This window comes from Marinomonas algarum (assembly GCF_020532605.1).
GTDB classification, from domain to species: Bacteria; Pseudomonadota; Gammaproteobacteria; order Pseudomonadales; family Marinomonadaceae; genus Marinomonas; species Marinomonas algarum.
In genome coordinates this window covers 1-57,671 of sequence record NZ_JAJATW010000008.1, presented here as the reverse complement: position 1 = coordinate 57,671, position 57,671 = coordinate 1, and the positions used below count along the sequence as shown (strand labels likewise).

Sequence of the window (57,671 nt, the reverse complement as noted above, 5' to 3'; positions counted from 1 at the left end):
GTTAAACGCTCCTTCACCAAGCCTATAATAATCTCATCAGACACCAACTGACCCGCATCCATCACTTTTTTGGCTTTTAATCCCATTTCAGACCCAGCTTTTACCGCTGCACGCAGCATGTCGCCCGTTGAAATTTGTGGAATACCAAATTCTTCCATAATGAATTGAGCCTGGGTTCCTTTACCCGCACCAGGCGCACCTAATAAAATTACTCGCATAAAAAGTCTCCAAAAGACAGCGTAAAAATGAATGAGCAAGGTTAACTGACACAGTGAATCAGCAAGGTGCTAAGAGCACGATGACAGAATACACGAGTCGACCATTACATAGTAAAATTTGAATGGTCGACAAGCATACCCAAGCCGTCATACTTTTTGCAAACTTACCTGCTCGTTTTTATTATTTTCCTGTTATTACTGAGCATTAATTGATCATATCACTACATTAACCGGTATTTTGCATGCCACTTGAGATCCCCGCCATGGTAATCATCAAGGCTTTATTGACCTCTGGATTGTTTGCGTCTTTACGACTACGGTACAGAAGCTCTGCCTGCAGGTAATGCAAGGGGTCAATATATGGATTACGAACATCGATGGATTGGCGAATGGTTTTGTTGTCTTCAATCAACCGATCTTGCTGCTTTAACAGCTTCACAAGCTCACAAACCTGTCTCAACTTGCTACGTAGTAAACGCCCTAACCCTTGCAAATCGTCGCTTACCAAGCGTTTTTCATAGTACTCGGCTATTTCGGGTTCTGCTTTCGCTAATACCATGTCTAACATATCAACATAAGCACTAAAAAACGGCCAATCTCGGTACATTTCACGGATTTGCTCTAAATTGCCAGACTCCACCCCCTGTTCAAAGGCACTTTCTGCCCCTAACCAAGCAGGCAGCATTAGGCGTATTTGCATCCAAGCAAAAATCCACGGAATGGCACGCAAGCTTTCCACACCACCGTCTGATCGACGACGAGCAGGACGTGACCCAAGAGGCAACTTCGCCAATTCTTGCTCGGGGGTTGTCGCCCTAAAATACGCCACAAAATCTTCATGACCACGGACGATTGAACGGTATTGATTCATCGCGGTTTCAGCCATTTCATCCATAATGGCTCGCCATTCTTCTTTTGGCGACTCATCTGGTATCAAGGTGGCTTCCATCACCGCAGAGCAATAAAGTTCTAATGAACGTACTGCAATATCAGGAATCCCGAACTTAAAGCGGATCATTTCACCCTGCTCTGTCACACGAATAGAACCATTCACGGAACCAGGAGGCTGGGATAAAATCGCCACATGGGCAGGGCCACCACCACGTCCGACGGTGCCACCGCGACCGTGGAACAAGGTCAAGTGTATACCGTGTTTTTTACACAAACGTGTCAGTGCTTCTTGCGCACGATATTGTCCCCAAGTTGCAGCAATTTGCCCCGCATCTTTAGCCGAATCAGAATAGCCGATCATGACCTCTTGGCGACCATTTATATAAGACTTATACCAAGGGATAGTAAACAATTGCTCAACAATCGGCTCCGCATTGTCTAAATCTGCCAGCGTTTCAAATAAAGGCACAATGCGCATAGGAAAATCGACACCAGATTCTTGCAGCATCAAGGCCACCGCCAACACATCGGAAGGCGCGCTGGCCATAGAAATAACATAGGAGCCAAAGGAGTTTTCATGACCCTGAGCAATCATGGCAAACGTCTCTAAAACCTCTTTCACTTCATCGGTCGGTGACCACTCTCTAGGCAACAGAGGACGTTTTGAATTCAGCTCAGTCAACAGAAACGCTTGTCGAGAAGCTTCATCCCATTCTGCGTAATCGCCAACACCATAAAAGCGCGTAATCGCTGACAAAGCATCAATATGACGCGAGGCATCTTGGCGAACATCCAAACGTACTAAGGTGGCGCCGAAGGTCACGGCACAGCGAATCAAATCCAATAAGGAGCCATTTGCAATCACCTTCATGCCGCAGTCTAACAACGACTGATAACACAGAGTGAGGTCGTCTTTAAGCTCTTCAACATCCAGAAAAATGGCCTCACTGGACGGCGTTCTTCCTGCCAAGCAGTCTTTTGCCCATTGTTTGGTCGCACGCATCTTGTGTTCTAAATAGCGCAATACTTCACGATAAGGCTGGGTGCTTGTACCTGCACGCTTTCGCAATGCGGGGTTACACTGCGTCATTGAGAATTCAGCGCGCAATGCACTCAAATCTTGAATATACATTTCTGCCGCAAACCAACGTGCCAATAAAGCCACCTCACGGGTCACCTTGTGTGTCACGTTCGGGTTTCCATCGCGATCCCCGCCCATCCAAGTCGCAAAATGAATGGGCGCTAAATCCAACGGCAAGCGTGCATCCTCGGTTAACTCACCAAACTGCTCATCTAGTTGGCGAAAGAAACGTGGTACCGCTTGCCAGAGTGATTGTTCAATAACAGCAAAGCCCCATTTCGCTTCGTCAACAGGGGTCGGGCGCTGATCACGAATTTCGTCGGTATGCCATGCTTGGGTAATGATTTCCTTTAGACGTCGAACGTGTTTTGTTTCTTCTAAAGGCAAGATATTGTCTTTGTCTAATGCTTCTAATTCGTTGGAAATATTGTCGTATTTACGAATCAAAGACCGACGGACAACTTCGGTAGGGTGTGCGGTTAAAACCAACTCTATTGATTGGGACTTTAACGAGTCTAGCATCTGCTCAGCCGTGAAGTTTTTCGACTTCAAACGAGTCAATAAATCCCCAATAGGGTTTTGGTAAACCCCTAGGCTTTCATTGGTTCGACGACGATGCACACGATGGTATTGCTCAGCAATGTTGGATAGGTTTAAAAACTGGTTAAACGCTCTGGCAACAGGAACGATTTCTTTGTCATCTAGGTCTTCTAATGCAGCAATTAAAGCAGCCGAATCACCCGATTGACGACCGTCTTTGGACAGCAAACGAATGTTCTCCACTTTATCGAGAAACGCTTCGCCTAAATGATTACTCATGCTTTCGCCTAAGCAATCCCCTAGTAACCTAACATTTTCACGTAATGACGCTTGTCGATCACTCACTTCACCCTCCTCATTGTACTCAGAACGCTTCTCAAACACGCCTTATCAGACGACGGTCAGTGGATCACAAGCCCTCTCGCTTAGCCTGATCCCAATAACGGTCTAATTCTTCTAAGGAGCACTCTGTCAGCTTTTTATTTTGTGCCAACACCAAGGTTTCGATTCGACCAAAACGGCGACGAAATTTAATGTTGGTTTTGTTCAAGGCCACATCGGGCGAAATACGTAAATGACGCGCTAAATTACTCATAGCAAACAAGACATCGCCCATTTCTTCTTCCGTATGATCTTTGTCCTGCTCGGCAATGGCGTCTTCTAGCTCGTCTAATTCTTCTCTTATCTTGTCAAACACAGGACCAATATCAGACCAATCAAATCCGACTTTGGCAACTTTTTTCTGTATTTTTACCGCTTGCATCATGGCCGGCATAGAAACCGGCACCTCATCCAACATACTGGACGCTTGTGTGCCTTTTTGTGCCTTTTCTTGCGCTTTGATCGTCTGCCATTGCTCAGCTATTTGTGCTTCGGTCAATGAGATTGGCTCACCAAAACGCGCCATATCCCCATCAGGAAAAACGTGAGGGTGACGGCGCAGCATTTTTTCTATAATGCCTTCCACAATATCGTCAAAGGTAAAGCGTTGCTCTTCCTCGGCCATCTGAGCATAAAAAATCACTTGAAAAAGCACGTCGCCAAGTTCTTCTTTTAAATGATCAAAATCTTCTCGCTCAATGGCGTCCAGCACCTCATACGTTTCTTCTAGAGTATAAGGCGCAATGGTCTTGTAGGTCTGCTGTTGATCCCAAGCACAACCGTATTGCTTATCTCGTAGGCACCCCATCAGGCGGCGTAAACGCTCGATCGTGTCACTCAAAAATCACGCTCCCTAAACACATTCAACACGTTGGGTAGCTGGTTAATACGATGCAACAACTTGCTCAAGGCGCTGAGCTCACTGACTTCAATGGTAAAGCGAATACAGGCGGTATGACTTTCCGTTGCCGATAAGGTGTTCATTGACAACAAGTTCACCTTCTCATTGGCCAGCAACCCCGTAATATCATTCAGCAAGCCAGTGCGATCATAGGCTTCTACTTGAATATTGACTGGATACTGATTCATCAGCTCTTCCCCCCAGTTCACATCGATAATGCGCTCTGGTTCGTCTAGACCGAGTTGGACAATATTAATACAGTCTTGACGATGCACTGAAACACCGCGTCCCTGGGTAATAAATCCGGCAATATCATCCCCGGGAATAGGGTTACAACATTTGGCCATTTGCGTCAGCAGTTTGCCAACGCCTAAGATGTGCACATCATTGTCTGAGGATTTATGACGACTTTTTCTCAAGCGAATAGGACGCGATGTCGCGGTTTCACCGTTGAGATTGTAAAAGTCATCAATCACACGCAACACGCGTGCTAACTGAATATCACCCGCCCCCAGCGCAACATACACCTCATCGGCATAGGAAAAGTTAAAACGCGATGAGATTGCTTGAAGATCAATGCGATTGTCATCAAACCCCAAGCGCTTTAGCTGCTTATCGAGTAGGTTTTTGCCCGCTTCTAGGTTCTTTTCTCGATCTTCTTTGCGAAACCAAGTTTGAATTTTGGCGCGCGCGCGATTGGTTTGCACATAACCCAGCGTCGGGTGTAGCCAATCTCGACTTGGCCCCCCTTCCTTTGTGGTTAGGATTTCTACCTTATCGCCGGTTTTAAGTTGAGTAACAAGGGAAATAATCTTGCCATTGACCTTAGCGCCACGACAACGGTGACCAATCTCTGTATGCACTCGGTAAGCAAAATCAACCGCGGTTGAATTGATCGGCAAGTCCACAACGTGGCCATCGGGTGTAAAGACATAAATGCGGTCTTGCTCTATGTCGCTACGCACTTGCTCAGACAAGGACTCCAAGTCCCCCTGAACTTCGTGAAAATCTAGGATGGTTCTTAGCCACTGTAATTTTTCTTCATAGCTCGAACTGTTAGAACTCAGGTCGGTTCCCTTGTACTTCCAATGGGCACATACCCCCAGTTCTGCATCTTCATGCATTTTATGGGTTCGAATTTGAATTTCCAGTGCACGCCCTTGTGGCCCAATGACCGCGGTGTGCAAAGATTGATAACCGTTCGATTTGGGGTTACTGATGTAATCATCAAATTCTTGAGGAATGGGTTTCCAAAGGTTATGCACCACCCCTAAAACGCCGTAACATTCCATGGGTTCATCAACCAAAATACGCACCGCGCGCACATCGTATACTTCATCAAACCCAATGTTTTTGCGCTTCATTTTGCGCCATATGCTGTAAATGTGCTTGGCGCGCCCCATCAGATCCGCATGGATATTAATGGCTTTGAGGCGCTCATCGAGCATATTAATCACATCGTCAATAAACTGCTGACGATCCAAGCGTTTTTCATCGAGCCAGGTGGCAATGCGTTTGTATTCTGAAGGGTAAAGGTAGCGAAAAGACAGATCTTCCAATTCCCACTTGATGTGACCAATTCCCAAACGATGGGCAAGCGGGGCATAAACACTTTGTACCTCTAGGGCGACCGACACACGTCGCTCTTCGTTCTGATATTTCGCTTCTTTGATCGCACAAGCGCGTTCAGCCAGCTTAATCAGAACAACACGGACATCATCAATAATGGACACCAGCATTTTACGCAAAGATTCCAGTTGATTGTCACTGCGTCCTAATACTTCCGCTCGAGTATCTGCGGTCAAGTTCTTAGAGACCTCTCCCATCCGCACAACGCCTTCAATTAAAGACGCGACTTTGCGACCAAACATCTCTGTTACACGGGAAATAGGTAATTGATCTTCTCGGACAGCACGATATAAAGCAGAAGCCACAAGAGAATCTTGGTCAGCACGAAAGCCAGAGAGAATTTCCACCATTTCCAGGCCCGCACGAAACGTACTGGCTTGTGGGCCCCAATAGGACGGTCGAGCACATTGTAATTCTGCTTGACGTGCTAGCTCGCAAGCCATTCGTAGGGGAACGCGCGCACTGTCGTCCATAAGGTGGGAAAACTGCCCCATCCATGCATCAATATCAACGGTGCCATCTTCTAATACAGGGTGATCTTTTCTTACCGTAACCATTTATCTGCCCTTCAATTCACTTCTTTTTTTGCAATAACATCATGGTTTCAACATGAGATGTTTGAGGAAACATATCCATCAACCCTGCCTTTACCACGCGATATCCTTTTGCAAGTAGGTATTCGGCATCTCTTGCTAACGTAGAAGCATTGCAAGAAACATACAATATTTGCGTTGGTGCCAGTTTTATTATGCTGTCTAAAAATTCCAACGCCCCCGCACGCGGGGGGTCTAATAGCACTTTGGTCACACCCGCCGTTAATAACCCCGAAGCGGTGTTTTGTAAGGTATCCGCCTGTGTTAAATCGGCCGCCACAAAGCGGACATTTTCCAACCCATTAATTTGTGCATTCGCTCGGGCGGCATTGACCATGCTGTCTTGCACTTCTACGCCTATCACTGAATGAGCGTGCTGAGCTAAAGGTAAAGAAAAATTCCCCACACCACAAAACAAATCTAATACCACATCCTGTTTATCCGGTGAAAGCCACGCCATGGCTTGCGCCACCATTTTGTCATTCATAGCGGCATTGACCTGAATAAAGTCCTGTGGATGGTACTGTAATCTCAGGCCCGCCACGTCATAGTAGCGCATTTCCTCTGGTGATACCTCGGCTTTGCTCGATTTTGGCGCTTGCCAATACAAAGCGAGCTGGTTGTCCTGCGCCCAGGTTTGCCAAGATTGCATCAAAGACGGTGGGACCATCGCGGTTAGCCGTATCACGACCGAGATCCCCTTGGTGTCTTCAAGCAACTCGATATGACCAATGTGTGTTGCCAAGGCATCTTCGGACAACGCATGTTGAAGCGTCGCCAGAACATCTTGCAAGGCGACCGTGAGTACCGCACAACGATCGATTGATACAATCTCGCTTGACGCTTTACCACGAAACCCCAGCACGATTTTGCCTTTCACCTTATTCACCGACAAACGGGCGCGACGACGATAACCGAATGCGGCATCGGTCAGGTTCTCTAAACGCTGCCTCATCGGGAGATTGCGTAGCTGGCCTTCTAACCAAGCATGCTTAGCTGTAACTTGCTGTTCATTGACAAGATGTTGGAAACTGCAACCACCACAGGCGGCAAAATGGGGACATGGCGGCTCAACACGATAAGGGCTGGCATCAATAAGTTGGGTCAGGATGGCTTCGTCAAAACGACGACCTGCCTTTGTTACCTGAGCGGCAACCGTCTCGCCCGGTAAGGCACCTTCAATGAAGGTCACCTTACCTTGCAAACGGGCGACCCCTTTTGCTTCGTGCGTTAAACCTTCCACTTGATAGGTCTGAATAGGGCCAATAGGTTGAGGCTTCGCGGTTCGACGCGGGTTGGTTCTTCTTCTCAAAGGAGGCTCTCTTTTGCCTGAGTATGGGATAAATAGATGGCTATTCTATCCCATCTGTTTGTGAAACTGCACGCACAGGCCAACTTAATGATGGATTAACCGGTTAGTGGTCAAACAAACCGGTCGACAGATAACGGTCACCGCGATCACAAATAATGGCCACAATGACCGCATTGTTGAGTTCTTCTGACAGCGCCAATGCCGTGCCCACAGAGCCACCGGAAGACACACCGCAGAAAATACCCTCTTCTCTCGCCAAACGGCGCATGGTGGTTTCAGCAACATCTTGCGACACATCCATGATGCGATCAACGCGGGTCTCTTCAAAAATAGACGGCAAATATTCTTTAGGCCAGCGACGAATACCTGGGATACTCGCACCATCCTGAGGCTGCAATCCCACGATCTGAATGTCGCTGTTTTGCTCTTTCAAATAATGGGAAACCCCCATTATTGTCCCTGTGGTGCCCATGGAACTGATAAAATGCGTGACCGTACCTTGTGTTTGCTGCCAGATTTCTGGCCCTGTTGAAACATAGTGGGCACTCGGGTTATCAGGGTTCGCAAATTGATTTAACACAATTCCCTTGCCTTGTTCTTGCATTTCTTGCGCAAGATCACGGGCTCTCTCCATCCCTTCTTCTTTGCTCACCAGGTGTAAGACCGCACCATAAGCAGACATCGCCGACTTACGTTCTTGGCTCATGTTGTCGGGCATAATCAAATGCATCTTATAGCCTTTGATCGCCGCCGCCATTGCCAGTGCAATGCCCGTATTGCCGCTGGTCGCTTCAATAAGGCTGTCACCAGGTTTGATGTCGCCGCGTAATTCCGCTTGAACAATCATATTCAAAGCGGGACGGTCTTTAACAGAACCGGCTGGGTTTTGTCCTTCTAATTTAAGTAAAATAGTATTACTTGGGTTAGGGTTAAGGCGCTGTAAGCGCACCAATGGGGTTTGACCAATTAAGGACTCAATACTCGGATATTCGATCATAAAAAACTTCGTTGACATTGATGACTTAGGGAATGACACTTATTGCTTAGCGTCTATTTAAGAACACTTATGCCAAACAGTACAATAAGAAAGCGTTATAAACTTAGTGCCCAAGGCAACGTATGACGTTTTTTACCTTTAAAATGCGCATTTTTTGCTTATTTTGCTTACTGTCCGTCCTTTCGGGTTGCGACTCACCGGCTGATGATTTGAGCCAATTAAGCAATGCAGAACTGCGTATAAAGTGGCGTCACTGTGCTTATCTTGATAACCCCTCTTCTTCCCAACAGACGCGGTGTGATCGTTATGAAAAAGCCTGCCAACAACGCAAACAACAAGGCAATTTGGCCTGCTATTAATTTGTTCTCTTTTTGGTTTTTATGAAAATACCCTTGATGCATTCTTTATCGCCCCTTCGCCTCAGTCATAAGCTATTTTGGACGCTGTACACCCCTATCTTTTTGGTGTCGTTACTGGTGGGCGTTTTTTTATTAACCACCCGCTTTCACGACCTTAACCGCCATTTAAAAGAGCGTGTTTCCCACATCACCGAACAGGTGGCAACCACCAGCGAATACGCCATTGTCTTTTCTGATCAAAGCATGATGTATCGTATTCTCCAAAATGCGTTAAACAGTACAGACATCAGCAGTGTCCGACTTTTTAACAGCGAACAAAACATCATCGCCGAACTTGGCAAGGTACCAAGCATCCAAGAGGTCGGCTTTCCAGACACACTGCAAATAAGGCAGTTAGGCCACTTTTTACAATCCATGAGTCCTATCTACTACACCAGTAACGCCCCTGATAATGTATTCGATGTAAACGCTGAACTGTTCAACCCATTGAATCAACGCAGCCTGATTGGCTGGGTAAAAATAGAGGCCAACACCGCGGCGATTCAGGTCGAAAAATACCAGTACGCCAGCATCGTGATGTTTTTCTTGGTGTTGTTTAATATCTTAGTGATTATCACCACGTTACGCATCACCACCAAACTGACCAAACCCATTGATAAATTAACCACGTCACTCAATAAATTGGTCAAGGGGCAGTTTTCCAACGCGAAACTGATCAAACTTCCTGTTGAATACGAGGCTTTACAAAAAGACTTTTTAGACTTAGCCGACCGCTTAGAAAACCATAACGACGAGTTGATCAGTGGCATAGAACAGTCCACCGAAGACATCCGTCGCAGTATGGACAGCATGGAAGAGAAAAGCGCACAATTACACATCGCAAACCGTGAAGCCATGGAGTCTAATCGCTTAAAATCGCAGTTTCTCGCCAATATCAGCCACGAAGTGCGCACCCCACTGAACGCTATTTTGGGCTACACCAAGACGCTGCAAAAAAGCATTCAAGACACACAACAACGCATTTATATCGATACCATCGAGCAATCAACCAACAGCTTATTAGCGATCATTGGCGACATTTTGGATTTTTCCAAAATAGAAGCTGGCAAACTTAGCCTAGAAAGCAACCACTTCAATCTAAAAACGCTTATCGATGATGTGTACCAAACCTTAAGCATCAACTTACTTAGCAAAGAAAAGCAGATCGACTTGGTGCCCGAATACCACCCTGATATGCCAGAATGGTTCCTGGGGGATGGTACACGGGTGCGTCAGATTTTGACCAACCTAATCGGAAATGCGATTAAATTCACTCACCAAGGCTCCGTGAGAACCCGGGTATCCATTGCTTGCCAATCGGATCAAGACATCACCTTGTCGTTTCAAATCATCGACACGGGGATTGGCATTCCAGAGCACAAAATACACCGTTTGTTTAAACCCTTCTCTCAAGTGGACACCAGCACCACCAGACAATTCGGCGGCACCGGTTTGGGCTTGGTCATCACGAAAAAGCTGGTTGAACAAATGCACGGTAAAATAGAAGTCAGCAGTGATCCCAGTATTGGTTCGACCTTTCGCTTTACCATTAAACTCAAAACCTCCAACAAACAACCTTGTCATCACCCCACACTAAATTTCCATGTGGCACTTTTAGAGCCCAGTACCACGTACAAAAGCTACCTAACCAACTACTTACAAGGTATTGGTGTCAGTTGTGCTAGTTGCTCAGACTTAGAGCAAATGATTGCGCTATTAAGTACCAATGAACAAAACATCGACGCTTTATTACTCAGTGCCATGCCCGATGAACAAAGCGTTGTCGAAGCCCAAGAACTGGTGACTTACGCTTACCAAGAGTTTGGTATCCCTTGCATTTTAATGGTGCAACCACCGGGGCAGGTTGCCCATTATCGAGACTTAAAACACCTTTGCAGTGATATTTTACTAAAACCAATCAGTCACGAACGCCTTTACCATGCCTTGCAACGTCTCGACGATGGGACGGCACTCACGCCATACCAACCTAAGGCACTCAACGATCTGCATGAAAAACTCAAAGGACTAAGCATCTTAGCCGTAGACGATTCCCCCATTAACTTACAGCTGCTGAATCACTGGCTCACACCGATTGGGGTAGACATCACGCTCGTTTACAGCGGCCAACAAGCAATCGAAATCGCCCAACAACAGCATTTCGATATGATTTTTATGGACATTCAAATGCCTGAAATGGACGGTATGGAAACCACCCAACATCTTCGAGCGCTGGAAGATTATCAGAACACGCCCATCGTTGCCTTAACCGCTCACGCCTTAGCATCAGAGCAACAACAGATCTTAGCCAGTGGCATGAACGCGTATTTGAGCAAACCGATTGACGAAGAGTTACTGCTCAATACCATTGATAGGTGGTGCTCTTCGACGGAAACTCTGCAAGATCAGATTGACGCCAAGTTACACACTATTTTTGATATGGACAAAGCGCTTGGCATCGTCGATGGCAAAGCCAATATTGCAAAAGAAATGTTTGATATGCTGGCAGATTCCCTTGATGCAGAGAAAAAGTTGATTCAACACCATTTAGAACACCAGGACACAAAGAAACTCATCGAAGTCGTGCACCGTATTCACGGCGCATCAAAGTACACCGGCACGATCAACATAGCGCTGCATGCCGGTTATTTGGAAACGCACCTAAAAGAACTGGGACTAGAGGAAGTCGAGGGCGTTGTAGACGATTTTGTGGAAAGCATTGACGACCTACTGGCCAACCGACAACTCATTGCTTGGCCTCAGGATTTGGACTCAACAATCACAAACGCCTGAGCGTAGGCTTTTTCATCGGTTAAACTAAGGTGCCAAGTGAGCGGAAAGTCATAGCGTTGGGCAATGCTGTCGGCTACCGTCAACACAGGCTGTCCACTGGGCAAATTGCTGACCTCAAAATGCTGAAAGCTTACACCTGAACCGATCCCTGTCCCCAAGGCTTTGACAGCGGCTTCCTTTGCCGCAAAACGCTTCGCCACATACGCATTGGCTTTTTCTAAATTGCTGATACTTGACCAATGTTGCTTTTCCGCTGGGGTTAATATGCGATCAATAAAGCGTTCACCTAAACGCGCTACCGATTGTGCGATACGTGCAATGTCGACCAAGTCTGTCCCAATACCAATAATCACAGTCTGTCCTAATAAAAGTTTAATACGTTAAACATAAACGTTATCAGAGGCCATACCGAAAAATCGGTACACCGAGATGGCGCTCACCTTGAAAGGGCTGCTGAGGAAGAAGGCGCCGCGCAGTAATCGGTTTTCCGTTAAGCAAGCTATCAAGCCAATGACGATGTAATTCCTTTGCCAAACTCAACACCTGCTTATCGGTCCAGCGCCCAGCGTGATAGTTCATCGCAATTTGCCCCTCAACAAACAACATAGGAAGCTGCTTTGGTATCTCACCATAATAGGGACGAAGGCCAAACTTATAATGAAACTGATAAAGCTGTCTCGGCTGGATGGATTCTCCCCGCCCGGTGCTCACCATATTAATGCCCATGCCTAACTCGGAAAATAACCCCACCTCAAAACGCCGCAAGACCGGAGCAATAGGGGCGCCTGAGTGCAAACTGTTGATAAGCCATTGATACAGAACAAACATGTCGGGTAATGGCAAGTTAATCGGCAATAGCTTTTCTAACAGCTCGTGTACATACAAGGCCGCATAAAGTGGTAGCCCCTCTAATGACGAGGCAGCACTGAGTGACTCAAGGCTTTTGATGGTTTTTAACTCACCTCGTCCAGCACACTCTACTTCGTAGCATAAAAAAGGCCCAGGTATCACCCGAGCCTCTTTTTTTGGTAAACGCCACACACCTCGGATCAAGCCCTGCTCTTGGGTTAATAAATCCAGCAGTATTTTATTATCTTGAAAGGGTCGAGTGTGAATAACATACGCAGATACGCGCATACCCTTACTCTTCTTGGTAACCCAAGCTGGCCAAAGCGCGTTCGTCGTCTGACCAGCCAGAACGTACCTTAATCCACAAGTTCAGCATGACTTTATGCTGAAACAAATTTTCCATATCAATACGAGCTTCTTTACCAATCAGCTTAATTTTATCGCCACGTTCGCCGATAATAATCCTTTTTTGTCCGTTTCTTTCCACCAAGATCAAAGCACTGATATGAATGGCGGATTCTTCATAAACAAACTCTTCAATCTGTACCGCCACTTCATAGGGCACTTCCTGACCTAATTGACGGGTGATTTTCTCACGCACAATTTCCGCTGCCAAAAAGCGAGAACTGCGGTTGGTAATCTGATCTTCAGGGTAAAACTGTGTGCCTTCTGGCATATAGCTTTCCACTAAGCGCTCTAGACGATCAAGATTGTTATTACGCAGTGCAGAAATAGGCACGATTTGTGAGAAATTCATCCGCTCTGACAAATTGGCCAGACGTGGTAACAAGTCTTCTTTTTGATCAAGCTGATCGACCTTATTGACCACCAGGATCACGGGGCAACGAGCATGCTTCACTTTTTGCAAAACAGACTCATCTTCTTCCGTCCAACGATCCGCATCGATCACAAACAGTACAAGATCCACATCTTTTAACGCCGCTGCCGCAGTTTTATTCATAATGCGGTTAATGGCTTTGGCCTCACCTAAATGCAGCCCTGGTGTATCCACATAAATCGCCTGCACATGGCCTTCTGTTTTCACGCCCAGAATTTGGTCGCGGGTGGTTTGCGGCTTTCGAGAGGTAATCGACAGCTTCTGCCCCAGTATGTGGTTCAAAAGAGTCGATTTACCGACATTCGGGCGACCAACAATGGCAATATAACCACAATGGGTGATTTCAACTTCCACGTCAGACATGCTTTTTTTCCAACTGCTTTAGGGCTTTCGCCGCGGCATTTTGCTCAGCAATACGACGGCTGTTACCTTTACCTTCGATGGCTTCGTCACACAACTCAATAAAACAATGTACATAGAACAATTGGTCATGGGGGTCGCCCACAATGTTCACCACGTCATATTGAGGCAAAGCATGTTTACGTGCTTGCAAATACTCTTGAAGACGTGTTTTCGCGTCTTTTGTCACCACTTTCAGCGACGTTGCATCCAAGCGCTCTTTGTACCATTCTAAAATGTGCTGACGACAAACGTCCATGCCAGCATCCAAATACATACCACCGATGATACCTTCAACCGTGTCCGCTAAGATGGAGTCACGTCTAAAGCCACCGCTTTTTAATTCGCCAGCGCCCAGCTTAAGGTAATCCCCTAACTGAAACTCTCGCGCCAATTCCGCTAAGGTGTCGCCTTTTACAAGAGAAGCACGCAAACGACTCAGCTCCCCTTCTTTGGCTTTAGGAAAGCGGTGAAATAAGTCTTCCGCAATCACGTAGTTAAGGATTGAGTCACCCAAAAATTCAAGGCGCTCGTTGTTTTTGCCACCAAAACTACGGTGCGTTAGCGCCAGTTCAAGCAGTCCAAGGTCAGCAAAAAAGTACCCAATTCGCCGACTCAGCTTCTGATACGATGAACTCAAAATGTCTCCAAAAAATATTTATTCAATCAAACCGTTATTTTTAAAACTTGGGATACTGAAAAAGTCATCCCAATGTAGCCAGACATAAAATGCACGACCCTTCATATTCTCATCAGGCACAAAGCCCCAGAAACGACTGTCTGCACTGTTGTCTCGGTTATCCCCCATGACAAAGTACTGCCCTTGCGGAACCGTCCACTCCCCTTCACGAGGCGTAAAGCGGAAGCTATTATAAATTTCATGCTGAACATCGCCTAGTGTTTCGCTGAATAATTCAACGGGCTCTTGATTTGGGTTCAACGAAACCGATAATTTAGCCAATAATTCCTTGCTAACCGGTTCACCGTTCACCGTGAGCATTTTATTTCGGTAACGAATGGTGTCGCCAGGTAAGCCAATCAAACGTTTAATGTAGTTTAAACTAGGGTCTTCTGGGTATTTAAATACCACAACGTCGCCACGTTCAGGCGTCGTCGTTGGAATAATCGTCGTATTCAATACAGGCAAACGCACACCATAATCAAATTTATTAACCAGAATAAAGTCACCGATCTTTAACGTTGGTAACATAGAACCAGACGGAATTTGAAACGGCTCTACGACAAAAGAGCGTAAGCCAAAAATAACAGCAATGATGACAAAGTAGGACTTCACTTCCACAACAAATCGAGGTGTGTCCCCTAAACGCTGTTGTGCTTCCTTACTGACCGCAGCACGGGATTCAGGTGTCATGCCGGCTAATATTTCTTTACGCTTAGGCAAAAAGGCAAAACGGTCGTACAACCAAAAAAGACCTGTCACCACAAAAGCAATGGCCAGTATCAACTCGAAATCAAAACTCATTACGTCTTTTCTCCACCAAGGTGCACGGCTCCGTGCACCGGTTGATTATCTGGCTAGCTGTCCAACTGTAAAACCGCAAGGAAAGCAGACTGTGGCACTTCTACGTTACCCACTTGCTTCATGCGTTTTTTACCTTCTTTCTGCTTTTGCAGTAGCTTTTTCTTACGGCTCACGTCACCACCGTAACACTTGGCAATCACGTTTTTACGTAAGGCTTTCACGGTTGTACGGGAGATCACCTTAGCCCCAACCGCCCCTTGAATCGCTACGTCAAACATTTGACGAGGAATCAAGTCTTTCATTTTTTCACACAAAGCGCGGCCTTTGTATTGCACGTTATCCTTGTGCATGATCAATGCCAATGCATCCACACGTTCGCCGTTGATCAAGATATCAAGACGTACTAAAGGCGCAGCATTAAAGTGTGAGAAGCTGTAATCCAAAGACGCAAAACCACGGCTGCATGATTTCAACTTGTCAAAGAAGTCCATGACCACTTCGTTCATCGGCAGTTCATAGCGCAATTGCACTTGACGACCTACATAGAGCATGTCTTTTTGCACACCGCGTTTTTCAACACACAAAGTAATCACATTGCCTAAGTACTCTTGTGGCACAAGGATATTGGCCTCAACAATGGGCTCACGCATTTCTTTCACTGTGCCTGGATCAGGCATTTTAGAAGGGCTGTCAACGTAGATAATTTCGCCATTATTCAGCTCAATTTCATACACTACCGTGGGCGCAGTGGTAATCAAATCTAGGTTGTATTCACGCTCTAAACGCTCTTGGATGATTTCCATGTGCAGCATGCCTAGGAAACCACAACGGAAACCAAAACCTAGCGCATCCGAGCTCTCTGGCTCGAAGAACAAAGAAGCATCGTTCAGGGTTAACTTATCTAAGGCAACACGGAAGTCTTCATAGTCGTCTGAACTGACAGGGAAAACACCCGCATAAACCTGAGGTTTTACTTTTTGGAAACCCTCAAGCTGAGGTACATCCGGCGTCGACACATGAGTGATAGTATCCCCTACAGGTGCCCCGTGAATGTCTTTGATACCGGCAACAACATACCCTACTTCACCAGCCTTCAGAACGCCGGTTTCCTTGCGTTTTGGCGTAAAAATACCCGCCATATCCACAGGGTGGGCTTGCTTGGTCGACTTGATGAAAATCTTGTCTTTCTTACGTAAGGTACCCTGTTTGATACGCACCAAAGACACCACACCGAGGTAGTTATCAAACCATGAGTCGATAATCAGCGCTTGCAAGGGCGCATCAGTATCACCCTCTGGTGGTGGAATGGTTTCGACCAAACGCTCTAATACATCTTCTACGCCCATACCGGTTTTTGCGGAACAGGTCACCGCGTTCATCGCATCAATACCAATGATTTCTTCAATCTCAGCACTGACACGTTCTGGCTCAGCTTGTGGCAAGTCGATTTTGTTCAAAACAGGCATCACTTCAAGACCCTGTTCTATGGCGGTGTAACAGTTAGCAACGGATTGTGCTTCTACGCCCTGCGCTGCGTCAACCACCAGCAAGGCCCCTTCACAGGCGGCCAATGAACGAGACACTTCATAGGAAAAATCCACGTGCCCTGGAGTATCGATAAAGTTTAATTGGTAGGTTTGACCATCTTTTGCATGGTAATCAAGGGTCACACTTTGCGCCTTGATTGTAATGCCGCGCTCACGCTCGATATCCATTGAATCAAGTACTTGAGCCGACATTTCACGCTCACTCAAACCTTCACAGGCCTGAATAAAGCGATCTGCTAGAGTGGATTTCCCATGGTCTATATGGGCGATAATACTAAAATTGCGTATGTGCTTAAGATTATTGGAAGACACTATTTACTCACACTTTGAAAGCGATGTTTGGGTGAATACAGGAAAAAAGCTCCGTATTCAGTATAGAAATTGGCGAGCATTCTACCGAAAATCCATCAAGGACTCCATTTATTTAAAAGCCTGCCGGTGATCGCTACTCGCCGCTTATCTTTGTTCACTGTTGACTGTCGGCGTTTGCGACTCACTGGCGTTTTTTATGGCAAGACAATGCCGCGTTCTTTAAGGATACGTTCAACGGTATCAACGGTCGCTTGGGTATGGGCATCGATTTCAAGGTTGACCTTGTCACCGACAGAGAGCTGTCCAAAGGTGGTAAGACGCAGTGTTTCAGGGATCAAAGACACTTCAATCCAATCATCACCAATATCACTGATGGTCAAGCTGGAGCCGTTTAGACCAACGTACCCTTTGTTAAACAAATAGCGTCTTGCGTCCACTTCATGTTGTCGGTCCGTGGTAAAGCGAATGTGAACACTCTCCTCTATTTTCTCGATGCGAGACACCGACACAGACGTCATAATATGCCCCGACATCACATGACCGCCCACTTCGTCACCCATTTTAGCGGCCCGTTCGAAATTAACGACATCGCCCGTTTGCAACAAACCAATATTGGTTAAGGCTAAGGTGGTGTCGATCACGTCGAACGTCAGCATGTCATGACCGATTTCAGAGACCGTCAAGCAAACCCCATTGATGGCCACACTGGCCCCTAATTGCTGGCTCAACATAACGCCGGCAGGAAACGCAATCTCTAATCGTTTGTTTCGACCTACCTCGGTCGTAAGCTGAACCTTTGCTGTACCTTGAACAATTCCTGTGAACATAAAACACCCTCGTTTTAGGTTGAATTATAAGCAATTAAGCGCACTCTTGTGCGCCTAACCAAAGACTGAAGAAGAAATGAACACCTTGTGGCAAAGCAGTGTAATGACTGCTTTTGAGTAAGTTATCATAGAGTCACTAAAAGGGTTATCCACAGGTTACGGGGATAACCTCTTCGATTAAAAAATGGGGCGTTGAAACCCTGTCACACACTACTAATGCGACCAATTTAGCCGTTTTCAAGCGCAGCCAAAACAATCCTTACCGCCAATAAGCAAAAAGCCGCTTGATACAAGCGGCTTCCGTGTCACAAAACCTCTCTACGAGCGTGACGTCGACAAGGCTTCAATCATCTCTTGGGTCACTAAAGTAATGCCGTCTGAATTTCTATAGAAACGTTCCGCATCGGCAATTGGATCTTCGCCAATAATGGTTCCCTCAGGAAGATGACAGTCTGAATCGACCACCACTTTTGTCAAACGACAATGACGACCAATATCCCCTCGCGGCAACACGACGGATTTTGTCACATGAGAATACGAGTTTACCCGTACATTATTAAACAAAATGGACTGCTCAACCGTCGAACCAGAAACGATACAACCAGCAGACACCACCGAATTCAGCGCGGTGCCAATGCGCTCTTCATAGTTGTAGTTAAACTTTGCCGCTGGTCGCTGATATTGCATGGTACGAATCGGCCAGTCTTCATCATAGAGATCCAACTCTGGCGTTAAGCGAGTCAAATCCATGTTTGCTTCCCAATAGGCCGTCAAGGTGCCCACATCACGCCAATATGGATCTTCTGGGTAGCTGGGGTTGCCAATCACACTGCGTGCAAAGTGATGCGCTTTGATGGTGCTGCGGCCGACAAACAAAGGAATCAAGTCTTTCCCAAAGTCATGACTGGAATCATCGTCACTGGCATCAGAACGCAGGTTTTCAGAAAGGAACTTGGTGTTAAAAATATAGATTCCCATACTAGCAAGGGACTTATCCGGCTTGCCAGGCACGGTAGGAGGGTTCGACGGCTTCTCTTCAAAGGCAATAATATTATCGTTTTCATCAACGTGCATGATACCAAACTGATCCGCCTCTTCGATGGGCACTTCAATACACGCCACGGTAACATCCGCTCCGCTGGAGATATGATCTTCCAGCATCACGCTGTAATCTTGTTTGTAAACGTGGTCACCGGCAAGAATCAGAATATATTCACTCTCTAAGCCATCGATCATACTGAGGTTTTGATAGACCGCATCGGCCGTGCCACGATACCAGTCCCCTCCTGTCTGCTGTTGAGCAGGCCACAGCTCGATAAACTCGTTAAAATCCGAGCGTAAGAAATTCCACCCTCTCTGAACATGTTGGTTAAGCGTATGAGAACGATACTGAGTCAGCACCGCAATGCGACGCATCCCCGAGTTAATGCAATTCGACAAAGGAAAGTCGATGATTTTGTATTTGCCTGCAATCGGAACCGCAGGCTTAGAACGATTGTCGGTTAATTGCTTTAATCTTGAACCACGTCCACCGGCTAAGATAATGGACAAAGTTTTCATGCGCGCCGTATTTAGATCCATGTGATGCCCTTAAAATTTTTATCAACACACTCTGTTCAAAGTTACATTTAGGTATACTCTTATCATTATTCCAAATCAATAAGATGACAAATAATGAAAATACTCTTCGCTGCCTCCGAAATTTACCCTTTGATTAAAACCGGCGGATTGGCCGATGTCGCTGGCGCACTTCCTATTGCTCTAAGGAAAAAAGGCCATGACATTAAACTTATCATGCCAGCCTACCAAGGTATGTTAAAAAAGGTAGCGCCTATTCAAAAAACGATCAACCTCGGGAACCCATTTGGGGTTGGCGATTTATTGCTGCTGGAGACCGCTATTCCTGAGAGCAACACCCCTATTTTATTGGTGCAATGCCAAGCACTCTATGAACGTGAAGGCGGGCCTTACGGAGATCAACAGGGTCAGGACTTTCACGACAATCACCTGCGCTTTGCCGCTTTGTCTTGGGTGATCGCGCAATTGGCTATCAACAAACAATGGCTTGATTGGCAACCCGATATTCTTCATTTAAACGATTGGCAGACCGGTTTTGCGGCCGCGTATTTAAAGAGCTGGTCCGTAGCGCATCCGCCTATTGTAACCACGGTACATAATTTACGTTATAACGGAAGCTTTGATATAGATCAGTTTTCCGACACTCAGCTATCCCATGAATTGCTCAGTATGCACGGCATGGAATTTTATGGTCGTTTCTCTGCCTTAAAAGCAGGACTGGTTTACGCCGATGCCATTACAACCGTTAGCCCCACCTACGCCAAAGAAATTTTGACACCAGAATACGGTGATGGCCTAGACGGCACGTTAAGAGCATTACAAGACAAACTCGTCGGCATTTTAAACGGCGTCGACTACGACCAATGGTCACCTGACAAAGATACGCTTATCCCCCATTCGTACAATATCGCCACACGTGCAGAAAAATACCTCAACAAACAGGCTCTATTGCGGGAAAACCACTTATCCGAAGAAATGAATTTCCCGGTATTTGGTATTGTTAGCCGCTTAACAGAACAAAAAGGCTTAGACCTCGTCCTAGAGGCTATGCCGGCTCTTTTAGAACAAGGCGCACGATTGGTGGTACTGGGGTCAGGCGATAAAGCGCTGGAAACAGGCTTTCTTGCCTTACAGGATGCGTACCCAAGCCAAGTAGCGGTTCGCATTGGTTACTTCGAAGATTACTCACATCGCATACAAGCAGGCATTGACAGCCTACTTATTCCATCTCGTTTTGAACCTTGTGGTCTCACGCAACTCTATGCGCTGAAATACGGCACCCTTCCCCTTGTCAGAGAAACCGGTGGACTGGCTGATACAGTGTTCGAAGGTGGAGACGCCGACAATGGGTTTGTTTTTCAAGAAGCAAGCAGCCACGCCATCAAAGAAGCCATGTTGCGCTGTATGGCGTGCTTTTATGACCAACCTCGCTGGGAGCAAAAACAAATCAACGCCATGCAAACCGACCACAGTTGGGAAGCCGTCACCGGCCAATGGGAAGCCTTATATCAGCGTCTACTGTAGTCTTTGATAGTCTTCTGTCGAGAGGCTGAGAAACGGACTATAAGTTATCTAAAAGCCGGTTTTGTTTCATTAAGAACCGGCCTTTAACCCTTTACTGTACGCTCGCCATTGCGCCATACCAGTCTCCATCGCTTGATCGTTAAAGCCATCGGCGACCATGTCAGCCAGCGCTTGTGCAATGTTCTGTTTTACCATTGCGTTATTGCAAGGTGAGTGTTTCGACAGCGTCAGGTACAAACCTTCGCTGCTCACGGAGGGCGACACCGCCACTAGGTTATTTGTCAGCCCAAGTAAACTGGCGTAAGCGTAGGCGGGATTTTTCTCGTATAAAACATAATCAACACGTTTTGCAGACAACATACGCAACGCTTGCGACAAACTGGCGACGGATATCATGTTGAGATTCTGCTCTGCAAACTGGTCAAACGCCTGCCCAAAACTGTTATTGATCACGCTCACCCCAAGCTTTCCTTTTAAATCGCCCTGTTGATGATAGGGAAACCTCGCCTCAATGTTCTGCCAGACCACACTCGTTGTATAGAGCATAACCGGCGTAAAGTAATCCATGTAATCACTGCGCTCACGGGTATAAAAAGCCCCTGCCATTAAGTCTACACGCCCCTGCTCTACCTCATATTGAGCACGTGACCAAGGCCCAGTATGAATCACGCGTATGGCGATGCCGGTTCGCCGACTTAATTCGTCTAGGATAAGGCGATTAACGCCCTTCAGCACTAAAGGGGCGTCCTTAGATCGCCATAAAAATGGAGGGTATTCAGAGTTTCCCGTTGCCGTCAGTTCATTGCACGAGTGTGTTGGCACAGCGTCTTCAGCAAGAAGCACACTGGGAAAAAAGAAGAACATGATCAGTAAACCATGTAATAAGCGCATTTTAAGCAACCCCCTAGCCAAACACTGCCAGTCAAAAATAATTGTAAAGGCTAACGAAGAACCCTGCTCTTATCAATACGCTTTAAAATCCCCAAAAACAAGAGCGACTGTCTTTTGGCTCTGTGCCGATCACGAACGCCAAGGGGGTCTTCTCTTCACAACGTTCACCCGCCAGCTCAAACGTTTCCTTTAAAACATCATAACGCGCCGCGCCTTTTGGTAAAGACATAGGAATGGAAGATTGTGCCACCTGTCGCGTGAAATCAATCCATACTTTTTGCGCGCCACTGCTGCCGGTAATGCTCAGAGGCACATTGTCATCGTCACCCAACCAGACCGTCGACGCATAATCTCCGGTAATCCCAACATACCAACTGTCCCTTTGCTGATTGGTGGTGCCGGTTTTGGCCGCAAAACGCAAATTAGGAAACGCCGCTTGCGCTGCTCGAGCCGTGCCTATTTGAGGTGTTTTTGTCATGCCATCCAGCGTCACCCCAAGCAAAGCATCGGTAAAAGGCACTCCTCTTTGCTGATCAAAACGCTTAATAAGTCGGTCGCCTTGATCCATCACGGCCAATACAACGCCAAGTTCACTGCTTTTCCCCTGAGAAGCAATCGGCTGATACAGGCGAGACACCTCAAAGGGTGATAACTCCAACGCGCCTAATGCGACAGATGGCAACATGGTAAAAGGGCGTTTCACCCCCAATTGACGCAAGGTATCTCCCACCCGGTCAAAACCAATTTGCTCAGCCAATGAGACAGTCGCTAGGTTGTACGACTTCGCCATGGCTTCATAAAGATGGACCGTGCCGTGGGTTTTACGGTCGTAATTTTCTGGCTCCCAGATTTGCCCATCTAGATTAAAACGCAGGCGCTTATCTTCTATTTGGCTCCACCAGGTGTAACGCCCCGTCGCCAAAGCCGATAAATACAGAGGGGGCTTCACCAGAGAACCAATGGGACGCACCGCCCCAAGTGCTCGGTTAAATCCCGTGTAATAATCGCCACTGGACCCCACCACCGCGCGCACCTGCCCCGATAAGCGGTCAGTCACGACCATCGCACCCTGTAAGCCTTTTAGCTTACCATCACGCTTTTCCAGTGCGGCCACTTGACGTTGCATGGCAACGCTGGCGGCTTGCTGCGCTCGAATATCAACACCGGTGTAAATGCGTAGGTTTTGCGTCGCTAAGCGGGTCTCATCAAAGTCTCTCGACAGTTGCATGGCAACCAAATCAAGGTAATCGCCATACACCGAACGTTGCTTTTGTTTGTTTGCCAAGCGAATGGGTTGTTTGATCAGGCGCTGATAGTCTACCTCGGTTAAACGCCCCTGACTTTTTAGCACCCCCAACACCACATTACGGCGCTCTTTCGCTCGCTTCGGCGAACGCGCTGGATTGTAAAGTGAAGGGCCCTTGACCATCCCCACTAAAAGCGCGAATTCATCAAGGTTAAGTTCATCAACAGGACGACCAAAAAAGTGCTGACTGGCTGCGGCAAAACCGTGCAAAGCGCTGTTGCCCAATTGTGCCAAGTACACCTCATTAATATAGGCGGTGATAATCGCCTCTTTTGAATAGTGATACTCAAGCAACAGGCTCATCACCACTTCGGTAAGCTTACGCGTATAGGTTCGCTCAGAACTCAAATACATGTTTTTCACCAACTGCTGCGTTAAGGTCGATCCCCCTTGACGCCTTGAACCGTGAGTGAAGTTGACCACCACCGCGCGCGCAATCCCCGTTAGCGAAATACCCCAATGCTGATAAAAATCTTGATCTTCTACCGCCACCAAAATATCCATCAAAGCGGATGGAATATCCTCGTGGGTGAGAATCTGACGACTTTCTGTATTCCCGCCGTAAAGGTAACCAATACGCTGCGGTTCCAGTTGTGCTTGAGCCACTAAATCGCCGCTCAGCGTTTCTATTTGCAAACGGTTATTAGGAAAAGAGAAGATGCGTCTTTCACTTTCATGAAAGCCCAAATGATCCACGTAAGCACGCAGATGCGCACTGACTTTTGTTTGGCTGCGTGCCGCCCAACCCACTTTTTGACTGTTGCGCCCAAAACGATATCCCGCGTCTTCCAGTAATCGCTCTAGGTCTTGTTTCTTCCAAGGCGCTCCGCTGACTAGGGTCGTAGGGGCACTGTATACTTCAGAAGGCACTTGCCATTTTTGACCTTCAAACCGGCTCACTACCTGGCCATTAAGCCACCACACCCAACCCGCAAAGGGTATACTCGCCAGTAATCCAATAATCAGTAGCCATTTAAAACAGACACGGAAAAGTCGCTTCAAAAAGGAAGATTTGGGCTTTTTTTTCTTTCTGGTTGACGATTTACGCGGTGATTTTGCAGGGGGTCTTTTAGCCATAGTGGGCAAGTATAAGGAGCTTATTCATTACAGGCAACGGCTCAAAAAAGAACTGACTCAATTCTTACATATTGACTCGCTTTTCTTCCCCCCTTACATTGTTTTTAAGATATTGTATTTTCAACGCTACTTTAGGAAACGTCAGTTTAGGGACAAACCATGAGATACAAAAATGTTGCACTGTTCGTATTCACCACGATTGGGCTTACTTTCGCCTCAACGTCACTGCTGGCCGCTCAACTTAAAGTGGCCGTCGCCTCGAATTTTATTAGCCCGATCAAACAACTTGCCGACGAGTTTGAAGCGGAAACCGGCCACACCTTGCAACTGTCTTTTGGGGCCTCGGGTAAGTTTTATGCACAAATTAAAAACAACGCTCCCTACGATCTGTTTTTATCGGCAGATATGATGAAACCCCATCAGTTGGTTCAAGATCAGCTTGCTCTGCCGGAAAGCTTGACCATTTATGCTAGGGGCAAGCTGGTGTTGTGGTCGGCACAGCCCATTCGTGCAGACAGTTTGGAAAGCGCCTTACTGCAAGCCAATCGCGTCGCCATTGCCAGCCCTAAACTCGCGCCCTATGGTAAGGCGGCAGAAGAAGTATTAACCCAACTTAACATGTGGACCGATACTCAGCGCAAACTGGTTCAGGGGGAAAGCATTGGCCAAGCCTATCAATTTGTCTACTCGCAGAATGCGGATATCGGTTTTGTTGCCCTATCGCAAGTGTTAGCGGGCAGCACCAAAGGCGACACAAAAGCGATCCCCAGTTCGCTTTACAGCCCCATTCATCAAGGCGCTGTTATTGTGTCGCGTTCTGCCAACATCGACGCAGCAAAAACCTTTCTGGACTTTTTAACGCGTCCTGACATTCAGGCCAAGATCCTTGATTTTGGGTATGCAGAATAGGGTTTCATCATGTCGCTCAGCGCAGAAGATATGGACGCCATCTGGCTCACTCTGAAACTCGCAAGTCTCGTCACCGTCTTACTAATCATTGTCAGTACGCCCATCGCGTGGTGGCTGGCTCGAACGCGCTCTTGGTTAAAAGGCCCTGTTAACGCCATTGTCGCCATGCCACTGGTGCTCCCCCCCACCGTGTTGGGTTTTTATTTGTTAATTTTTCTGGGACCTCAAGGGGCGATGGGGCAATTTCTTCTGTCTTTAGGGTTATCGCCGTTACCCTTTAGCTTTGAAGGGTTGGTGGTGGCCTCCATGCTGTATTCTTTGCCCTTCGTTGTTCAACCTATTCAAAACGCCTTTGCCGCTATGGGTTCTCGACCACTGGAGGCCGCCGCGACCTTGCGCGCTTCCCCTTGGGACGCGTTTCTCCACGTGGCCCTACCCTTAGCCAAACCTGGGTATTTAAGCGCCGCTGTGCTGGGCTTCGCTCACACTGTTGGCGAGTTCGGTGTGGTGCTGATGATAGGGGGCAACATTCCCAATGAAACCCGTGTTATTTCTGTGCAAATTTACGATCACGTAGAGGCATTGGAATACGGTCAAGCACACACCTTGTCTCTGCTGATGATGGTGTTTGCTTTTACCATACTCGCTTTACTGTACAGTGTGCAGAAACGCCATAACACCACCACAAGCAGTAGCTGGTTATGAAAAATACGCTCTCTTCTTCATTACAAGTACGCCTATCTTTACAACGTGCCGCTTTTTCTCTGGCGGTAGACGTACAGCTTCCTAACCAAGGGGTTACCGCGTTGTTTGGTGCCTCAGGATCGGGGAAAACCACTCTACTAAGGTGTATTGCTGGGCTGGATTCTACGCCAGAGGGTTTTATCGGTTTAAACGAAGAAGTATGGCAAAACGGAAAGCGTACCCTGCCCGCCTACAAACGCCCGATCGGTTATGTCTTTCAAGAAGCTAACTTATTCCCCCATCTTACCGCTCAAGATAATTTGGCGTTTGCCATGAAGCGTGCAGGACCAGATAGCGAGGTGATTACCTACGACGACGTTGTAGAACTGCTCAACATAAAAGGTATTTTGTCCCAGTACCCACATCAGCTGTCAGGCGGTGAGCGTCAACGCGTTGCTATGGCGCGGGCTTTGTTAATTCAACCCAAACTTCTATTGATGGATGAGCCTTTATCGGCCTTAGACGAGGGGCTAAAACAAGATATCCTGCCCTACCTTGAAACGCTGTGTCAGCGCGCTCAAATCCCCATTCTGTATGTAAGTCACTCTTTAGATGAAGTGATTCGCTTAGCTGATCATATCCTTGTATTAGAGCAAGGGCGTGTTGTCGAACAAGGCGACACAGCGTCCCTACTCGGTCAATTAGGCACCTCTTTTTCAAAACATCAAGACGCCAGTGTGGTGATATCAGGAGTGGTAACACAACAAACGCCTGAATGGGGGTTGTCTTGGTTAGCGTTTGGCGAAGATGACCTTAACCAACAAACCATCGCCTTCACTCAAGGCAAAGAGCAACGTGGCGACACCGTCAGCTTACGGATCCAATCAAGGGACGTCAGTTTGTCGCTCAGCGAGCAGGAAAACTCCAGTATTCTCAACCGTTTAGCCGGCGTGGTGGATGAGATAGAGACAGACCTCAGCGACAGCAGTCGAGTGATGGTACGACTTCTTGTCGCACAAACACCCATATTGGCGCGTATTACGGCGCTGTCTGCCCATCGCTTATCCCTAAAAAAAGGTCAAAACGTGATCGTACAAATCAAATCCGCGGCGCTACTGCGCTAATCTGTTCACTTCGATCCTTTTTGACAGTGAGGAACACCGCGCAAAGAAACAGCGTAAAAAAAGGCCTTGATGTGAACACCAAGGCCTAATAAAGAGGCGTGAAAATTAGAGCGGATTAAAAAATGTAACCCACGCTCGCCATAAAGGTCAGTGGATCAATGTCCGTTTCAAGCGTGCCAACTGCAGTATGAACATCAGTATTGATGTCCATGTACCACAAGGACGCGTTAGCAAACCAGTTGTCCGCTACGTTCACATCGACACCCACTTGAGCCGCCAAACCGAAAGAATTATCTAAGTTGACGTCCGTACCATTTAGATCGCCCTTACCTTCTTCGTCAAAGAAAATAGTGTAGTTCAAACCGGCACCCACATAAGGACGAACCTTGCTATTGGACTGGCCAAAGTAATATTGCGCCATCACAGAAGGTGGCAAGTGAGAAATTTCGGCGACTTCACCAAGACTGCTAGTAGAGACCGAATGGGTAAAAGGTGTGGCCGCTAGCAATTCCACACCAAATTGATCGGTTACCATGTAAGTCAGTGTCAGGCCAATTTGTGTATCGTTGTCAATGTCCAGTTCATCTCCGCCTACCTCATCGCTGCTTTCATTAGGCATAACCGTCGCAAGACCAGCGCGAACAAAAATATCACCCGCATCGTGTGCCATCACAACAGAAGAACAAAGAGCAGAAACAAGGGCTACAGGAAGTAAAGCTTTCATCATCGAATCCTTTTTGGTCAGTGAAATTAATCTGTGAGCAAAAGGTATCAGGGGCATGTTTTAATTTATTAATCTAGATCAAGGTTTCACAAGGGGAGACGCTTCAAATTGCTTCACCAAGGGGATACGTCAAACAATGATCAATTAACGAAAAAATCCTTATTCCCTAACCACACTCATAAAGGTCACTGCAGACCCACTAGTAAACCAAAATAAAATACCGAGTAAACTAATTTACCCTTTTCTAAAAAATCGGTACTATGCGCAGCATAATTTTAAATAGGAAAACACACATGCCAATTTTGATTGCTGTCACACTTTTATGGGCTTTTTCTTTTAGTCTTATTGGGGTGTATCTTGCTGGGCAGGTCGATGCTTGGTTTTCTGTTCTTATGCGCGTTGCACTCGCTACCATGGTATTTTTACCCTTTCTAAAGTGGCGTCAGATTGAAGCCAATATCGCCATCAAACTAATGGTGTGTGGTGCCTTGCAACTTGGCATCATGTACGGGTTTTATTACCAGTCTTTTTTGTATTTGTCCGTACCAGAAGTCTTGCTATTCACCGTGATGACGCCATTATATGTCACCCTAATTAACGATATGCTGGATCGTCGCCTCAACATTGGCTTTGCCATCAGTGCACTGATTGCCATTTTGGGCGCCGTGGCGATTCGCTACCAAGGCGTCGACGAAGGCTTTATCAAAGGCCTGATGATTGTGCAAGGGGCTAACCTTTGCTTTGCCGCAGGGCAAGTCGGTTACAAACGCCTCATTGCGAAACAGCGTCCTGATTTACCACAACGTACGGTGTTTGGTTGGTTCTTCCTTGGCGCATTGGCGGTAGTGATTCCTTGTTACCTCGCTTTAGGCAATCCAGATAAACTGCCAACCACTGGCCTGCAATGGGGCATTTTAACGTACCTTGGTATCGTCGCTTCAGGATTGGGCTACTTCGCTTGGAATAAAGGCGCCACCCTAGTCAACATAGGCACCTTGGCAGTGGCCAACAATTTGCTAATTCCTGCAGGCATTATTGTTAATGTGCTGTTTTGGAACCGAGACGCAGACATTGTTCGATTAAGCATCGGCGGAGGGATTATCTTGCTGGCTTTATGGGTGAACGATAAGTTTAACCAAAGATGGCAGGCCAAAGCAGAAGCAAACGCCGTAAGCTAACCTGTATTCCTTCTCATTATGAAGTGCTCACCCATCGTGGACTAATCTCCCATCATGAAATGCCCCCAATCGTTGAACAACCAATATTGGGGGAGTTTGAAAGGCGCTCTTTACTCAATCACCCAAGCACGAAAGGCTTTTCTGTCTTGGGTGCTGGCTTTTTTAAACCAGAACTGTCCCATTTCTAACTGAATGTTGTAGACGCTTGAGGTTTCTCGCTCATCAATCATCCAAACACTCAACGCTTTACGTGTTGCACTGTCTGAACGGTTAAACCAAAATTTTAACATATCCAAGGCAAGATCATTTGTTGTCACCGCAGGCGCGGGTACTGGACCTGGTCCAGCCGTTTCAGGCGTCTCGGTTAAACGTGACACTTCCTCCAAATAGTCTCGGGTATTTTGAAAACCGGATTGAGTCGCTAAGAGATTTTGCTGATAGGCCGCTTCCTTGCCAGTCACCTTGTCTACAATGGTGAATTCTGGCGCCTCCTCGTTGGCTTCGGCTTGTCTTTCCGTTGAAATATACGGTGCTTTTAAAGTAAGTGCGGTGTTGTCATCAAACTCTAAATCCAACACAACCGGTTCTGATTGAAACGATAAAGTGTCGTCGCCACTGCGCAACAACTTATTAAAACGCACTACGATTTGGTGGCCACCCGCGTCCACCTCCACTTTAAAGTCATTACCAAATTGTCTCGCGCTTTCAAGATCCACATACATAATCTCAAACGACCGAGGCACTTCAAAAGTGGCCGCCACCGTCGGCATCGCCAAGCTTGCTAAACAAGCAACGCCCAGCGTCGCTACCTTCTTCATTTGTTTCATCAGACACTCCAAGTCAATGGGACGGTTAACACCGAAAATACATTTTAAGCAATGTAACACAGCCCCTCTCTTGAAAGATCAAATGACCCATTCATTCACGGCAGTTACTCGGTTTTGTCTTTTTTGGGGGAGACAATTACACTCTAGCGCCCTATTCATGCCTATTTTTAGGCATAAAAAAAGGGAGCCGAAGCTCCCCATTTCCCCTCGTAACAGAGACCTCATGACTATAGGCATTCATCATTAGGCTAACTGTTACACCACGTTGGCACCGTGATTGCGATGTGACTCGTCTAGACATCACATACATCAATGTTCTGTATCAATGCTGGCAATTATAAACGGGTGAAAACACAGCGCAATAGGTGTGAGCAAAAAACCTGACCGATCGTTTAATTTATTTCCCCTCTTTCTGTCTATAATTCGTAAAGAACCTCAGTAAATGGCCGAAAAGAAGTCAACGATAAGACTAAAAGCCTAGACCAAAACCTATCAAAGCCAACCGATTTTCAGGATAATGGAAACATTCACGTTGTATTGCATGAGGTTAATGTTTGATTGTGCTCAGTACATCAGGCAAAAAACATAGGCTACATTTTATACTATTATTGGATTTGTGATTATTTATGGAAAAGAAAATACTCTGGATTGTCTCCTTCGCTGTCATCATTATTCTATGGATGAAAGCAGGACCATCAAAAGACGCTGTCTCTCCTTCTGCGCCCGTTAGCAAGCAAGGTGACGAGCAAAATAAAGTGGCTCCCAAAAAGGTCGAGCCAAAAGCCAGTCAAGCGGCTGACAAAGCGCTGACCAGTAAAAAAGTCGAGAAAACGCACTCAAACGAAGAAGACGTCACCGAAGACGAACAAAACTACTTCAAATCTCACCCAGTGAATAAAGGCACGCCTGACTTTGCAGCCATCACAGACGTTAAAACGCGCAAGAAGGCGTTTTTTGAGTTTTTAACGCCGTTTGTAAACGAGAAAAACACCCTGATTTTAGAAGATAGAAAACGTTTGACGACGTTACTGAACAAGGTTGATAAGCTATCGCAACAAGATAAACAATGGATTTCCAAGCGACGTAAGGACCAAAGGCTCGACGTGTTGGAAAAGTATACAAAAGAAGACATCAACGCTCTATTGAATCGTTTGGACATTATTCCGGTTTCCCTTGTGCTAGCCCAATCGGCTAACGAATCGGCGTGGGGAACGTCTCGGTTTGCCACCCAAGGCAACAATTTTTTTGGACAGTGGTGCTTTCGCAAAGGGTGTGGTCTTGTGCCTGAATCGCGTGACAGTGACGCCGACCATGAGGTGCGCAAATTCAATGACGCACGTGAGTCTGTCTTTGCCTACATTGATAACCTGAACACCAATGCCGCGTATAAGAAGCTCAGAGCCATTCGACTGGCACTACGAGAAGCACAACAAACCATTACCGGACTTGAACTGGTTCATGGCTTGGAACATTACTCGGAACGTGGTCAAGCGTATGTCGATGAGATCGAAGGCTTGATCAATTACAACAAGCTTTGGCGCTTCAACCGCAACTCGGAGCAAACACCCTCCACTGAAGAGCGCTAAAAAACCGTGATAGCAATGGAATTTTATGGCCCAAACTCACAGTAACTGTCGGCTATGGCTGTAAAATTCCTTTTTATAAGGGGTAGCTAAGCGTCAGCCCCTTCATTACAATACCGTAATATTTTTACCCACTCATAAAACGAGGAAATTCAATTGGCCCGTTTACCTGTTATTGTTGGCTTTGGCGGAATCAATTCGGCTGGGCGTACTTCTTCACATCAAGCATATCGCCGCATTGTCTTAGATCTTCTTCCAAGCTCAATCCAGCAGGACGTTTTATTGGATCTTGCCACTATCACGAATATGGCCGAATACAAAAACGGCCTATGGCACACCCCCAGTGGCGAATCGTTAGATGCTCCGGCTCTAATCGACAGCATTGGAGAATCACTGCTCGCGCGCACCTTGATTCGTCGTATTCACCCAGAGCTCTTTGATGTCGACCATGTTGTTTTGCACAAATCGGCCACCTTGCATGCGGATGAAGGCGAGGAGCAGCTTAGTTTCACGGTAAAAACACGCTCTTTACCAAAAGATCGTCCGACGAATTGGCACGTATCCGATGTCTCTGACACGCTAAGCAAAGTGGTTGTCGAAGGCAGTTTAGAAACCTTTATCAAAGACACCCGTCCTCTTTCTGTTAAGGCAGCAGGACAATTGCCCACTGGCTTTGATCCTTCCAAACTGTATCAGAGCCGTAATCACCCTCGCGGATTACAAATGACCGTATACGGCGCTTCTGATGCCATTAAAAGCAGCGGTATTGATTGGGAAGTCATTCGCAGTAAAGTCGCTCCTGACCAAATGGCGGTTTACGCTGCCAACTCAATCGGTCAGATGGACGACCTTGGCTTTGGCGGCATGCTTAAGTCAGCACTGATCGGCAAACGCACCACCTCTAAACATTTGCCGCTGGGCTATGCTCAAATGCCTGCGGACTTTGTCAACGCTTACTTACTTGGCAGTGTGGGGAATGTCGGCACCTCAATTGGCGCCTGCGCGACCTACTTTTTCAACTTAGAAAAAGCCGTTGACGGCATCAAGTCTGGGAAATTTCGTGTTGCTATGGTTGGTGGCAGCGACGCCCCTATCACCCCTGAAGTGATTGAAGGCTTCCGCACTATGGGAGCTCTGGCCGAAGACACGGCATTATTGGCACTGGATCAGCTCACCAATCAAGCAGAACCCGATCATACAAGAAGCTGTCGACCTTTTGGCCAGAACTGCGGCTTTACGATAGGGGAATCCAGCCAGTGGACATTACTGATGGACGATGCGTTGGCAATCGAACTGGGCGCACAAATCTTTGGCGCTGTTCCAGCGGTCTTTTCCTACGCGGATGGCCATAAGAAATCCATCTCAGCCCCGGGTATTGGTAATTACCTGACCATGGGCAAAGCCATGGCTTACCTAAGAAATATCATTGGCCAAGAAGGCTTAGCAGAGCGCACCTTTATTCAAGCGCACGGCACCAGTACACCACAAAACCGTATTACGGAATCCCATGTATTGAGCAAAACCGCCACCAGCTTTGGTGTCAAAGCCATGCCCGTTGTGGCCATGAAGGCGTTTCTTGGTCACTCCCAAGGCACGGCAGGCGGTGATCAACTGCATCTTTCACTGGGTGTATGGCAAGACGGCATCTTACCAGGCATCACCACGTCTCACGCGGTGGCCGATGATGTTTATCAAGAAGGACTTAAGTTCCAGTTAAAGCATCAGGATTATGGCAAAGAGCATTTCGCTGCGGCTTTACTAAACTCAAAAGGCTTTGGTGGCAACAATGCTACGGCGGTCTTGCTGTCACCACAGCAAGCCATGACCATGCTTGAAAAGCGCTACACTCCTGAACAGATGAACGAATATCAGGCGAAAAAAGTGGGTGTTATGGCGGAAGCAGAGTCTTATAATCAGGCGATGATTCGTGGTGAAACCTTGCCTGTGTATAAATTTGGCTTCAATGTGTTGGGAGGAGAAGAACTAACCATCACAGACAAAGAAATACATTTGCCAGGTTACGACTTGCCTGTTGATATGGTCATGGAAAACGACTTTCAGGACCTCAGCGAGTAACATCGCCTTGACTGTCAGGCTATTTTTTACGGTCACTCTTCCCAGCTTATCGGCTTAAACGGATAAGCTGGGAAGACACTTGATAAAGATCTATGATCAGGTTTTGAAAATCAGTCTTGAAGAAGGCCAGATCGGCAAAATAATCGCCGTAACAAGCGTACTGATGCCACCATAAGACACAAGATACAAGGTATCGGACTCGCTAATATTCAAATGTACCCCAATAAATATGTAATTAGGCAACACCACGAACAGCCACACACCAATTACCAGAAAAAAGCCCCCTAAAGACGACCCTCCTCTCATTCTTGCCAGCAACCAAGCAATAAAAAATACATAAGCCAACGCAGAGCCTGCAAACAAGCCAGCCACGATAAAAGAAGGTGGATTTAAACCGTCGCCCAATGATGATGTTGGCGACAACGAAGCCGGAAGGGAAATATACCAGACAGCCCCAATGATCAACTGCAGAACAAACACCAGCAGTACCGCTTTATGATTTATCTTGTTCACATTAACGCCCTCGTTTTACCCTCACTCTTAAACATATCCATATACTATTACTGTTCGTTTACCCGCCCGTATTTCTAATGATTAACTGGCTTTATACAACTCTTTCACCAGATTCCTGAGTTTAGAGCGCCATGGTCTTTGCTTGATACCAAAATGGTTAAACACTTTTCGGCAAGACAACGACTGCCTCTGCATCACCTGAGTACTTTGCTCTTCTGGAGAAACATCACTGATCACCTCAACTTCCACCTGTGCTTTGGGATCAAACTGATTGGAAGTAGCCAGAATGGCTTCAACAAGGTGCAGCCAACTTATCTCTTCTGCACAACAATAATGGTAAACGCCGGCATTCTTTGAGCCATAATGTCCTTGGTTCACCATAGACAAAATAACTCGCACCAAATCCGAGACGGGGGTAGGACTGCCAATCAAGTCATCTTTATAAGCAAGGTTAACACCATCTTGAATCAGCCCAAGTGTGCGGCAAACGAAATCATCGCCTTTCCCACTGAACAACCAGCCTGTACGCAATACAATATTATTCGGGTGTTTCAACACAACGGTTTCGCCGTCAATTAACGCCTGTGCATAGGGCTCTGTACTGTTTGGCACATCCGTTTCAGCATAAGGCGCCCCTTTATCACCGGCAAAAACACGGGCGCTGCTTAACATGATCAGCGGTGCTTTGGCTTGCTCACTCAAATAACTTAACGTGCTTAACAGTTTTCGGTAATCACTTTGCAAAGCGTGACGCAAACTTAAGGCGTCGATCACCACATCAAACGCCATGGCGTCTAACTCTGCTCGTCGACTTGGATCAAGTAGTACAGACTCTTCTGGGCACAACCATTCAAATTCTTTTTTGTCTTTCGACAAGCTTAATAAAGATGACCCGACTTCTGTACCACTTCCCAAAAGTAGCACGCGAATAGGCGCGTTAATATCTTGTGTCATAATCAAGGCTATCCTTTATTCCACTTAGCACGTCCCGTTATGTGCATGGCTTAAGAATGCCAAGTCGGGAAAACGCGTAATAAATTGTTGTATGTTTGAGTGGCAATCTGCTCGACGCTCTCTTCTCTTATAGCACTTACAGCGTGTGCAATTAAGGGAATAGAAAGCGGAGTGTTTAGTTGCCCTTGATACCCCATGAGTGGCATATCGGGCGCGTCTGTTTCCAGTACAAAAGCCTGTTTGTCCAACCCAGCTAAGACTCGATGTGCTTTTTTCGCCCTCGGATAGGTAACAGTACCGCCTATTCCCAGCACAAAGCCCAATGCAATAAACCGTTCTGCCTGCACCAAACTGCCGTTAAAAGCGTGCACCACCCCACCCTGCTGAAAGTTAAGCGCTCTTAGGCACGCCAACACCTCATCGTAACTCTTCCTAGCATGGAGAATCACTGGCAATGACAACACTTTTGCCATGCTCAGCTGCCGTCGAAAAAAATCCAGTTGAATCGACTTATCCACGGCACCGGGCCAATAATCTAACCCTATTTCCCCTACCGCAACGGCGCTCGCTTGCTCGCAGTGCTCCCCAATCAAGTCAATGGCGTCCAGACTCTCTGACGCTAAAAAATAAGGGTGCAAGCCATAAGCGACACGCCAATAAGGGTAGTTCTTTGCCAACAAAGCGAGATTTGACCAGGTTGAATAACGGGTTGCAGGCACCAAAAAGCCGGAAATATTTTGTTCTAAACAACGTGCCATCAAGCGGTCGCGATGATCATCAAATACACTAAAGTCTAGATGGCAGTGGCTATCAATAAACATACAAGAAAGAGTACATGATTTACCGGATAAAGTAACATTTATACTATGCACAGACACAAAAAAACCGCGCTAATTGCACGGTTCTTTCTAACACTTTCACTTATACCTTAGCGACCTAGGTTACCAAAGTATGATAACCCTATTTAGGCGAAGATATTAAAGCGAAGGGCCAGCTTTGATGATGGTGTCATCAACGGTGTCGAATTTTTTGAAATTCTCAACAAACTGACCAATCAAGTTTTTCGCTTGCTCTGCATAAGCAGCTTGATCAGACCATGTTTTACGAGGATTCAACAAGATGCTGTCAACGCCAGGCACTTGTGTTGGTACATCAAGATTCACATCGTCTAGATGCTCTGTCTCAGCGTCTGCTAACACGCCAGATTGAATCGCAGAAATCACCGCACGAGTCGTCGGAATACTGAAACGCTTACCGCCTTTACCGTGAGCACCGCCGGTCCAACCCGTGTTCACCAAGTACACTTTGCTGCCAAACTCTTCGATACGCTTGATCAAAAGATTTGCGTAAACATCCGCTGAGCGTGGGAAGAAAGGTGCACCAAAGCAAGTAGAGAAGGTCGATTTGATGCCTGTCCCTGCACCTACTTCAGTAGAGCCGACTAATGCAGTGTAACCGCTCAAGAAGTGGTACGCCGCCGCTTCTTTTGACAAGATCGAAACAGGAGGAAGAACACCCGTCAAATCACACGTCAAAAAGATGATCGCATTAGGCTCACCCGCACGGTTGCCTGCTGCACGTTTTTCAATGTGCTCACGAGGGTAGCCAGCACGGCCGTTTTGGCTTAAAGACGTATCAGAGTAATCCGCAACACGTGTTTCTGGGTCTAGTACAACGTTTTCAACAATCGTACCGAACTTGATCGCATCCCAAATGATTGGCTCATTTTTTTGTGATAAATCGATGGTCTTCGCGTAGCAACCGCCTTCAATGTTGAACACGGTGCCTTTGCCCCAACCGTGCTCGTCATCACCGATTAGGAAACGCTCTGGGTCGGCAGACAAGGTGGTTTTCCCGGTTCCAGACAAACCGAAGAACAAGGTAACGTCTTCGTCAGAACCCACATTTGCCGCACAGTGCATTGGCAATACATCGCGCTCTGGCAATAGGTAGTTTTGCACAGAGAACATAGCTTTTTTCATTTCACCCGCGTAACGCATGCCCGCAATCAACACTTTACGCTCAGCAAAGTTAATGATGACACAACCGTCAGAGTTAGTACCGTCACGCTCCGGCTCACAAACAAAGTAAGGCGCGTTAATAATTTGCCACTCGCCTTTGTCAGCTGGATTGTAAGTTTCTGGACGAATAAACAGGTTACGACCAAACACATGATGCCAAGCGGTTTCAGTACGCATCACCACTGGCAAATAATACTCATCTCCCGCACCGACATGAATATCTGAAACAAAAGACTCTTTTGCATCTAGGTACGCTTCAACACGATCCCAAATAGGCGCAAATTTTTCTTCAGGGAAAGCACGGTTGACAGGGCCCCAATGGATGCTGTCTTTGCTGGACGCTTCTTCGACAATGAAACGGTCCATTGGAGAGCGACCGGAACGAGCACCTGTTTCAACAACCAGTGCGCCGTTGTCGGCCAAAACACCTTCGTTATTTTGTAGCGCTTTTTCCACTAACAATGGTGTTGTCAAATTTCTGTGAATGCGAGTTACATCTGATGCGGAGTTCATGTTACTTGATCCTCTGAACTGTAAAGATTGACTGGTCATTTTTATTATTGTGCGAATAGTTTTTTAATGTATAAATAATAGTAACAAAACAATCTAAGAAAAAATATTGTTATAACAAGATGTTATTTTATTACTTAAATGAAACTATCCAATACGATCTAACTCGTTGAAATATCAATATTTTTCTATAAAAACGCAAGAAAATATCGTTTTCTTGCCAATATAATTCACACTCTCACGGGCGTTGATGTAGTTTTCTTTCTTTTTGGTAGCCTTTCTACTAAATAGGAAACTTATTACCTTTCATTTAAATCTTACTTGTGCGCTTTTATAAAAAGCTATTTCCCTAAAAACCCCCCTTTTGTGTTGACCTTTTCACCCAAAAAACGCAAAAAAACACATCTTTTTGATTTTTTCTGCCTTCTACTATGCTCAGTATAGAAGGGCTTCATGGTAAGATTCTTTCTTGAATTCCCCTACCGTTCAAGAAGGTTGATCAATTTTTATGTTAAACGCGAATCAGAATTGCAATATTGGATTTGTTGGCTTAGGCGTCATGGGTAAAAACCTTGCCTTAAACTTGGCTGACCACGGCTACCGAGTTGCCGGTTTTGATCTAGACCCACATAAAATACAAGACGTATTGCAGACTGAAGCCGCTGAACGTCTCGACACCACAGCCGCCCCTCGTATTATTGGCTGTCACGATTTAACGTCTATGTTAGCCAGCCTAGTCAAGCCTCGGGTGATTGTTGTGTTGGTGCCTGCTGGCAAGCCGGTCGATATCGTATGCCGCAATCTAATCGCCGCCGGTTTGGAATCGGACGACATTGTGGTGGATTGTGGTAATAGCCAGTGGACAGACACCATTCGCCGTGAAGCCGAATACAAAGAACACTTCAAATTCTTTGGCACCGCCGTATCCGGTGGTGAAGTCGGTGCACGCTTTGGCCCTTCTCTGATGCCCGGTGGTGACGCAGACTCGTGGAAGTATTTGCAACCCATGTGGGAAGCGGTGGCCGCCAAAATCGGTCAAGATGGGCAGCCTATTGTCAGCAATGTACCGGGCAAACCCGTCACCGAAGGCGAGCCTTGTACGGCCTACCTTGGACCAAACGGCGCCGGTCACTATGTTAAAATGGTGCACAACGGCATTGAATACGCTGACATGCAGCTTATCTGTGAAGCCTACCACCTGCTTCGTGCTTTATTAGGCTATGAACCAGAAGAAATCGGCAAGCTGTTCGCGAAATGGAATCAAGGCATTCTTAACAGTTACCTCGTTGAAATCACCGCAGACATTCTTCAGCAATACGATCAAACAACCGGCGCGCCACTTGTGGACATGATCCTCGACAGCGCCGGTCAAAAAGGCACAGGTCGCTGGACCTCCATCAGTGCCACGCAAATGGGCGTACCGGCTGGCATCATCAGCGAGTCTGTTTACGCTCGCGCCTTAAGTACCCTGACTCATGAACGAGAAATGGCCGCCGGGAAGTTAACCGCTGATGTCGAAAGCGGTGACATTGAAGCCGCAGACGTCGAAAAGGCCATTGAAGAAGCGCTGTATTGCGCTAAAATTTGCGCTTACGCACAGGGCTTTCAATTATTGCGTGCAGCACAAGCAGAGTACGACTGGGTATTGGATTTCAGCACCATCGCCAAGATTTGGCGTGGCGGCTGCATCATTCGCGCCTCTTTCTTACAGAAAATCGCCGATGCCTTTGATGAAAATCACGAGCTTGAAAATCTGCTATTAAATGACTACTTTGCTGACGCTATGGACACAAAACAAGCCGGTTTACGCAAAGCGGTTGTGCTGGCTGCCCAGTCTGGTATTCCGACGCCTTCTTTCTTTTCCGCCTTGGCTTACTTCGACGGTTACCGCTCAGAGGTTTTGCCTGCCAATCTGCTACAAGCGCAACGTGATTACTTTGGTGCGCACACCTATGAACGTGTTGATGCAGAACCTGGGCAGAAGTTTCACACTTTCTGGCAGGAAGAAGGCCGACCAGAGCGTAAAGCCTAGTAACCTATCGTACTTAATTAATTCGCCATACTAAAAAGGCACTGAATACATAGGTATTCAGCGCCTTTTTATTGATGTCTTTTACACGTCAAATTATTTCATCTTTTTTTCCATTGACGTCAACATACCACGCAACATGCCTAGCTCTTGCTGATCTAAACGCGAGCGTTGAAACAAGCGACGAAAGCGTGTCATCACCTGCATTGGCGTGTCGGGGTCTAAAAACTCGGTTTGTACCAACACTTTTTCTAGGTGCTCAAGTAAATAATCAATTTGCTCAACGTTGGCCGCCGGCACATCCCACTTACTGGCGACCACGGGGCTGTCTTTCATCAATAACGACTTCATTCTTAATTCGTAGGCAATGACCTGTACGGCCGCCCCTAAATTAAGAGAACTGAAGGTCTCAACCGAGGGAATATGCACATGGTAATTGCAACGTTGTAACTCTTCATTGGTCAGCCCTCTGTCTTCACGGCCAAACACAAAGGCCGTCACCAAGTCTTCTTCAAACACCAGATCCGCCGCCTGTCTTGGGTCCACAAGGGGCCAAGGAATATTACGCTCGCGCGCACTGGTGCCAATCACCAGCTGACAGTCCGCAAGGGCCTCTTCCAATGTTTCCACCACCACGGCATTGTCTAAAATATCCGTCGCACCGGAGGCACGGCTGACCGCTTCTTCACTGGGGTAATGTTTCGGCGCCACCAAATACAAATCGGCTAATCCCATGTTTTTCATGGCGCGTGCAGCGCCACCAATATTGCCGGGGTGGGAGGTGTTAACAAGGACAATTCTGACTTTATTCTGCATTTTAAAAAGTACCCATTGGAGCGATCAAATAAACGCGCCCATCTTAACAGATATTTTTCACAAAGCCGTTAACTGATCAGTTTTTCACCAAAACTTCTCTGGCATTCGCTATGACATTAGGCTAGAATTCGCGCTCTTAATTTCTGTGCTCGGTTTGCTATGCAAACGGGGCACTCGCTCTTTAACACTTTATTTGGCAACTTTACGCCCTCTTTTTGTGGGCGCTAAGTGCATTTTAATGACAGAACAACTGACGGTACATTATGCAACCTAGAATCAATGTCGCACTAAAAGCAGCGCGTTCAGCTGCGGAATACATCATCCATTCTCAAGAAAAACTGCTTTTTGATAAAGAACAAGGCCAAACAGCCGAGCAAATTTATCAAACCGTTTGTTCAGGTGCAGAACGCAGCATCGTTTACCATCTAGAAAAAGCCTATCCAGCGGACACCATCACCACCCGCCTACAGGGCACAGTACAAAACGGTTCAGAAGGTGAATGGATTGTAGACGCGATTCAAGGTCAACACCTTTTCTCTCGCGGTCTAACCGGTAATGTCATTACTATGAGCTACTTGGTTGCCGGTAAAGTGGAGCACGCACTTGTGCTTAACCCCCACACCAAAGACGAGTTTTACGCCAGTAAAGGTCGTGGTGCTTACTTAAATAACTCTCGTATCCGCAGTACAAATGCTCGCTCACTTGAAAACGTGACTGTCGCTGCGCAATTCCCTGCTACCGATCGTCTATCGCCTTACCTTGCTGGCCAATTTGCAGTACTGACCGACATTGCTGAAAAAGGCGCACGCGCAGTAATGCAAGATTCTCCAGCCTTGATGTTAGCCAACGTCGCAGCAGGTCGCCTTGATGCGGCATGGGGCATTAAACTGCAAGAGTGGGAAATTCAAGCGCCTTTGTTTATCGCGAAAGAGGCAGGTTGTCTGTTCGCTGGCTTTGATGGTTCACCAAGCTTAGAAAAAGGCGATGTGCTTTGTGCTTCCCCACGTTTGTTTAAAGTGTTGCTGCCAACACTGAAGAAACACTTAGGCTAAATTGTCACAGGACACGCTGTCCTAACAAAACGGCTGTCTAAAACAAAGCCGCTATCTAAAACAAAGTAGCCCTTTAAAAAAGCGCGCCTAGCAAAATACATTGGCTAGGCGCGCTTTTTTGTGGACAGACGAAACGCATGCTTAGTCTTAACAGGTATTAATTTTAATCTTAACAGGTATTAATTAATGAGAATGCTTATGGTGACCATGCTCATGGTGGTGATGCTCTAAGTCATCATCGTCAGGCTCTTCTTCACCAGGATAATACAAACCAATGTCTTGACGAATTTCATCGAGCGTTGCAATCAATTCCAAGCTGTCTTGCCAACTGTAATTAGGGCTTTGTAAAAGCGCTTCGTCTAAACAACGATTCACTTCGTCTACTTCAAATTGATAACCGGTTCCTGGAAAATCCAATGCTATCCGTTGCTCTTCTCCATTCGCCGACACCAAGCGACAAGACTTGGCTTTGTACCATTCAGATTCGATCTCAATATACCCCTCAGAACCCGATAAAATGGCACGATTTGGACCACAAGAAATCATCGAGGCTTCCAATGAAGCAAGCTGGCCACTTTCCCAACCAAGAAGAACTTGCTCAAACACATCGACGTCGGTGTCTCCGATCACGGCTTGGTTCTGCACAAAATCAGGCTTACCAAAAAAGTGCTGAGCCAAAAAGATAGGGTAAATGCCCATGTCCAACAAGGCACCGCCGCCCTTGCTTTTGTCCATGAGACGATGACTTGGATCAGTCGGCGCAAGGGTGTTAAAACTGGCGCGAATACTATGTAACAAGCCAATTTCCCCTTCTTCAACCCAATCAATGACTTGCTCGAAAACCGGATTAAAACGCGTCCACATGGCTTCCATCACAAACACATTGCGCTCCAAAGCAAGGTCATACAGCGTTTGAGATTGGGTTTCATTCAGTGTAAAGGGCTTTTCACACAATACCGCTTTACCCGCTAAAATACAGGCTTTCACCAGATCAAAATGCAGCGTGTGAGGTGTGGCAATGTAGATGGCATCGACCTCTCGACTGTTGATCAGTGAAAAATAATCGACCATGGCCAACTCAATATCAAAGGTTTCAGCAAAACGATCCGCAGACGCCTTACTACGAGAAGCAACCGCACGAAGTTCGCCCGCCTTCACATGACAAAAATCACGAGCAAAGTGGTGTGCGACCTGACCGGTTCCAATAATTCCCCAGCGTACTTTCTTCATCGGTTTCCCCTTCTTTTATCGGTTCCTCTACAGCAAGGAGCCTAAAACGCGTTAATTTTGAACCCAAAGTCCATTATAGTCCACTGGCTTTTTCAAGCTCTTGAATACGCGCATTTAATCGCTCTACTTCTTGTTCTAATTCTGCCACTTTAGTTTCAAGCTGTTGAGTGTATTGGGTATTTTCGCTCTTTTCCGTCAAGGCGACCGGTACGTCATCCGATCGCTCAGAGTCTGTACAAAAACACTCTTGGTAACGCTGTTCTCGCTTCCCTGGCTCTCTTGGTAGCAAACAAACATAAGGCCCGCCGGTTTTCGTTTGCAAAGCAGAGAGCGCGGCTTCGACTTCTTCACGGGAAGCGAACGCGTGTAATCGACCACTGCGAGATCTAAGTTCTCCAGGCGTTTGAGCACCACGGACAAACAACAAACAAAGAATGGCGGTTTCACCTGGCGACAGCTGTAAATCAGAAAATTCTGTGTTGCAAAAGCGATGCTGATATTTGCTCACACGGCTGTGTGCACCGGAGATTTCCGTCACCAAGCCGCGTTTGTCCAAGGCATCCAGCGCGTCTTGAACGGCCTGTTCTGATAATTGCGTCACCGGATCGCGGTTTGATTTTTGGTTACACGCGTTGACCAGGGCATTAAGGCTGAGTGGATACTGATCCGGCGTGGTGGTTTCCTTTTCCATCAGACAACCGATCACTCGCATCTCTGTGGCGTTTAGTTGGTGGTAATGCATGTTACTTATCCTCTTTTTCGGGATTTGCCAAAGGTCTTCAGTGGCATCATCAACAGATCAGTTAATGACGATGGCTGATACGCCTTGGTTCCCGGCATGCCAATACTGAGTCCAGCGTCACCGTGCATCGCATGATTGCGTTTGCTGCCGAATAAGGCATCCCAGATGCTCAAGAAAAAACCATAGTTGCTGTTGGCTTCTGCGCTGACCCTCGAATGATGAATGCGGTGCATGTCAGGCGTCACCACCAGCTTGATCACCCACTTCTCTATCTTCGCTGGTAGGCGCACATTGGTGTGGTTAAACATCGCCGAGGCGTTCAGCAAAATATCAAAGATCAACACGGCTTCCACTGGAATACCCAATACCCACACCGCGGTGGCTTTAATACAAAGGGACAACACGATCTCAACCGGATGAAAGCGAATAGCGGAGCTGACATCCAGTTCAGGGTCTGAGTGATGCACCCGATGCAGACGCCATAATAAGGGCACGGTATGAAAGAGCCGGTGTTGCCAATAAATCAGACAATCAAGCAACAAAATGCTGACCAAGACTAGCGCCCAAAAAGGCAAACTTATATGGCTCAATAAACCGGCCCCTTGATTGGAGTAGGCCACAAACGACAAAAGAACCGGTTGAAACAGACGGACGCACACAGCCCCCAGCATCAGTAAAATCAAATTGTGCTGCCAACGTTGACGCCACTGCAGCAGAGCCCCCCGAGGCGCTAACCACTGCCAGGTCATTAGACTGCTGAACACCACTAAAAAAATACTGATCCGAACGGTAAAATCAATCATGTAACCTATTCCCTACTCTCATAATAATGGCGTTCAAAGCCGACGGCACTCATGACTGACTGTGCTGTTCTAACGCCGCTTCAATGCGCTCAATGGCTTCTAACAACACCGATTTAGGGCAACCAAAATTCAATCGTACAAAATTTGCATCACCAAAATCTGCACCATTAGAGACCCCAACACCCGCGTTTACAAAAAACTCATAGGCGTCGTCTAAACCTAATGCAGATGCGTCAATCCAAGCCAAATAAGTCGCTTCCAGACGCGCCATTTTAAGCGGTGTCGACGCAAGGCGCTCCACCAATAAATCACGGTTGCCTTTTAGATAAGTCAGCAATGCGTGATGCCAAACCTGTCCTTCTTGGTAGGCAGCTGTCGCTGCGGTTAACCCCAGCAAATTCGGCGATGGAATCAACCCTGTTCGACCCTGATCGAAGGCGTGACGCAACTCGGTATTTTGAATCACGGCAAATGCGTATCCCAACCCCGCCACATTAAAGGTTTTGCTGGGCGCCATCAGTGTGATGGTTCGACTTGCGGCGTCTTCATTTAAGCTTGCAAAAGGTACGTGTGGCACCGAGTCTAGGATCAAATCGCAATGTATCTCATCGCTTACCACGATGAGATTGTATTTCTCCGCTAAGGCATGAATGCGCAGTAATTCCGCCTGACTGTAAACGGTGCCACCAGGGTTGTGCGGGTTGCACAATAGGATCATTTTACTTTTGGGGTCGGCACAAGCGGCTTCAAACTGCGCCATGTCCGGCACCCAACGATGGTTTTCCAACGTCATGTCCACATGGGCAATGTCACGCCCGACCAAAGCCGGCGCCTTGGTCAAATGGTAGTACACGGGGCCTGGCACCACGATACGATCATCGGCTTCAGAGAAAACACGCACACTGAGGTGTAACGCGCAGACGAGCCCTGGCAGGTGCACTAGATCCTGCGCTGAAACGGACCAGTTATACTGCGTAAGAGCGTGTGCCTGAATGGCTTTTTCCAGTACATCAGGGGTCTTGGTGTAGCCATAAACGCCCTCTTCGACACGCTGGGACAGGGCATTTTTAATGCAGTCTGGGGAATCAAAATCCATGTCCGCCACCCACATAGGAATCACGGTGTCGGGAAATTTGGACCATTTATCACTGTGGCTTGTTGTGCGGTCAATTACTGTGTCAAATACCGAGGTAGAGGCATCCATTGGCTGTGTTCTCCCGTGCTGTGTATGTGTTTTATAGTAAACAAAATATCCACAGTAAACTCCAGCTATACTGCGAAGATGACACAAAAAAATATCTTTTTCTTTACGGCCTTTAATGGGTGGATTAGTGATTGCATTCAGGATTTCAATCGGTATAGTCTGCCGAAATAATGACCACCTCAGCCATTAACCAACCTCCCCTATTTTATACAGCGCACTAAAGGACACGACATGTTAAAGCAAACCCTATTCCCCATCTGGAGTCTGCTCATCGGCATCGCCATTTTGACGATGGCGAGTGCGTTGCAAAGTTCGTTGATTGGTATTCGGGCATCGATCGAAGGCTTTAATACCACGGCAACGGGTTTAATTATGTCGGCGTATTATCTCGGCTTTATTTTAGGGTCTTTGTTGGTGCCGAATTGGGTAAAAAATGTCGGTCATATCCGTGTGTTTGCGGCGGTGGCGTCCTTGGCGTCGATCACTATTTTAATGCAATCCGTGGTGGTCAACTCTTGGTTTTGGATGCTAATGCGGATGGGAACCGGCCTGTGTTACGCCGGGCTGTTTATTGTCACCGAAAGCTGGCTCAACGACATTGCCACCAATAAAACCCGTGGTCGTCTGTTTTCTATTTATATTATTGAAATTTGGGCCAGCCAAACCCTCAGCCAATTCTTACTGAATTTGTCGTCGCCCAGTGGTTATGGCTTGTTCATTTTAACGTCGGTGTTAATTTCTTTAGCGGTGGTGCCTTTGCTGTTAGTGCGCACGCCGTCGCCGACCATTAATGTGCCGGAAAAGCTCAATATTGTTGGCTTGATAAAAACCGCGCCCTTGGGGGTCACGGGGGTGACCATTGCCGGTTGTACGGCAGGGGCGATTTTGGGCTTGGGTGCCTTGTACGCTAAGAGCATCGGCATGGACATTGTACAGATCTCTTTGTTTATCGGTGCCAGCTACGTGGGCGGTATGATTTTGCAGTGGCCAATAGGTAAATTGTCCGATCGCCAAGATCGTCGCGTCACTATTCTGTGGGTGGGGATTGTTGGGGGGATCGCGGCGTTTATTGTGCCGCTGGGCAATGGTATGAATAATCAGATTGTCATGATGGTAGGCATGTTTTTTGTCGGTGCCTTTACCTTCCCGATGTATTCATTGGCGTCTTCGCATATGAATGACCAATTGCGTCCTGAGCAAATTTTATCGGCCAGTAGTGGCATGATTTTATTGAATGGTGTCGGTGGTATGTTAGGGCCTCTTGTTGCTGCGGCCTTGATGGACACCTTGCGCATTGATGCGTTGTTTTGGTTTGTTGCGACACTCAATATCAGTGTCGCACTGGTGGCCATGTACCGTATCAAGCATCAGCCAGCCATGATCATCGAAGAGCAAGGGGATCAGATCCCTGTGGCGTTGACGGTTTCTTCTGTGGCGACAGCAGAGATGTTGGTGGAAGCCGACACCTCTACTCCCGTCGAGGAAGCGCCACACGAGGTCGAAATCAAATTGTAACTCGCCATCGCCATCGCCATCATCGTCGCCATACAGTGTGTCTTAAAACGGCTGTGTGGCGATGTTGTAGGCAATGCTCCAAATCAAAATGGCGTTAATACGATTAAACCAACGCCAGAAAGCGGCTTTTTCGAGCCACTTTGCACACAGCTTTCCTACCAGAGCCAAGGATAAAAACCACACCACAGACGCCGTTGCGCCACCAAACACAAACGCCCATTTGTCGTCCTGCCATTGGTTCGCCAAGCTGCCCATTAAGATCATGGTGTCCAGATAGAAGTGCGGATTCAGCCAGGTCACCGCAAAGCCCATGACACACAGTGGCCACAAGGCAAGGCGTTTACCCGCTTGCTCCAAAATCAAATGCTCTTCTTGAAACGAGGCTCGCCATTTGCCAAGGGCAAACCAAGCTAAAAACGCTACCCCCGCCCATCGCGATGCGGTCAGTAACCAGTCGTGACTTTGTAGCAATAGACCCAGTCCAAAGGCACCTAAGGTGATGGAGATAACATCGCTTAAGATGAACAGCAGTGCTATGGGAAAGGCGTAATGACGCTTTAACGCTTGTTCTAGTAAAAAACTGTTTTGTGCCCCTACAGCGACAATTAAGCCCCCTCCGGTAATGGCACCGCTTAAAAATGCCAGCATGGCGGTTTCCTTTTGGTGAAATTTGACTTGATCTTACGCGACGGCACTTTTACATTAAAATTAATTAAACTTAAACTTCATTAGAAAAATTTATTTGGACGCTCGTCAATTTTATGATGGATTACAAAGCTTTGAGCAGTTTGCACGCTGTTCTCACGTTTCAACGTTTTGACAAGGCCGCTCAGCATTTGAATTTGACGCAATCCGCGGTGTCGCAAAACATCAAACGCTTAGAGCAAGCCTGCGGGCAACCCTTACTGATTCGCGCTCGCCCTGTGTTGCCGACGCCCCTTGGGGAAAAGTTGTTGGCGCATTTCAATAAGGTCACCTTGTTGGAGGATGACATAAGGGACAGCATTGAAAGGGATAACACCCGGCAACCTCTGCGCATTGCGGTGAATAATGATGTGTTGGCCACTTGGTTTACCGATGTTGTTCAAGCGTTTTCCGCTACGGATGACAATATGTTGCACATTAAGGCGGCCGATCAAAGCCATACCCGTTCTTTGTTGCAAAGTGGTCAGGTGGTGGCGTGTCTTAGCCAAATCGGTACACCGGTGGCGGGTGGGGATTCTGTGTTTTTAGGGTATATGCATTATGAGCTGGTCGCCACGCCAGCCTTTATTGAGACCTATTTGCACAACGATCTCAGCAGTGACGCTATTTTACAAGCGCCCTCACTGGTGTACGACGAGCACGATGAGCTGTGGACACGGTATCAAACGGAATGCCTTAAAAGCCAAGCCAATGCCAACAATAGCCATTGGTATCCGTCTTCCCATGGCTTTGTCGAGCTGGTGATGGGTGGCACAGTCTGTGCTTTAGTCCCTAGTGTTCAAGTGAAACAGAAAATAAAAAGTAAGAAATTGGTATCCTTGCTGCCGGACAACCGCCTTGCCTTGCCTCTTTATTGGCATTGGTACAAACTTAGTTCCCCTGTATTGGACCGGTTAACACAGGTGATACGAACGGTCACACAAGATGCTCTATACTAAATGCATCGACCGAAAACAGATTGGCCATGTCGTGTTTTAGACGGCCATTTAACAAAGCCATTTTTAAGGAAAGATTATGATTCGTAAGTGTTTATTCCCTGTTGCTGGTTATGGCACCCGTTTTTTGCCGGCCACGAAGTCTATGCCAAAAGAGATGTTGCCCATTGTGAACAAGCCACTCGTTCAATATGGTGTTGAAGAAGCCGCAGCGGCGGGGTTGAATAATGTCACGTTTGTGACGGGTCGTGGTAAGCGTGCCATCGCCGATCATTTCGACATTAGTTATGAGTTAGAGCACCAAATTTCAGGCACTAAGAAAGAAAAATATCTCGACACCATCCGTGATTTAATCGATAACGTTAACTTCTCCTATATTCGTCAAAACAACATGTTAGGGCTTGGCCACGCTATCTTGTCAGGCGAGTCACTGATCGGTGATGAGGCGTTTGGTGTGGTGTTGGCCGATGACCTTTGCTTTGGTGAAGACGACGGTGTGATGGCGCAGATGGTGAAGCTTTACAATCAGTTCCGTTGTACGATTGTGGCGATTGAGGAAGTACCTGAAGATGAGGTGCATAAGTACGGTGTGATTAAGGGCGATTCTATGATGGATGGCTTGTTCCGTGTGACGGATATGGTGGAGAAGCCAGCCAAAGAAGATGCACCTTCTAATCTTGCGATCATTGGTCGTTATATTTTGACTCCGGATATTTTCGATAAGATTCGTAATACGCCACCGGGTCGTAATGGTGAAGTGCAGATTACGGATGCTATTTTGCAGCAGGCGACGGAAGGTTGTGTGTTGGCGTACCAGTTTAAAGGTAAGCGTTTTGATTGTGGTAGTGTGGATGGTTTTGTGGAAGCAACAAACTTCTGCTACAAGCACCACTATCAAGATCCAACAGAAGTGTAATGTGATTGTTCACCTATTTTGCGCTGGCTAAATTGCCGCCACTTATTGCACCAATACGGTGCGCTATTTAGATAATAAAACATCTTAAGTAATAAAAAGTTTTAAGTGATAAAAAGTTTTAAGTGATAAAACGTTTTAGGTAATAAAAATTGATAAAGAGCCGCATTCTGTTGAGTGCGGCTTTTTTTGTGCTCTGGTTTTGTGTTTTGGTTTTGTGCTGTCTGTTCCGGATTAGCTTAGTTCCGGGTTAGCTTAGGTAGAGCTGGCTGAGCCAGACGCTAAGTGGAACGGTGAAGACGGACAGTAGGGTTTGCAGTGTGATGAAGGCGGATAGGCGTTCGGCGTCGCCGCCCAGTTGTCGAGCTAAGGCGTAGCCGGATGTGGCGGTGGGGACGAGTCCGAATAGGATGGCAACGAATGCCGGTAAGCCGCGTATGTCAAATGCCCAACACAGTAGGCCGATCATGACGGGGAAGATAACGAAGCGTGCGACGGTGGACAGAACGAAAGCCATGCCGACGGTGCGGATGGTTTCGAAGCGGACGCTGGCGCCCACGGCGAGCAGGACAAGGGGTAAGGCGGCCTGGGATAGCATGCCAATCATGTCGGAGATGAGTAGGATGGGAGTGAGTCCGAGTAGGTTGAGTCCGCTGCCCAGTAGGATGGAGAGGATCAGTGGGTTGCGAATTAAGGCGCCACTCAGTAGACGCGGTAGTGAGACGGTTCGTTTGCCGTCTGCGTCGGTTGGTCCGTGCATAAGCACCATGGCGATGACGAGGAAGACGTTGATGGATGGGATGAGTACGGAGGCTCCGAGGGCGGCAAGAACGAGGCCTTCGTTACCATAGAGGCTGCCAGCTAAGGCGAGTACTAGGAAGGTGTTGAATCGCACACCGGCCTGTAACATGGAGGAGGCAGTGGGTGCGGCGGTTTTCATAAGGTATGCACTGGCAAAGACAAAGAGCGAGGTAATCAGTAAGCCACCCAGCAGTACGAGTGCGTATTGGGACAGCATGGGGTTGGTGAAGTCGATTTGTGATGTTTTGTAGAAGAGTAATGAGGGAAACAGTACCCAGTAAGAAAGTTTGTCGACGCCCTGCCAAAAGCCTTCCATTGGGAAGCGCCAGCGCTGACAAACGGCTCCTACGACGAGCAATAGAAATACCGGTAACACTGAAAGAGAGAGAGAAAACACACGAGCTCCTTAGAAGCAGTAATCTATTGAATCGATGGCGTAAAAGATGACTAATATCAGGACGCATTCTAGTGTGTCTTTACATAAGCTTACAATACGCGTTGATCAATAAACGGCGACTTTACTGTACGACTGACTGGCTTATGTTTTTTACACGGTTGTCTTTGTCAGTATTGATAAGGTAGATTAAAACCTTCTGAAAAACCAAGGAACGGCGCCTTTCATGTCAAACATCATGTCAAACAGCACCCTACAATTTTATAACCAAAATGCAAAACAGTTTGCTGATTCAACTCTTCAAGTGGATATGTCGGCGGTGTATGGTGAGTTTTTGCCACACGTTATGCCACAAGGACATATTTTAGATGCGGGTTGTGGTTCGGCTCGTGATGCTGCGTATTTTAAACAGCAGGGCTTTCAGGTCAGTGCATTTGATGCCAGCGCAGAAATAGCCAAGTTAGCCACCGAACACTTGGGCCAGCCTGTGGAAGTGAAAACCTTTCAACAGTTAAAAGACCAACAGCGCTACGATGGTATCTGGTGTTGTGCCAGTTTGCTTCATGTTCCTAAACGCGAGCTTTCTGAGGTGTTTTTGAATTTACAAAACGCGCTTAAAGCCGAGGGCGTGCTATATGTTTCGTTTAAATATGGCACAGAAGAGCGCCGACACAATGACCGCCTGTTTACCGACTTAGACGAAGCGGCGCTGATGAATCTGATTGCCCACTGCCCTAGTTTAACGCTTGTTAAACACTGGCAAAGTCAAGATCAACGCCCTGAGCGCAGTCATGAGATATGGCTTAATGCCATTATTAAAAAGTCGCCTTCTTGTGCTGATGCTGCATGTTAAATAGCCTGCAACAACAGCTGGATTTTATCGCTTATGTGCAGCGTCTGTTGGTAGAAGGGGATTTTAGTGCCACGTATAAATTTGCGTTGCTGCACGCCATAGCCGATGTGTGCGTTGAGCAAGCGACCATTGCGGATGACGCGCCCTTGGTCATTGAGCTGCCGACGTTGGCAGATAAGTTGATTACCTTGTATTGGCATCATGCCACTCCGTTTTCATCACAACACGAGAATGAAGACGCCCTGCTCAAACAAAACACTGGTAAGCAATCAAAAATCATTAGTATGCTGTTTGATTGTCAGCAGAAAAATATCCGCAATTTAAGGCAACTCAAACAAAGCCCTCTCTATAAGCCGACGTTTACTGCGGCGATGACAACGTTAAAAAATGGCCCGCTCTGGCGACTGCAGATTCTCGCTCGGCAAGAAGAATGTTTTTTGTACCCTCACACTCAAAGTACCAAACACATTACTTTGAATGCTGGCATTGCGCATTGTTTTCGTCGCTTTTATGACCTTATTACCTATCTTGCTAAGAATGCTTGGTTGCAAAAAATTCAGAGTATCAAGCACAATCAGGTGCTGATTGGTTCGCAGAGTCTCGTTCAAGATTTTCTTTTTGGGCTGGATCGTCAGGCGTTGAGTAAGGCGAAGCCTGTTCTTGTCGATCTGCAGTCTGATCTCTGTTTTTATTGTCGTAAACCGATGAAAAATGACACAGAAGTGGATCACTTCATTCCTTTTTCTCGTTATTCACATGATCTTGCGCATAATTTTGTCGCGGCACACCGTACTTGCAATAACAATAAGCGAGACTATTTAGCGGCTCCCAAACACCGAACGCACTGGCAAGAGCAAAATTTGGTTGTGCATTGTGGGCACATTGAGCGTGAACTCGACCAGTACTTTCAATGCGATGCTGAAAAAGCGCTTTCGGTTAGTAACTGGGCTTACCAAATCGCTGAACACAGCCAAGCTAAACTGTGGGTGGCAGTGAACCAGTTTCAAACCGCTCAAACCGCCCTACCGCAGACTCCGCTCGACCTTGTTGCTGAGCCTCCTGCTCACTACGACATTAACCCGCCGACTGAGGGGTGAGATGGTTTAAGAGGGGGCCTTATTGATCTGCTTTTAAAGTCATCGAATTCGATGACTTTAAAAAAAAGATCATGCGGAATAGTGCGTGGAACCTGATTAGTTAAACCTTCTGTCAAAACTTATTAAAACGGAATAGGCAGTGGAACTTTTCATGCTATACTTTAGACCATAAAACGGAATGGAGCGTGGAAAATGGCAAAAATACAATCAGTTGAACCGAATGTCGCAGAATTGGCTAACGGATGGTTAAAGTCTTACGGCTTACCTTACAAACTAGAGCAAGAGTCTTTAAATTCTGAAATTGATAAGGCGTTGAATGACTACCATTCAAAAAGTGGTGGTAAAGGCGGCAATCGTCCTGATGCAAAGCTGTTGTTACAAAACAAGCAGCTTAGTTATTTTCCTATCCTAATCGAGTATAAAGGTTACAAAGGCAAGCTCGAAAAACTCAACTCAGATGGTCAAGTTGACAATCTGACTACCAAAAACGAACCTAACCTCAAAAATATCAAAGACTATGCTGTAAACGGTGCGGTTCACTACGCTAATGCGATTCTTCATCACACTAGCTACACCGATATTATCGCCATTGGGGTGACTGGGTACAAAGACAGCTCAGGTGATTTACAACATGAAATCGGTGTGTACTTTGTCTCCAAGGATAACTTAGGGGCAGGTCAAAAAGTTGGCGAATACACCGATTTTTCTTTTTTATCTGGCGAACACTTTGATGATTTTATTGAGCAAGTGAAATCATTAAGTCTCTCAGATGAAGAGTTAGACAAACTTAAATCTCAGCGTGAAAAAGAAATTGATGTCAGTTTACGTAATCTTAATCACGATATTTATCAGAACGAGAAAGGTTTGGGTGAAAACGACCGCGTTTATCTTGTTGCCTCCTCTATTATTGCTACGCTTGGTGTGCCTAACAAAGTCGCACCACTTGAAAAGTCGGACTTAAAGTCCTCAACCGAAGAAGGTAATCGTGATGGCGATATTGTCATTCGTAAAATTGAAGCGTTTTTAAAAAACAAAAACATTCCGCAAGATAAAAAAGACTTAATTATCAGGACGCTTTCAAACACTCTTCTAACCGAAAATATCAATAAAGTTATGGATGGTGAAAGCCAACTAAAACGCGTCTTTACTAAGATTATTGATGACTTGGGTATTTACTACAAAATTGGCTTAACCACCGACTTCACAGGCAAACTCTTTAACGAAATGTATGGCTGGCTCGGATTTTCACAGGACAAACTTAATGACGTAGTTCTTACACCTTCTTACATTGCTACCATGCTAACAAAGCTAGCAAGAGTGAATAAAAACTCTTATGTATGGGACTTTGCAACAGGCTCTGCTGGTTTATTGGTAGCGGCAATGAATGAGATGCTCAATGATGCCAAAAACACCATTACCTCTCCAGACGAGCTTGCACTTAAAGAAGCGAAAATTAAAGCAGAACAATTGCTTGGTTTAGAAATGCTTTCCAGTGTTTATATGTTGGCGATTCTAAACATGATTTTGATGGGGGATGGTAGCTCTAACATTCTCAACGAAGATTCATTAACCTTTGATGGAAAATATGGTTTTGGCGAAACTGATAAGCATTTCCCCGCCGATGCTTTTATTCTTAACCCCCCTTACTCTGCTGACGGTAATGGTATGAACTTTGTGGAGAAGGCTTTAAATATGATGCACAAAGGGTATGCGTCCATCATTATTCAAAATTCTGCGGGTTCGGGTAGAGCCACGACAATAAATCAACGCATCCTTAAAAATCATACACTGATTGCCAGTATCAAAATGCCCATCGACATTTTCATTGGTAAATCGAGTGTACAAACCTACATCTATGTATTTCGAGTAAATGACTCGCATCAAAAAGATGAAATGGTGAAGTTTATTGATTTTTCCAATGATGGTTACACCCGCACCAATCGTAAGAAAGCAAGCAACAACCTTAAGGATACAGACCGGGCTAAAGAGCGCTATCAAGAAGTCGTGGATTTAGTACGCTTTGGCTCAAGTAAGCTAAGCATTCTGACCAAAGATGAGTATCACGAGAGCACGATTGACCCAAATAATGGTGCAGACTGGAACCAATCGATCCCTATTGATACTAAGCCGACACTGGACAATTTTAAACGCACCGTGAGCAATTATTTGGCTTGGGAAGTTTCTCAGCTTCTAAAGCAAAAAGGTGATGCTTCGGGAAAGTAGATTCCCCACTTAACAAAATGCTGGAAAGTGTTGAGTGGGGGGAGTTTAAATTAGGGGATTTGTTTGAAGTTCAAACTTCAAAGAAGCGTTTCGATGCAAATAAAGTAAATGTGCTAAAAAACGGTGTTTATCCCTATGTGGTGCGAATGGGAACAAGCAACGGTCAAAAAGGCTTTATTGACGAAGATTCCAGTTTTTTGAATGAAGGGAATACTATTGCCTTTGGACAAGATACTGCCACCATGTTCTATCAACAAAAACCTTACTTTACTGGGGATAAGATTAAAATTTTGAAGCCTAAAGAAAGTCGCTTTGACAAAGAGAATGCTCAGTTTTTTATATCGACAATGGCAAAAGCCTTTAGCTCTTTCTCTTGGGGAAGCTCAAGCTTTAATGTAAGTATCATCAAAAGCCAGATTTTAACGCTTCCAGTAGATAATGAAAAAATTGACTTCGATTTTATGGAGCGTTTTATAACTGAATTAGAAGCAGAGCGTATAACTGAATTAGAAGCATACTTAAAAGCATCAGGTTTAAAAGATTATCACTTAACTCTTGAAGAGCAGAAGGCTTTAGAGGACTTTGAAAGTGGAAGATTTGCTTGGTGCGAGTTTAAATTTAAAGATATTTTTGACCAAATCAAACAAGGACGACGACTTAAAAAAGATGACCAATTACCAGGAGATATACCTTTTGTAATGTCTGGGGTTACGGATACAGGGGTTGTTAATTATATTTCAAATCCTATCGCATCTTTTCCAAGAAACTCAATTACAGTCGATATTTTTGGCAATGCCTTTTACCGTAGCTATGACTATGGGGCTGGCGATGACACGGGGGCTTATTGGTCAAAAAGTAAAAATTACTCTAGAGAAATGATGTTATTTTTTACATCTTCTATAAACCAAGCATTGATGAATAAGTTCGATTACGGCAATAAATTAAGAAGTTCTCAAAGTTTGAATCTTAAAATGAAATTACCAAGCCAAAATAATCAGCCAGATTTATCATCAATGGAAACCCTGATTTCAGCTGTACAAAAATTGGTTATCAAAGACGTTGTGGAATACGCTGACAAAAAAATAGCGGCACACGAACAAGCGGCCAAAGTGAGTTAGGCGATGGACTGCTTACTCAACCTAAAAGGCTTCCATGCTCTTTCTCAGCAAGAGCATGAAGGACATTTAGAGATCACCGTAGAAAGCCGATTTAAGCCTCAAGCCTGTCCGCATTGTGGCTTTTCACAACTATACTCTCACGACAAAACTGAGCAGGTTTTCTTTGATGCTCCCATGCAAGGTAAACCTGTTATTCTGAAAATTCAGCGTATGCGCTATAAATGCCGTTCATGTGGTAAAACTTTTCGTGAGCCGCTAGACGATATTGACGATAAGCGTTTAATGACCACACGACTCAAAGAGTACATTCAAAAGCGCTCCATGAGCGATACCTTTGCAGTGGTTGCCAGAGAAACAGGTTTGGATGAAAAAACGATCCGACACGTCTTTGATGATTACGTTGACACGCAATCTAAAGTAATGCCGTTTGAAACGCCTAGAGTGCTTGGTATTGATGAGTCAAAGCTAGTCGGTAGCTATCGGTGCATCTTAACCAACATCGAGCAATATAGCATCTTTGACATGCTACCCTCTCGAAAGAAAGCCGATGTTGTTCGGCATTTAAAATCCCTAAAAAATCCTAAGAATGTGCAAATCGTAACGATGGATATGTGGCGACCCTACAAAGATGCGGTAAACCAAGTATTGCCTCATGCAATCGTGGTGGTCGATAAATTCCATATTGTACGCATTTCGTTAGAGTGTCTTGAAAAAGCCCGTAAAACGATTCGTAGCAAGCTAGACCGCAAAGACCGTATAAAACTAAAGAATGAGCGCTTTGTGCTGTCAAAACGTCGTCATTCATTGACCGATGAAGAATTTGAAAAGCTACAGCAATGGTCAGCATGGTTTCCAGACTTAGGATTGTCTTATGATGCTAAAGAAGCGTTTTACTGTTTGTTTGACCAAGACCTAGATTCCAAAACCGCAGAGCAAGCTTTAATGGATTGGCAAAGAGGCTTATCACCTCAAATTGCACATTACTTTGAAGCTTTAACAACGGCTTTATCGAACTGGATGCCTGAGATTTTAAATGGCTTTGATTACCCTGTGACCAATACCTATACTGAAAGTATTAATCGCTATGAAAAGGATGTCCAGCGTATGGGCAGAGGATACAGCTTTGATGTTGTTAGAGCCAAAATGCTTTATAACGCAGAGGCCAATAAGCCAACAACAAGTACGATTCGCAAGAAGAAACGTAAGCCCGTTAAAGAGGCTCCAGCCTTTTACTTAATGACCGATAGTCTTTTTGATTCACAATCAACAAAACAAAAATACAAAATAGAAATTATTGGAGAAAAACGCTATTACGGTGCTCACATTCCCACATTTTGTAATTTACTTGATAAAGGTGAATTTGATTAAATTCCCAATTTATCTGGAATGGCTTAATGCCATTATTAAAAAGAATCTATAAATACAACTTTATACATAAGCCATTTTTATCTTTTCCTATTCTTCAAGACTAAAAAATTTAATTATGGCGATTTCGTCACATTTAAATCTTAAAGACTCTCAAATAACAGAAATTATATTAGTTGTCCCTGAATAACTCTCAACCTATTGAATTTATTGTGTTTTTATTAGATAGTTTATGTCTAAATCTTGCTGTAAATACAGTGTAAGGCCCAAAAAGTTGCAGAATCGGTGAGTTTTATGAAGCCTCGTCAGACAGAGAGCATTCCACAAAAAGATTTATTTCAACCTCAGCTCGTAGACATCATTAACTCGAATCATCCTTTAGTAAGGTTATCCAAGACTATTGATTGGACC

48 protein-coding genes (1 of these 48 running past the window's edge) are annotated in these 57,671 nt (G+C 46.2%); 19 read left to right on the top strand and 29 right to left on the bottom strand.

Translation table 11 applies throughout. The features are described from left to right. From adk to cysM, 6 genes are all read right to left on the bottom strand, one after another. Nucleotides 1-218: the beginning of an adenylate kinase gene (adk, locus tag LG368_RS06905; protein WP_226754002.1), read on the bottom strand. It extends 439 nt beyond the left edge of the window; the window shows 218 of its 657 coding nt (coding positions 1-218); the start codon lies at nt 216-218; the stop codon falls past the left edge of the window. A gap of 226 nt (nt 219-444) precedes the next feature. Then, nucleotides 445-3,075 carry a phosphoenolpyruvate carboxylase gene (gene ppc / locus LG368_RS06900; RefSeq protein WP_226754001.1) on the bottom strand — a complete coding sequence of 877 codons (2,631 nt, stop codon included), beginning with the start codon at nt 3,073-3,075 and terminating at the stop codon, nt 445-447. Nucleotides 3,076-3,139: 64 nt separating this feature from the next. After that, nucleotides 3,140-3,952 carry a nucleoside triphosphate pyrophosphohydrolase gene (gene mazG / locus LG368_RS06895; protein ID WP_226754000.1) on the bottom strand — a complete coding sequence of 271 codons (813 nt, stop codon included), beginning with the start codon at nt 3,950-3,952 and terminating at the stop codon, nt 3,140-3,142. Further along, nucleotides 3,949-6,198 (bottom strand): GTP diphosphokinase, encoded by a 2,250-nt coding sequence (gene relA / locus LG368_RS06890; protein WP_226753999.1) that lies wholly within the window; start codon nt 6,196-6,198, stop codon nt 3,949-3,951. The genes mazG and relA overlap by 4 nt, the downstream gene beginning before the upstream one ends. 16 nt (nt 6,199-6,214) lie before the next feature. Beyond that, the gene (gene rlmD, locus LG368_RS06885) at nt 6,215-7,546 is read right to left on the bottom strand and encodes a 23S rRNA (uracil(1939)-C(5))-methyltransferase RlmD (protein WP_226753998.1); all 1,332 of its coding nucleotides are present in this window, start codon (nt 7,544-7,546) and stop codon (nt 6,215-6,217) included. A gap of 103 nt (nt 7,547-7,649) precedes the next feature. Further along, on the bottom strand, nt 7,650-8,543 hold the full coding sequence (gene cysM, locus LG368_RS06880) for a cysteine synthase CysM (RefSeq protein ID WP_226753997.1): 894 nt from the start codon (nt 8,541-8,543) through the stop codon (nt 7,650-7,652). A 122-nt stretch (nt 8,544-8,665) separates the two neighbouring features. Here cysM and LG368_RS06875 point away from each other — a divergent pair, with 122 nt between their 5' ends. Together LG368_RS06875 and LG368_RS06870 are read left to right on the top strand one after the other, a co-directional pair. Further along, nucleotides 8,666-8,902, top strand: coding sequence for a hypothetical protein (locus tag LG368_RS06875; RefSeq protein WP_226753996.1), 237 nt, complete (start codon nt 8,666-8,668; stop codon nt 8,900-8,902). 36 nt (nt 8,903-8,938) lie between these two features. Continuing rightward, nucleotides 8,939-11,731 carry a response regulator gene (locus LG368_RS06870; RefSeq protein WP_226754073.1) on the top strand — a complete coding sequence of 931 codons (2,793 nt, stop codon included), beginning with the start codon at nt 8,939-8,941 and terminating at the stop codon, nt 11,729-11,731. On the opposite strand, the gene acpS is transcribed toward LG368_RS06870, so the two are convergent. From acpS to glgC, 8 genes are all read right to left on the bottom strand, one after another. Beyond that, nucleotides 11,698-12,084: a holo-ACP synthase gene (gene acpS / locus LG368_RS06865; RefSeq protein WP_226753995.1), complete on the bottom strand. Its 387-nt coding sequence runs from the start codon at nt 12,082-12,084 to the stop codon at nt 11,698-11,700. The genes LG368_RS06870 and acpS overlap by 34 nt on opposite strands. 43 nt (nt 12,085-12,127) lie before the next feature. Then, on the bottom strand, nt 12,128-12,868 hold the full coding sequence (gene recO, locus LG368_RS06860) for a DNA repair protein RecO (protein ID WP_226753994.1): 741 nt from the start codon (nt 12,866-12,868) through the stop codon (nt 12,128-12,130). A gap of 4 nt (nt 12,869-12,872) precedes the next feature. Further along, complete coding sequence (gene era, locus LG368_RS06855; protein ID WP_226753993.1) at nt 12,873-13,781, bottom strand: GTPase Era; 909 nt, start codon at nt 13,779-13,781, stop codon at nt 12,873-12,875. Then, nucleotides 13,774-14,457: a ribonuclease III gene (gene rnc / locus LG368_RS06850; protein WP_226753992.1), complete on the bottom strand. Its 684-nt coding sequence runs from the start codon at nt 14,455-14,457 to the stop codon at nt 13,774-13,776. The genes era and rnc overlap by 8 nt, the downstream gene beginning before the upstream one ends. An 18-nt stretch (nt 14,458-14,475) precedes the next feature. Next, nucleotides 14,476-15,300: a signal peptidase I gene (gene lepB, locus LG368_RS06845; RefSeq protein ID WP_226753991.1), complete on the bottom strand. Its 825-nt coding sequence runs from the start codon at nt 15,298-15,300 to the stop codon at nt 14,476-14,478. A gap of 53 nt (nt 15,301-15,353) precedes the next feature. Next, nucleotides 15,354-17,159 carry a translation elongation factor 4 gene (lepA, locus tag LG368_RS06840; RefSeq protein ID WP_226753990.1) on the bottom strand — a complete coding sequence of 602 codons (1,806 nt, stop codon included), beginning with the start codon at nt 17,157-17,159 and terminating at the stop codon, nt 15,354-15,356. Nucleotides 17,160-17,353: 194 nt separating this feature from the next. Beyond that, the gene (locus tag LG368_RS06835) at nt 17,354-17,986 is read right to left on the bottom strand and encodes a riboflavin synthase subunit alpha (protein ID WP_226753989.1); all 633 of its coding nucleotides are present in this window, start codon (nt 17,984-17,986) and stop codon (nt 17,354-17,356) included. A 318-nt stretch (nt 17,987-18,304) separates the two neighbouring features. Next, nucleotides 18,305-19,567, bottom strand: coding sequence for a glucose-1-phosphate adenylyltransferase (gene glgC / locus LG368_RS06830; RefSeq protein WP_226753988.1), 1,263 nt, complete (start codon nt 19,565-19,567; stop codon nt 18,305-18,307). Nucleotides 19,568-19,660: 93 nt separating this feature from the next. Between glgC and glgA the strand changes: the two genes are divergently transcribed. Then, nucleotides 19,661-21,088 carry a glycogen synthase GlgA gene (gene glgA / locus LG368_RS06825; RefSeq protein WP_226753987.1) on the top strand — a complete coding sequence of 476 codons (1,428 nt, stop codon included), beginning with the start codon at nt 19,661-19,663 and terminating at the stop codon, nt 21,086-21,088. A 69-nt stretch (nt 21,089-21,157) separates the two neighbouring features. On the opposite strand, the gene LG368_RS06820 is transcribed toward glgA, so the two are convergent. Both LG368_RS06820 and LG368_RS06815 read right to left on the bottom strand, forming a co-directional pair. After that, a complete protein-coding gene (locus LG368_RS06820; protein WP_226753986.1) occupies nt 21,158-21,979 on the bottom strand; it encodes a substrate-binding periplasmic protein in 822 nt (273 codons plus the stop codon). An 82-nt stretch (nt 21,980-22,061) separates the two neighbouring features. Then, a complete protein-coding gene (locus LG368_RS06815; protein ID WP_226753985.1) occupies nt 22,062-24,185 on the bottom strand; it encodes a transglycosylase domain-containing protein in 2,124 nt (707 codons plus the stop codon). 336 nt (nt 24,186-24,521) lie between these two features. On the opposite strand from LG368_RS06815, the gene modA reads away from it, so the two are divergent. The 3 genes from modA to modC are packed head-to-tail and all read left to right on the top strand — an operon-like array spanning nt 24,522 to nt 27,079. Further along, nucleotides 24,522-25,271, top strand: a complete 750-nt coding sequence (gene modA / locus LG368_RS06810; RefSeq protein WP_226753984.1) for a molybdate ABC transporter substrate-binding protein — start codon at nt 24,522-24,524, stop codon at nt 25,269-25,271. 9 nt (nt 25,272-25,280) lie between these two features. Further along, the gene (gene modB, locus LG368_RS06805; RefSeq protein ID WP_226753983.1) at nt 25,281-25,976 is read left to right on the top strand and encodes a molybdate ABC transporter permease subunit; all 696 of its coding nucleotides are present in this window, start codon (nt 25,281-25,283) and stop codon (nt 25,974-25,976) included. Continuing rightward, complete coding sequence (gene modC, locus LG368_RS06800) at nt 25,973-27,079, top strand: molybdenum ABC transporter ATP-binding protein (protein WP_226753982.1); 1,107 nt, start codon at nt 25,973-25,975, stop codon at nt 27,077-27,079. Before modB ends, modC begins: the two co-directional genes overlap by 4 nt. A gap of 115 nt (nt 27,080-27,194) precedes the next feature. Here modC and LG368_RS06795 read toward each other — a convergent pair whose 3' ends face one another. Continuing rightward, a complete protein-coding gene (locus LG368_RS06795) occupies nt 27,195-27,806 on the bottom strand; it encodes an OmpW family outer membrane protein (protein ID WP_338086309.1) in 612 nt (203 codons plus the stop codon). A gap of 290 nt (nt 27,807-28,096) precedes the next feature. Between LG368_RS06795 and LG368_RS06790 the strand changes: the two genes are divergently transcribed. After that, nucleotides 28,097-28,981: a carboxylate/amino acid/amine transporter gene (locus LG368_RS06790; protein WP_226753981.1), complete on the top strand. Its 885-nt coding sequence runs from the start codon at nt 28,097-28,099 to the stop codon at nt 28,979-28,981. Between the two features lie 110 nt (nt 28,982-29,091). On the opposite strand, the gene LG368_RS06785 is transcribed toward LG368_RS06790, so the two are convergent. Next, nucleotides 29,092-29,808 (bottom strand): YccT family protein, encoded by a 717-nt coding sequence (locus LG368_RS06785; RefSeq protein WP_226753980.1) that lies wholly within the window; start codon nt 29,806-29,808, stop codon nt 29,092-29,094. Between the two features lie 626 nt (nt 29,809-30,434). On the opposite strand from LG368_RS06785, the gene LG368_RS06780 reads away from it, so the two are divergent. Beyond that, nucleotides 30,435-31,394: a glucosaminidase domain-containing protein gene (locus tag LG368_RS06780; RefSeq protein ID WP_226753979.1), complete on the top strand. Its 960-nt coding sequence runs from the start codon at nt 30,435-30,437 to the stop codon at nt 31,392-31,394. Nucleotides 31,395-31,547: 153 nt separating this feature from the next. Further along, a complete protein-coding gene (locus tag LG368_RS06775) occupies nt 31,548-33,467 on the top strand; it encodes a beta-ketoacyl synthase (protein WP_226753978.1) in 1,920 nt (639 codons plus the stop codon). Nucleotides 33,468-33,563: 96 nt separating this feature from the next. Here the strand turns inward: LG368_RS06775 and LG368_RS06770 are convergent, their stop codons facing one another. From LG368_RS06770 to LG368_RS06755, 4 genes are all read right to left on the bottom strand, one after another. Further along, nucleotides 33,564-33,980, bottom strand: coding sequence for a hypothetical protein (locus tag LG368_RS06770; protein ID WP_226753977.1), 417 nt, complete (start codon nt 33,978-33,980; stop codon nt 33,564-33,566). Nucleotides 33,981-34,061: 81 nt separating this feature from the next. Beyond that, nucleotides 34,062-34,934: an SDR family oxidoreductase gene (locus LG368_RS06765; protein ID WP_226753976.1), complete on the bottom strand. Its 873-nt coding sequence runs from the start codon at nt 34,932-34,934 to the stop codon at nt 34,062-34,064. 50 nt (nt 34,935-34,984) lie between these two features. Beyond that, nucleotides 34,985-35,755 carry a TatD family hydrolase gene (locus LG368_RS06760; RefSeq protein WP_226753975.1) on the bottom strand — a complete coding sequence of 257 codons (771 nt, stop codon included), beginning with the start codon at nt 35,753-35,755 and terminating at the stop codon, nt 34,985-34,987. A 156-nt stretch (nt 35,756-35,911) separates the two neighbouring features. Further along, the gene (locus tag LG368_RS06755; protein ID WP_226753974.1) at nt 35,912-37,468 is read right to left on the bottom strand and encodes a phosphoenolpyruvate carboxykinase; all 1,557 of its coding nucleotides are present in this window, start codon (nt 37,466-37,468) and stop codon (nt 35,912-35,914) included. A 505-nt stretch (nt 37,469-37,973) separates the two neighbouring features. On the opposite strand from LG368_RS06755, the gene gndA reads away from it, so the two are divergent. Then, nucleotides 37,974-39,497 carry an NADP-dependent phosphogluconate dehydrogenase gene (gene gndA, locus LG368_RS06750; protein ID WP_226753973.1) on the top strand — a complete coding sequence of 508 codons (1,524 nt, stop codon included), beginning with the start codon at nt 37,974-37,976 and terminating at the stop codon, nt 39,495-39,497. Nucleotides 39,498-39,590: 93 nt separating this feature from the next. Here gndA and LG368_RS06745 read toward each other — a convergent pair whose 3' ends face one another. Beyond that, nucleotides 39,591-40,310 carry an RNA methyltransferase gene (locus tag LG368_RS06745; RefSeq protein WP_226753972.1) on the bottom strand — a complete coding sequence of 240 codons (720 nt, stop codon included), beginning with the start codon at nt 40,308-40,310 and terminating at the stop codon, nt 39,591-39,593. A gap of 263 nt (nt 40,311-40,573) precedes the next feature. Here LG368_RS06745 and LG368_RS06740 point away from each other — a divergent pair, with 263 nt between their 5' ends. Beyond that, on the top strand, nt 40,574-41,362 hold the full coding sequence (locus LG368_RS06740) for an inositol monophosphatase family protein (RefSeq protein ID WP_226753971.1): 789 nt from the start codon (nt 40,574-40,576) through the stop codon (nt 41,360-41,362). A 183-nt stretch (nt 41,363-41,545) separates the two neighbouring features. On the opposite strand, the gene LG368_RS06735 is transcribed toward LG368_RS06740, so the two are convergent. The 4 genes from LG368_RS06735 to LG368_RS06720 form a co-directional block, all read right to left on the bottom strand. After that, nucleotides 41,546-42,592: a Gfo/Idh/MocA family protein gene (locus LG368_RS06735; RefSeq protein WP_226753970.1), complete on the bottom strand. Its 1,047-nt coding sequence runs from the start codon at nt 42,590-42,592 to the stop codon at nt 41,546-41,548. Nucleotides 42,593-42,665: 73 nt separating this feature from the next. Continuing rightward, entirely contained in the window at nt 42,666-43,334 is a 669-nt protein-coding gene (locus LG368_RS06730) for a YceH family protein (RefSeq protein ID WP_226753969.1), read from the bottom strand. A gap of 5 nt (nt 43,335-43,339) precedes the next feature. Beyond that, on the bottom strand, nt 43,340-44,137 hold the full coding sequence (locus LG368_RS06725; RefSeq protein ID WP_226753968.1) for a sterol desaturase family protein: 798 nt from the start codon (nt 44,135-44,137) through the stop codon (nt 43,340-43,342). Nucleotides 44,138-44,186: 49 nt separating this feature from the next. Then, nucleotides 44,187-45,341: a MalY/PatB family protein gene (locus LG368_RS06720; RefSeq protein ID WP_226753967.1), complete on the bottom strand. Its 1,155-nt coding sequence runs from the start codon at nt 45,339-45,341 to the stop codon at nt 44,187-44,189. A 231-nt stretch (nt 45,342-45,572) separates the two neighbouring features. On the opposite strand from LG368_RS06720, the gene LG368_RS06715 reads away from it, so the two are divergent. Beyond that, nucleotides 45,573-46,856: an MFS transporter gene (locus tag LG368_RS06715; RefSeq protein ID WP_226753966.1), complete on the top strand. Its 1,284-nt coding sequence runs from the start codon at nt 45,573-45,575 to the stop codon at nt 46,854-46,856. A 42-nt stretch (nt 46,857-46,898) separates the two neighbouring features. On the opposite strand, the gene LG368_RS06710 is transcribed toward LG368_RS06715, so the two are convergent. Then, nucleotides 46,899-47,504, bottom strand: coding sequence for a LysE/ArgO family amino acid transporter (locus LG368_RS06710; protein WP_226753965.1), 606 nt, complete (start codon nt 47,502-47,504; stop codon nt 46,899-46,901). 113 nt (nt 47,505-47,617) lie between these two features. Between LG368_RS06710 and LG368_RS06705 the strand changes: the two genes are divergently transcribed. Next, the gene (locus LG368_RS06705; protein ID WP_226753964.1) at nt 47,618-48,499 is read left to right on the top strand and encodes an ArgP/LysG family DNA-binding transcriptional regulator; all 882 of its coding nucleotides are present in this window, start codon (nt 47,618-47,620) and stop codon (nt 48,497-48,499) included. Between the two features lie 76 nt (nt 48,500-48,575). Further along, on the top strand, nt 48,576-49,412 hold the full coding sequence (gene galU / locus LG368_RS06700) for a UTP--glucose-1-phosphate uridylyltransferase GalU (protein WP_226753963.1): 837 nt from the start codon (nt 48,576-48,578) through the stop codon (nt 49,410-49,412). A gap of 247 nt (nt 49,413-49,659) precedes the next feature. Here galU and LG368_RS06695 read toward each other — a convergent pair whose 3' ends face one another. Next, nucleotides 49,660-50,607 (bottom strand): AEC family transporter, encoded by a 948-nt coding sequence (locus tag LG368_RS06695; protein ID WP_226753962.1) that lies wholly within the window; start codon nt 50,605-50,607, stop codon nt 49,660-49,662. Between the two features lie 223 nt (nt 50,608-50,830). On the opposite strand from LG368_RS06695, the gene LG368_RS06690 reads away from it, so the two are divergent. From LG368_RS06690 to LG368_RS06670, 5 genes are all read left to right on the top strand, one after another. Then, nucleotides 50,831-51,457 carry a class I SAM-dependent methyltransferase gene (locus LG368_RS06690; RefSeq protein ID WP_226753961.1) on the top strand — a complete coding sequence of 209 codons (627 nt, stop codon included), beginning with the start codon at nt 50,831-50,833 and terminating at the stop codon, nt 51,455-51,457. Further along, nucleotides 51,451-52,554 (top strand): HNH endonuclease, encoded by a 1,104-nt coding sequence (locus LG368_RS06685; RefSeq protein ID WP_226753960.1) that lies wholly within the window; start codon nt 51,451-51,453, stop codon nt 52,552-52,554. Before LG368_RS06690 ends, LG368_RS06685 begins: the two co-directional genes overlap by 7 nt. Nucleotides 52,555-52,746: 192 nt before the next feature. After that, nucleotides 52,747-54,777: an HsdM family class I SAM-dependent methyltransferase gene (locus LG368_RS06680; protein WP_226753959.1), complete on the top strand. Its 2,031-nt coding sequence runs from the start codon at nt 52,747-52,749 to the stop codon at nt 54,775-54,777. A 17-nt stretch (nt 54,778-54,794) separates the two neighbouring features. Next, nucleotides 54,795-55,895, top strand: coding sequence for a restriction endonuclease subunit S (locus LG368_RS06675; RefSeq protein ID WP_226753958.1), 1,101 nt, complete (start codon nt 54,795-54,797; stop codon nt 55,893-55,895). A 3-nt stretch (nt 55,896-55,898) separates the two neighbouring features. Continuing rightward, nucleotides 55,899-57,263, top strand: coding sequence for an ISL3 family transposase (locus tag LG368_RS06670; RefSeq protein WP_226753957.1), 1,365 nt, complete (start codon nt 55,899-55,901; stop codon nt 57,261-57,263). Nucleotides 57,264-57,671 lie beyond the last annotated feature (408 nt).

What these genes read in the sequence shown, in the direction of transcription:
- relA (WP_226753999.1), bottom strand. Translation starts at nt 6,198, where the DNA reads ATGGTTACGGTAAGAAAAGATCACCCTGTATTAGAAGATGGCACCGTT.
- cysM (WP_226753997.1), bottom strand. Translation starts at nt 8,543, where the DNA reads ATGATCGAATATCCGAGTATTGAGTCCTTAATTGGTCAAACCCCATTG.
- LG368_RS06875 (WP_226753996.1), top strand. Translation starts at nt 8,666, where the DNA reads ATGACGTTTTTTACCTTTAAAATGCGCATTTTTTGCTTATTTTGCTTA.
- LG368_RS06870 (WP_226754073.1), top strand. Translation starts at nt 8,939, where the DNA reads ATGCATTCTTTATCGCCCCTTCGCCTCAGTCATAAGCTATTTTGGACG.
- recO (WP_226753994.1), bottom strand. Translation starts at nt 12,868, where the DNA reads ATGCGCGTATCTGCGTATGTTATTCACACTCGACCCTTTCAAGATAAT.
- era (WP_226753993.1), bottom strand. Translation starts at nt 13,781, where the DNA reads ATGTCTGACGTGGAAGTTGAAATCACCCATTGTGGTTATATTGCCATT.
- lepB (WP_226753991.1), bottom strand. Translation starts at nt 15,300, where the DNA reads ATGAGTTTTGATTTCGAGTTGATACTGGCCATTGCTTTTGTGGTGACA.
- LG368_RS06835 (WP_226753989.1), bottom strand. Translation starts at nt 17,986, where the DNA reads ATGTTCACAGGAATTGTTCAAGGTACAGCAAAGGTTCAGCTTACGACC.
- glgC (WP_226753988.1), bottom strand. Translation starts at nt 19,567, where the DNA reads ATGGATCTAAATACGGCGCGCATGAAAACTTTGTCCATTATCTTAGCC.
- glgA (WP_226753987.1), top strand. Translation starts at nt 19,661, where the DNA reads ATGAAAATACTCTTCGCTGCCTCCGAAATTTACCCTTTGATTAAAACC.
- LG368_RS06820 (WP_226753986.1), bottom strand. Translation starts at nt 21,979, where the DNA reads ATGCGCTTATTACATGGTTTACTGATCATGTTCTTCTTTTTTCCCAGT.
- modA (WP_226753984.1), top strand. Translation starts at nt 24,522, where the DNA reads ATGAGATACAAAAATGTTGCACTGTTCGTATTCACCACGATTGGGCTT.
- modB (WP_226753983.1), top strand. Translation starts at nt 25,281, where the DNA reads ATGTCGCTCAGCGCAGAAGATATGGACGCCATCTGGCTCACTCTGAAA.
- modC (WP_226753982.1), top strand. Translation starts at nt 25,973, where the DNA reads ATGAAAAATACGCTCTCTTCTTCATTACAAGTACGCCTATCTTTACAA.
- LG368_RS06795 (WP_338086309.1), bottom strand. Translation starts at nt 27,806, where the DNA reads ATGATGAAAGCTTTACTTCCTGTAGCCCTTGTTTCTGCTCTTTGTTCT.
- LG368_RS06790 (WP_226753981.1), top strand. Translation starts at nt 28,097, where the DNA reads ATGCCAATTTTGATTGCTGTCACACTTTTATGGGCTTTTTCTTTTAGT.
- LG368_RS06785 (WP_226753980.1), bottom strand. Translation starts at nt 29,808, where the DNA reads ATGAAACAAATGAAGAAGGTAGCGACGCTGGGCGTTGCTTGTTTAGCA.
- LG368_RS06780 (WP_226753979.1), top strand. Translation starts at nt 30,435, where the DNA reads ATGGAAAAGAAAATACTCTGGATTGTCTCCTTCGCTGTCATCATTATT.
- LG368_RS06765 (WP_226753976.1), bottom strand. Translation starts at nt 34,934, where the DNA reads ATGACACAAGATATTAACGCGCCTATTCGCGTGCTACTTTTGGGAAGT.
- LG368_RS06760 (WP_226753975.1), bottom strand. Translation starts at nt 35,755, where the DNA reads ATGTTTATTGATAGCCACTGCCATCTAGACTTTAGTGTATTTGATGAT.
- LG368_RS06755 (WP_226753974.1), bottom strand. Translation starts at nt 37,468, where the DNA reads ATGAACTCCGCATCAGATGTAACTCGCATTCACAGAAATTTGACAACA.
- gndA (WP_226753973.1), top strand. Translation starts at nt 37,974, where the DNA reads ATGTTAAACGCGAATCAGAATTGCAATATTGGATTTGTTGGCTTAGGC.
- LG368_RS06745 (WP_226753972.1), bottom strand. Translation starts at nt 40,310, where the DNA reads ATGCAGAATAAAGTCAGAATTGTCCTTGTTAACACCTCCCACCCCGGC.
- LG368_RS06740 (WP_226753971.1), top strand. Translation starts at nt 40,574, where the DNA reads ATGCAACCTAGAATCAATGTCGCACTAAAAGCAGCGCGTTCAGCTGCG.
- LG368_RS06735 (WP_226753970.1), bottom strand. Translation starts at nt 42,592, where the DNA reads ATGAAGAAAGTACGCTGGGGAATTATTGGAACCGGTCAGGTCGCACAC.
- LG368_RS06730 (WP_226753969.1), bottom strand. Translation starts at nt 43,334, where the DNA reads ATGCATTACCACCAACTAAACGCCACAGAGATGCGAGTGATCGGTTGT.
- LG368_RS06725 (WP_226753968.1), bottom strand. Translation starts at nt 44,137, where the DNA reads ATGATTGATTTTACCGTTCGGATCAGTATTTTTTTAGTGGTGTTCAGC.
- LG368_RS06720 (WP_226753967.1), bottom strand. Translation starts at nt 45,341, where the DNA reads ATGGATGCCTCTACCTCGGTATTTGACACAGTAATTGACCGCACAACA.
- LG368_RS06715 (WP_226753966.1), top strand. Translation starts at nt 45,573, where the DNA reads ATGTTAAAGCAAACCCTATTCCCCATCTGGAGTCTGCTCATCGGCATC.
- LG368_RS06710 (WP_226753965.1), bottom strand. Translation starts at nt 47,504, where the DNA reads ATGCTGGCATTTTTAAGCGGTGCCATTACCGGAGGGGGCTTAATTGTC.
- LG368_RS06705 (WP_226753964.1), top strand. Translation starts at nt 47,618, where the DNA reads ATGATGGATTACAAAGCTTTGAGCAGTTTGCACGCTGTTCTCACGTTT.
- galU (WP_226753963.1), top strand. Translation starts at nt 48,576, where the DNA reads ATGATTCGTAAGTGTTTATTCCCTGTTGCTGGTTATGGCACCCGTTTT.
- LG368_RS06690 (WP_226753961.1), top strand. Translation starts at nt 50,831, where the DNA reads ATGTCAAACATCATGTCAAACAGCACCCTACAATTTTATAACCAAAAT.
- LG368_RS06685 (WP_226753960.1), top strand. Translation starts at nt 51,451, where the DNA reads ATGTTAAATAGCCTGCAACAACAGCTGGATTTTATCGCTTATGTGCAG.
- LG368_RS06680 (WP_226753959.1), top strand. Translation starts at nt 52,747, where the DNA reads ATGGCAAAAATACAATCAGTTGAACCGAATGTCGCAGAATTGGCTAAC.
- LG368_RS06675 (WP_226753958.1), top strand. Translation starts at nt 54,795, where the DNA reads ATGCTGGAAAGTGTTGAGTGGGGGGAGTTTAAATTAGGGGATTTGTTT.
- LG368_RS06670 (WP_226753957.1), top strand. Translation starts at nt 55,899, where the DNA reads ATGGACTGCTTACTCAACCTAAAAGGCTTCCATGCTCTTTCTCAGCAA.